Below are 42,992 nucleotides of genomic sequence, written 5' to 3'. Positions count from 1 at the left end.
GACATTCCATCAAAATAATATTCAATTGCTTTATATAAAACTTCTTCTAACTCTTTATCACTCATAAACTTATACTCCATTTTTATTAGGGAAGGGATTAACCTTCCCCATACTGTAACAACATCTAACTTAGCAATTGTTGTAATCCCGCTGCTTAGTTTAGACGCTAATCTATATAAGACATATTTGTTACCTAATCATTATTCTTTTTACAAGTTTCTTTCTAACTCTTGGCTTCCTAGTATTAACTAATATATGTATTAAATGTCCCTTATCTTTGCCATAGAGTTGTCTCAATAAGAATATTCTCTTATTCTTATCTATCCTTTTAATATCAAAACACCATTCTATCGGTTGAACTTCTCCAATATCATTTATTATATGAACTGCTGTAAAATCTTCTTCAGAAGATAAATCTACTTCTAATTCTTCATCGTTAGGTAAATAATCAATTTCTTGTCCATCAAATTCAAACTCTAGATTATCAGTTCCTTTAAATTTAAACTTTATCATATTAACTAACTTCTTAATTCCTTCTAGCATTTTATATACCCCCTAATATCCAAAAGCTGATTCTATTTCTTCTATTTCCTTTTTCTTCTTTTCAGATAACTCATAATTGTTATTATTAAACCTCTTAGAATTATTGCTAGTGTAATTACTTCCAACTGCTTCTATCATCTTCGGATTAGTCCAATCATTCTTTATAGCACTTATTAAAGCTCCTACCCTATTTTTAATAGACTGTCTTTCTCTAATTACAAAATACTTTTCTTTAACAACAGCAGCAGCAATATTATTTTCTACACAAAATTTATAGATAGCTTCTATTTCTTTTGTATCATAATAGTCTTTTAATATTCCCCACACTTCTTTATATAGCTGTTGCTCTATCTCTTGCTCTATCTCTTGCTCTATCTCTTGCTCTATCTCTGTGTTACTAATTGTTACTTTATTGTTACATTGTAACAACTTCTTTTTTTCTCTATGTTTTCTTACTCTTTCGGTGCTAGAACCCTCACTTCCTATTGAGGCTACTGTTTGAGGAAGTATATATTCATCTTGTGTAACTTCTTCTAATAGACCATGTTTCATTAAATAGGCAATAGTTAACTCAACATTATTTACATCTTCATCAATTTCTAATGCTAATTCCTCATAAAATGTATCTTCTACACCTTCAAAAAATAACTTCCCATTATCTTTCAAACTTAAAAGTTGAATCTTTAAGTAGATTATTGTAAATGTATCTCCCCCAGCAATTTTCCTAAGCTTTTTTATCTCTTTTTGTCTAAAGAAATTTTCTTTAAGCTTTAACCAATAATATCTCTTTGCCATAACTATATCCTTTCTGATATACTTAACTTGAATCTTTTTTGACGTGCCTTTACTTTGGTCGGTTAGGCATGTCTCTTTTTACGTCTTATAGCATTGCTATTTATCAATAATTCTAATGCTGTCTTTTCACTAAGTTGTTTTTTAGCCATTTATCATATATCCTCCTTTGCTCTACTGCTACTTCCTTATCTCTCTCTTCACTTACCATAAGCGTTGTTCTGTGACCTACTCCTAAAATACTTACCGCTAGTTCTAAACTACTTTGTATACTCAATTTTAATCCCTCCAAAACATCTTTTTATGTTCTTTTAGTCCTTCCCAAGTAGGTTTCTCTCCAATTTCTCTCGAGAACTCTACATAATCCTTTAATACTTGTACACTCATACTAATTGCTCCTTTTTTTGTATACTGACCTACAGACTCTTCTACAACTTGATAATCTCCGTATGATGTTAATATATGAACTGAGCTTGTTCCATCAGTATATTTAATTTTAGTTACTCCATATCCATTTTCAATCCATTGGCTATCAATTAAACTTTCTACTGCATATGCTCTAAATTTAATTTCTCTCATTTTTCTCCTCCTTATTTAATGAACAATACTTTCAAATTATTAATTCTTTAGTGAAAGCAGAATTAAAATTGCCCACAATAAATATCTAAACTCTTTTATAAAATTAGCATTCTCTCTTGCTTTACTTGCTTCTAAGACACATTTAAGCCCATATCCTAGTACAATAAATTTCAAAATAACTTGTATAAGATTAAAAGTTGCCATATTTTATTCCTCAACTTTCTCAATAATCTCTACATTATTGAAATACCAATTTAAACAATATATCTTTAATTCCTCATGCTCTATAAGTATAGGCATATCATCTTCATCTATTTGTGTTATAAACTTCTTCTCTTCTCCGCTACCTGAATAAACATCTATCCAAAAGTATCTTTCGTCCTTCTCAAAACTTAAATCTCCAATTTCAACTACCAATATTGATGATGTATCTACTTTCATTTCTGTATCTGTTGTTTTAATCATTTTTGACATATTTATTTACCTCCTACGCTACTCCATATTTAATAGCCATATCCTTTACTACAGCTAAATATATTTCTAATAATCTGCTATCTTCTCCAATAACATCTAGCTTATTTAATTTATCTCTCTTAGATTTACATACTCCTTCATCAGCCATTCTTCTACGCTTATTAGTTAGCTTTACAGATAATCTGGTACGTCCTCTTTCCTCTAAAATCTTGTAGCTTTCTTCTCTTAAAAGATTTATATTTTCATATCCGCCTAATTTTAAAGCTATTTTGCTTATTAAAGTTGATGTTTCTTTTCTCCAGTTAGTAGAATTAATAGCAACTATATACCTAATTCCTTGTATTTCTTCTTTAGCTTCTTCAGCTTTATCATTAGCCTCTAATGCTATTCTTTGAGTTTCTTTAGCTTCTAATTGTTGTTTAGCTACTGAATCAAATATTTTCTTAAACATTTGAAGTTCTGGACTTAATTCTGATGTGTTTAATGCCTGTCCTTTTAGCTCTTGTTCCATCTTATTAAAGGCTTCTATGTATTTAAGTTTCCATTGCAGTGCCCTACTGCCAGTGAAGCCCATTACTAAAAGTGAAAATCCATCTCTAGTAAGTAAATATTCTGGATAATACTTCCCTCTATTTTCATAAGTGCTTTCAATAATCATATTTTTCACAGCTGAATTTTCAGCCACCAAATTATTAATTGTTTGAAGTACATTTTTATGTTCTTTTTCAAAATCCTCTGCCACTTGTCTACTAGTTACGACTAACTCTCCATCAATTTTCTTAATTACTACATCTTTATGTTTATGTTTTAAATTTTCCATTTTTATCTCTCCTATCTCTTTTTCTTTTACAGCATTTTTCGCCATATCGACATTTTTTAAAGGCTTTTCAGCCTTATTTATCTTTAAGTTATTATTCTAAATACAGCTCTATTTCCTTACTAGGTGATGTGCAATACATCTTTGCAGTTTCAGCATTATAACACGCTTTAGTTAAAATATTTATCGCATCGCAATAAGCCTTTACCGTGCTATAACTTGGACAATCGCTCAACTTTTTATAAAGTCCACTTTTATACTCCTTTGCTAACTCGCCAACATCATAGCAATTCATATAATTCTGTATATAATCTATTACATGATCCATAACTTTCCCTCCTAAACTGATACATAATCTGTAACATTGTTTAAATCGCTAAAATCTTTTCCATTAGCCTCAACTAAGAATCTCTCAAATTCTATAGATGTTACTTTCAAACATCCAAGCTTTAACGCTTTTATATGCCCTGCTTTTATAAGTTTGTAAACTAAATTCACATTAATCTTTAATCTTGAAGCTACTTCACTAATTGTTAATAGTTCCAACATCTATCACTCCTTCATAATTCCTTGTGTCTTTTAAGACACCTTTAGGTTAAAAAAAATCTCCATAGCTTTATATGGTTCTATATCTAATATAGAAACAAGTGCTGAGATTTCCCTTCTTGTAAATTCAGATTTCCCGCAAATTTTTCTATATAATGCATTTTTACTTATTCCCATTTCTTTTGCTACTTCTGGTATAGTTTTTCCTTTAAGAACAATCAATGATCTTAAAATGTTCTCCATACATTCACCTCCTCTTGTGTCTTTGAGGACACTTTTAGTTTAATATTTTTATTTTCACTTGTCAACACTTTAAGACACTTTTTTTTAAAAAAAAGTTTAAAAGTTGCATAAAAGACACTAAATAGGTTATAATTACTTCATAAAGAAAGGAGTACTTATATGGAAATTAAGGATTTAATTAGAGAAAAAAGGCAAGAGTTAGGTCTTACTTATGAACAACTCGGCAATTTAGTGGGTGTTGGTAAGAGTACTGTTCGAAAATGGGAAACAGGTATGATTGAAAATATGAGAAGAGATAATATAATTTCTCTTGCAAAAGCTCTTCATATATCCCCCTCACTTTTAATGGGATGGACTATTAATGAAAATGCTGATAAATACTCTAAAGAAGAAGAAAAACATATAGAGGATTTACGAAAATTAAATGATCTGGGTAAGCATAAAGTCATTAGTTATACAAAAGACTTACTGGATAACTATAAATATAATAATCATCTTGCTCCAATAGCAGCCCATGATGATAATCTTTCAGAAGAAGAAAAAGAAAATATGAATAATATAATAAACAAATTTTTAAAAGATAGATTATAAATACTTATTGTGGGTGGGGATGATTTTTTCAAATGACTAAATATGAGAGACTATTACAAAAAGCTCATGAAAATGGTGCTAAGGTATATGAAATTGATTTAGGTACAGATTTGCCTTGTGGTAAGTGTGTTAATAATTTTATTTTTATAAACAGTAGAGTAAGTGATAAAGAAAAGTATTGTATATTATCAGAAGAGCTTGGCCATTACCATAAAACTGTCGGAAATATTACAGATCAATCTATAGTATCAAATGTTAAACAAGAATTAATCGCAAGAAAATGGGGATATGAGCGATTAGTAGGTATTGTAGATTTAATAAATGCTCATAAATCAGGGGTTAGAAATAAGTTTGAATTAGCAGAATATTTGCATATAACAGAAGAATTTCTTGAAAGTGCAATTGAATATTATCGTAGTAAATATGGAATAACTTATCAAATAGATAATTATATAATTTATTTTCATCCTAACTTTGGAGTTCTTGAAATAATTTAAACTTTGGAGGCGATATAATGAAATTTGAAAATATAGATGTTCAAAACGAATTCTATAAATTATATAAAAAATATAATTGTATGCATATTAATCTTGGAAATAGATATAATGATACACCTATGACATATGAAGATGTTCTTGCTATAGAAGAAAATTTAAAATTATCATCTAAATTCTTAGATGAATTAGATAATGAATAAAAATATCTACTGCAATGAAAGGAGGTGAAACTAATGCAAGGTGGTGTTAGAAAAAAAGGTGATACATGGTATTACTATTTTGACTTAGCTAAGGTTGATGGTAAGAGAAAAAAAATTGAAAGAAAGGGTGGATCAACTAAGAAGGAAGCTTTAACAGCATTAAGAAATGCAATTGCTGAGTATGAAAATGCTGGAACCTTAAAAAATGATAATGATATTAGCTATTCTGATTATCTTGATTATTGGATGAATAACTATGTGAAAATACAATGTAAAAGGACTACAGAAGCATTGTATAAAAGATACATAGAACAACATATTAAACCAATACTAGGATTATATAAACTTAAAACTTTAAATCCATCTATATTACAGGATTTCTTAAATAAAAAAAGTATAAATGGATTCTCTAAAAATACCGTTAGTAGCTTTTATGGATTATTATCAGGATCATTGAAGTACGCTGTTTATCCAATGAAATATATTAAAGAAAACCCTATGACATACGTACATATGCCTAGATATGACATATTACACAAAAAGGATAGCACTGAACTAAAAATTATATCATTAACTGATTTTAATAAAATGATAGAGAGGTTCCCTGTAGGTTCTAGCTTCTACATCCCATTACAAATAGCATTTCAAACTGGACTCCGTGCGAGTGAGGTAACTGGGCTTACATGGGATGATATTGACTTTAATAATTATACCTTAGAGGTTAATAAAATTTTAGTTAAGATAGGCCCTGAATGGACATTTGGCACACCCAAAACTCAAAGTAGTCATAGAATTATAAATATTGGTCCATCTCTAGTTAAAATACTACAGGATCATAAAATTTATCAAGATGAAATGAGAATTAAATATGGTCATTGGTATAGAGAAAGTAACTTTATATGTACTAAGGAAAACGGTGAAAATATAACAACAGAATCATTAAAATATCTTTCTAGAGTCGTTAATTATGAATTAAAGATTAATTTTAATTTTCATAGTTTAAGACATACTCACGCAACAATGCTAATTGAAAATGGTGCGAATATGAAAGATGTCCAAAATAGGTTAGGGCATTCCAAACTATCAACAACTATGGATACTTATGCACACGTTACGCCAAACATGCAAAGACAAACTGTTGATATATTTGAAAATGCCATAAATAATCCTACAAAAGGATAGTAACTTTCCACCCACCCACTTAAGTCGGTGGAAAGAGGGTGGAAAAATCATATAATAAATACATATAGACTTAGTTAAATAGCTTTATTTCTTAATTAATCTAACTACTGTCTCAGCATGCGGTGTATTTGGGAACATATCTTTAACCGTACTCTTCTCCACAATATATCCATGTGCTAATAATACATCTAAGTTTTCAACCATAGTCTTTGGATTACATGAAACGTAAATTATTTCTGGTGCATTAAATTTAATTACATAATCTAAAGCCTTTGGTGAAACTCCGCTTCTTGGTGGATCTAAAATTATTATGTCCGGTTTAACTTTTACTTGCTTAATAGTCTCCGCAACATCACCTGCTATAAATTCACAGTTAGTAAGCCCATTAAGATTAGCATTTTCTTTTGCAGCTTCTACAGCTTCTTCAATAAGCTCAAGTCCTATAACCTTTTTAGCATTTGGTGCAGCTATTTGACCTATAGTTCCTGTTCCGCAATAAAGATCGAATACTACTTTATTTTCACCGTCTCCCATAAATTCTCTTACTAAACTATAAAGACTTTCTGCGCCTTTAGAATTAGTTTGGAAGAATGAAAATGGTGATATTTTAAACTTAAGTCCTAATAAATTTTCTACTATATAATCTCTTCCAAATAATACATTAACCTTTTCAGGTATAACCGCATCAGATAATGAGTTATTTTCAGTATGTAGTACAGATACTAATTCTCCCTTATACTCTAAAGATTTAATTAGTTCTGTATATTCAGTAAGATCAAAATCTATTTGAGTTGTTGTAACTAAGTTAACCATAAGCTCACCAGTGTTAGTAGCTTTTCTAATTACAAGATGTCTTAAGTAACCTTCTCTCTTCATTACTCTATAATAAGGTAAATTTTGTTTTCTGAAATATTCAACTGTAGCTGTAAGAACCTTTCTGAAATCTTCGTCTATTATCATACAGTTATCAACTGTTAATACACCAAATGACTTACCTTTCATATGCATTCCAAGAGTAAGCTCTCCACCCTTTTCCATATCTCCAAAGGTAAACTCCATCTTATTTCTGTATTCCCAGTGGTTTTCACTACCTTTTACTCCAAGATACATTCCCATTGGTAAATCCTTAGAATCAAATAGTTCACATATTTCATGACTTAATAAGTCTAATTGCTTATCATAAGTTAAGTTTTGTGAACTACATCCACCACAAACCCCGAAATGTGGACATGGTGCTGATATTTCATACTCTGCTCTTTCTAATACTTCTACAAGTTTAGCTTCTGAATAATTTTCTCTATTTTTCTTTATAGTTCCCTTAATTACTTGACCAGGGAAAGCCCCTTTCACATAAATCTTTTTCCCCTCTAGTTCCCCAACTCCCATTGATGGAAATTCAATATTATCAATCTTTACTGTTACTTGGCTTCCTCTTCTCATAGTACACTCCTAAAATTTATTTTTTGTTCAACAAAGGAAAAACCACCTAATAAAATTCGGTGGTGTAAGTTCTTAGTTTTAAATCAAAGATTTATAAATAACTTATCTTAATATTAACTTTTTACCTACAGTTTTTCCTTCTAATATCTCTTGTGATATTGAATAGTATAATACGTTACTAACTATATATATTATAAGAAACATTTCATCTCTCATAGCAATTTCATAACCTACTACTCCTATTATTAAATCAAATATAAAGAAAAGAATCAATGCTATTCCTACTGCTAATATTTGGTCTAAAACTCCTGATAAAATAACTTTGAAAAAATGTGAAAACTTACCTTCAACTTTTACTACTTCTTCATAAACTTCTTCTTTTTCAGTATCTTGAACTTCTTCCTCAGTTATAATTTGTTCTACTTCATTCTCTACTAAATTTTCTTGATTTTTTTCCAAACCTTACTCCTCCAATTAAGATAAAACAAAAATCATTCCCCTACTTAAACTGATATTCCTTAGTTTGTAAAGTATATAATAAGAAATCATCAGTTATTGATATTGTTTCTCTTACTCCATCTAAATTATTTTCTATTGTAGTAGCATTATTATCTCCTGTTATCATGTCATAGATTTGCTGATTTAGCTCAGTGTAATCTCTTCCCGTTACTCCTGTAAATGCTTCAGAGAACGCAGAAAAAGAAGTTTCTCCAAAGTCAAATACACCTTCTTCTTCTATAGCTTTTTTATCTAATACTGATGAAATTTTCATTACAAGTTCACCAGTTGCTAAATCTGTACCATATTGTTTAAATCCATAATACATACTTTCTAATCTGTTTGGTTCTGGATCTTCAATATCTATATTTATATGATTATCATTTATTGATAACCCATTTGCATCTTCTTTTACTTCTTCTATTACTTCATACTCTAATCCATAAAAAGTAGCAGTCTCCTCTACTCTTGCTAAAATTTCCTTATGTAATTCAGACACTTCATCCCTAGTCAGGTCTTTTGCCCACTCTCCTGGAAGTGCATCTCTAGTTTCTACTTTAATAGGTGCAACATCATTATTAGCATCCTCTTTATTATCAGAACAACCTATCATTCCTAACACAAGCACTGTACTTAATATTATAGCCACTGTTCTTTTTATCATAATTAATACCCCCTACGATATTCTGTTTATATCAAAAATATTTTTTCCTAAATTTAATTAATTATAACATTTAATGTGACTTATTAAAAGGTTTTGCCACAATTTTCACTTTAACTTCATCTTTATTCTTGCATTTATATATCATATTTTGTAAATATTTTCATAGGGTTATCTCGTCTTTAATCTTCTCAAATGTCTTTTCACCTATCCCGTCTACATTTTTAATTTCGTCAATGGACTTAAAGCCACCACTTTTCTCTCTATAGTCTATTATACTTTGAGCCTTTACCTCTCCAATACCAGTAATCTTCTTTAACTCACTTATGTCTGCAAAGTTAATATTTATTAATTCATTTGATTCTGTACTAATTTCATTAAAAATATTAGTGCTACCTTTATCATTTATATTTGGTATAATAACAAGTTCATTATTTTTAAGCTTCTTTGCTCTATTTATGCTAGATATATCAGCTTCTTCTTTTAATCCACCAGCTATTTCAATTAACTCTTTAACTATACTGTCCTCTTCTAATTCATAAACATCTGGTCTTAAAACCTCTCCTTTTATTTCTACAAATATTTTTGATACATCTACTTTTTCCTTTTCATTGCTTACTAATACCTCTTTATTATCTATAGAATTGTCTTCAAAAATATCAGTTAATTCTTCATTACTATCTACGAATATATTATTCATATCTTGATTAGAAAATATTTTATTTCTATTTTTTCCATAAAGAATAATTGATGAAATAAATAAAATTGCTAATACTATTGTTATTGCTATTACCTTTTTATCCCTAAATTTATCCACTTTTAAATTTCTCCTTATTAAGAAATAATATCTAATATTATTAACATTTTTATGTAATTTAAACTTTTACATTGCAAAAGTTAATTTGCTCTAGAATAAATTTGTTATTTTTGTTAAAATAATTTAGTAAAATAATTGATATATGGGGAGAACTATATGAAAAAACTTATAACAAAACTCCTACCATTATTGTTCATTTGTACCATTTTAATAACAAATATTACAAGTATAAATACACATGCAGTGCCACTTTTAGAAGCACAAGGTGTAGTTTTAATGGATGGAAAATCAGGAGAAGTACTCTATTCGCAAAATGCTGATGTTCAATATGAACCTGCATCAATAACTAAAGTTATGACGGCTATAGTAGTATTAGAAAACACTAAATTAGATGATAAGGTTACTATAGGTACAAACCCTCCTTTAGTTGATGGTTCTGCAATCGGTATAAGAGAGGGAGAAGTCTATACTGTTGAAGAGTTACTAATAGCTATGTTATTAGAATCAGCTAATGATTGTGCTGAAGCTCTTGCTGAATTTGTCGCTGGTTCAAATGCTGAATTTGGAAAACTTATGACTGAAAGAGCTAAAGAACTAGGCTGTACTAATACAATCTTTAAAAACCCAAGTGGTCTACATGAAGAAGGGCATCTTACAACAGCTAATGATATGGCTAAAATTATGCGTTTTGCATTAAATTTTGATGACTTTTGCAGAATATCAAGAATTATATCATATAAATACGTAAATCACCCATATTCAGATGGTACTGAAAAGTGGGCTACAAATAGAAACAATTGCTATGTAGATTGGTCTCAATGGTATTATGAAAATATATACTGTGGTAAGACTGGATGGACTCCAGAAGCTAATCATACATATGTAGCTACAGCTGTTAAAGATGAGGAAGTATTAGTCGCTTCATTTTTAAATGCATATAATAAAGATACTCAATATACAAGTGTTGGTCAATTATTTGATTGGGGATTTGAAAACTTTGACTCAGTTAAATTATTTAACAAAGGTGATGTTGTCGGAGAATATCAAATAAGTGATAATACATCAATTCCTTTAGTAACCAATAAAGATATCTACTATACTTTATCAGCCGGACAAGATCCAAATGTTACAACAGCATTTAATTACGCTGATAAAGATTATTCTGAGAGTTCTATAAAAAAAGGTGACGTACTATTTAATGCTACACTTATTGTTAATGGTGAAAAATATACTACCTTAGAACTTTTAAGCGGAATTGATAGAGAATATACAGCAAAAATAAAAATAGAAAATACATTTAATAAGCTTATATCCAATAAAATAGTTATTGCTGTAATTGTAATATTAATTATTTCTTTAGCTATATATCTTTATATACGTAAAAGAAAAATTAATAAAAAAAGAGATTTTATGAGAAAGAAATATAACTTAAATATATAAAATTATTAGCTTTGCTAACAGGATAAATGTTCACTTCTTGAAAAGAAATATTAGCTTAGCTAAGAGAAATATTCAACTTCGTTTAAGATAAAAATTTTCCTTTGTCAAAAAAAAGAAATATTGTCTTACATAAAAAAGACTGTGATAGAAATACCTATCTCAGTCTTTTACTTTTCATCACTCCAAAGAGGAATCTTTTCATCTTTAAGTATAAAAGATTTAATCCAACCTCGAAATATGTTTTGATATTAAAAATCTTCTATTTCAAAGCTTTCAATAATTCTTGAATATCTTCTGGTAAGTTTGCTCTTAATGATAGTTCTTCTTTAGTTCTTGGTGATTTAAAATCTAATCCATAAGCATGTAGCGCTTGTCTTTTCATATACTTATTATCATCTTCATAACCGTATAATGTATCTCCATAAATTGGATGGCCTAGAGCCTTTAAGTGAACTCTTATCTGATGCGTTCTTCCTGTTTCTAATAAACACTCAACAACATCAGCATCTTTTAATCTTTCAACTACCTTATAATGAGTTATACTTCTTTGTCCTCTTTCGTCTATAACTCTTCTTATAGTGCCTTCTTCTTCTGGTCTATATATTGGTAAGTCTATAGTTCCTTCAGAATTTTCAAGGTGGCCGTGAACAACTGCTAAATACCTCTTTTCTACGTTATTCTCTTGCATCTCTTTTGATAATTCCATATGTGCATATTGATTTTTTGCAACTATTATAAGTCCTGATGTATCCATATCAAGACGACTTACAAGTCTTACTATACAATCTTGCCCTGTTTCTTTAAAATAATATAAAAGCCCATTAGCTAATGTACCTGATTGGTATCTTTTAGTTGGATGAACTACCATATTAGGTCTTTTATTGATAACTATTATATCTTTATCTTCATAAACAATATCTAAATCTATCTTTTCAGGTTCAATATTTTGACTTTCCTTCTTAGCTAGATTAATAACTATCTTATCATTATCTTTTAATACGTAATTCATTTTTACAGCAACATCATTTACAAAAATTCTTTTATCTATAGATGCACCTCTTATAAGTCTTGAAGATAATCCCATATGAAATTTAAGGAATTCCCTTATCTTCATTCCTTCAAATTCTTTATGTACAACTCTTTCTAAAGTACTCACCTTTACCTCCTTATGCAACTTCATCTTTACCAAGTAAAAACAATGGCAAATGTAAAATGACAAATGGCAAGTTATAGTGTCTATAATTTAAATTTGCCACTTGTCACTTGTCATTTGCCACTAAAAAATCATAATTTTTTTAAAATGCATCAAAGTCTTCTCCTAGAATTATTACAGCATCATAATTGCCGTATTCCTCATTATTATTCTTTTTGAAGTTATTAATTCCAGTATCAATCTTTAACTGCTCTTTTAAATCTTTGTCATCACACATTATTATAGATTTAGATCTCTTCTCAGCATTGTCTACTACTATACCAGAATATCCTATAGACTCCATCTCTGATTTAACATTCCCTGCTAAACCATTTATTCTAGTACCATTAAGAACTAAAATATTATAATCTGATCTTGATTTATCTTCAGATAAAACTTCACCTGATTTTATTGCAGCTAAAATTTCTCTATTCATACCTGATTCAACAACTAAGAAATATTCATCATATATTATCTCATCATATCCTTGAAGTGTATTCATTGATATTCCAGAGTTCGTTAAGAATTTTAATCCATATGATACCATCTTATCACCAGGCATATTTGTATCTATACTTTCTTTAACAACATCTAAAATCTTAGGTAGCTTAAACACAATAGTTGGATTTAAACACTTTTTCAATACTTGTTTCATAAATGCTTGTTGATTTCTTATTCTACCTAAATCTCCATCAACAAATCCAGTACCATCATTATTCTTTCTCCATCTAAAGAATTCTTCAGCTTTCTCACCATCTAAATGAACAGTTTCACCTTGATTAAAGTGAATATGCAAGTCTTGAGCATCATCATCATAATCCATTTGTTGCTCAATATACATATCAACTCCACCAATAGCATCTATAAAGTTTCTAAATGCATTATAATCTATCTCTACTATATAGTTTATAGTTGTTTCTAAAAGTGATTCAACATGCTTTATAACTTCTTCTTCTCCACCTAAAACATAAGCGTTGTTAATCTTCCAATAAGGTCTTAGGTTACCATATTCATCATAAGCATCTACTTGTATTAATGTATCTCTTGGAATAGATACAATATTAATCTTTTTAGTATTTGGATTATAGTTAAGAACCATCATTGTATCAGTTCTTCTTATAGACTTATTTTCCTCTTGATCAGCATCTCCTATATCCATTCCTAATATAAGAATATTCACTGGTTCATTTTTTCTAGGTGTTATTCCTGATTGTAAATCATTTTTCTTTAATGCTGTAATAAATGATATTACCGAAAAAAACATTGTAGAAATTATAAGCAACAATAAGAAGATAATAATAACTATTACCATCCTAGTTCTAGCTCTTCTTTTTGCCTTTTTTCTAAGCTCTCTTTTTCTTTCAAATTCTTCCCTAGCACTTTTAGTTATAAGCCTCGAATCTTTTTTAGGTCTATCTTTATCGCCATTACCCGCCATAATAACCCCCTCGTAACATAAAATTATAATTTTACATTGTTATACAATAAATAATTTCTAGCCTTAAAAGTATTCCCATCTATTGCCAAATTTCTATCAAGTAAATATTTAATAGTGTGCGTTAATGCTTTTACCATAGCTAAATCTAAATCCTCTTTAGCTACTTTTCTTAATTCATCTATACCATTAAACTTTCTGGATGGTTCAATTAAGTCTGCTAAGTATATTATTTTATCTAACCTACTCATATTTTCTTTTCCAGTTGTATGCCATCTCATAGCACTTAATATCTCATCATCTTCTATCTTAAATACTTTCTTTCCTAATATAGGTGCAACTATAGCATGCCATAACTCCATATTCTTTTCTTCGTCAATAGTTAGGCTTATCCCTTCCTCATCTATTAACTTTTTTAAATCGGTTACTTTCATGTTTTTAGCTATATCATGAGATAATGCTGCTATCTCAGCTTTAAACTTATTTTCACCATGTATTTCTGCTAATTCTATCGCTGTATTTACTACTCCAACAGTATGATTATATCTATTTTCAATAAGATTTTCTTTAAGATATTTATTCATTTCATAGATTCTAATCATTTAAATCCCCCTCATATAACCTATTATCGACTATATACTTTAAAACTTTATTTGGAAGAAAGAAATCAACTCTCTTTCCTTCTTCCAATCTTTCTCTAATCATTGAAGATGAAATATCAATATTAGCTACATTTAAAAGAATTATATTTGCATTATATTTTTCTTCTAGTTTAATCTTTTGCTTTTCTAATTCTTCTATTGAAAATTTCCCTCTATTAAAAACAACAAAGTTACAATCTTCTAGTATCTGATCTGGATTTCTCCACTTTTCAATATCCATTAGAGAATCTCCACCTGCAATAAAATATAGTTCTACATCATCCCGCTTTAATGTCTTTAATGTTTCATAAGTAAAACTAAGTCCTTGCTTTTCAATTTCATAATTACTAACCATAAAATCTTTATAACCTTCTATAGCAAGATTAACCATTTCAAGTCTGAATGATGAATCTATAATAGACTTATTCTTTTTATGTGGTGGATTACCTGCTGGCATAAATATTATAGTATCTAAATCTAATTGTTCTTTAGCCTCATATGCAATATAAAGATGTGCTAAGTGAATAGGATTAAAAGTACCACCCATTATGCCATAGCGTTTCATGATTATTTTCTATTTCCTTGTGGTATTTCTATTTTAGGCTTCTTTTCAGACTTTTTGTATAATACTATCTTGCTACCTATAGCTTGAATTCCTTCACAACCTATCTTTCTGCATATTTCATCAGAAGCTTCTCTAGCACCTAATCCACTATTCTCTAAAACCTTTATCTTTATAAGTTCTCTAGCTTCTAAAGCCTCTTCTAATTGATTCAAAAATGCCTCTTCTATACCGTTTTTACCTATTTGGAATATAGGATCCATAGTATTAGCTAATCCTCTTAAATAAGCTCTTTGCTTTCCTGTAATCATATAATATTTTCCTCCTATAAGATGTATTCAAATTCAAAGTCGTTTAATCTTACCATATCTCCATCTTCAATTCCCATTTCTCTAAGTCTATCAAGAACGCCTTTGTTTCTTAATACTTTATGGAAATATCTTAATGAGTCAGCATCATGAATATTAACTGCACTTAATAATCTATCAACGAATGATCCTGTAACAACATAAGTGTTGTATTCATCACTTTCTTCGATTTCAACTTCGTAAGTGAATCTCTTTTCTTCTTCTATATATCTCTCTTCATCTGGTATTTGTAAATCCATTATTGGAATTTCTGTTAACATCTTACCAGCTTCTTTAATAACCTCTTCTACTCCAGACTTAGTTGCTGCAGACATTTTGAATACTTTATCAAAGCCTAATTCATTAACCTTTTTCTTAAAGTCTTCAAAAACTTCATCATCATATAACATATCAGCCTTATTAGCTACAACTATTTGTGGTCTATCCCAAAGCTTTACAGAGTATTTCTTAAGTTCTTCATTTATCTTAACGAAATCTTCAAAAGCATCTCTACCTTCAACCCCTGATATATCTACAACATGAATTAAAAGTCTTGTTCTTTCAATATGTCTTAAGAAATCTAATCCTAGTCCTACACCTTCAGCAGCTCCTTCAATAATTCCTGGAATATCTGCCATAACAAATGAATTTATACCTTCAGCCTTAACAACTCCAAGATTTGGTTTTAATGTTGTAAAGTGATAATTTGCTATCTTTGGTCTTGCAGCAGTTACAGTTGAAAGTAAAGTTGATTTACCTACATTAGGGAAACCTACTAATCCAACGTCAGCAAGTAATTTTAATTCTAACATTAAAGTTCTTTCTTCTGCTGGCATACCTGGTTCTGCAAAATGTGGTGCCTGTCTTGTAGGTGTACAGAACTTACAATTCCCTTTACCGCCTTTACCACCTCTAGCGATAATAAATGTATCATCTTTATGTGAAAGGTCGCATATTACTTTGTTACTTTCAAAATCTCTTACAATAGTTCCCATTGGAACTCTTATGTATAAGTTTTCTCCGTCTTTTCCATAGCACTTTGAACCTGAACCATTACCACCAGCTTCAGCTACGAACTTTTTCTTATATTTAAAATCTAATAAAGTAGTTAATCCAGTATCAACAGTAAAGATAACGCTACCACCTTTACCACCATCTCCACCATCTGGTCCTCCTAATGGAACATACTTTTCTCTTCTAAAAGTAACTGCACCATTACCACCAGCACCTGACTTAACTAATATCTTGGCTCTATCTATAAACATAGTCTATACCTCCTAAGTATATATAAACATAATAACTTATCTTTTATTATGCCATAACTTACTAATTTTTATAATTGAAAATTAAGAATTAAAAATGAAGAATTAATGTGAAAAATCCTACGGAATTTTATCGCTAATTCTTAATTCTTAATTTTAAACTTTTAATTATTTAAGCATATTAATAAAAGCACCCAATGGGTGCTTTTATTATATAAATTATTCTGCTATTTCTTGAACTTCTACAGGATAAATAGAAACCTTTTTCTTGTCTCTACCCATTCTTTCGAATTTAACGATTCCGTCTTCTTTAGCAAATAGAGTATCATCTCCACCCTTACCTACGTTAACACCTGGGTGAATCTTAGTTCCTCTTTGTCTGTATAGAATGTTTCCAGCTAAAACGAATTCTCCGTCTGCAGCCTTAGCACCTAATCTTTTTGAATGAGAGTCTCTACCATTCTTTGAGCTACCTACCCCTTTTTTGTGGGCAAATAATTGAAGGTTCATCATTAACATATCCATTACACCTCCTCGTTTTTCAAACTTATATATTTATTTCGTTTATTTTTACCAAAACTAGCTTCTAAGGACATCATTAAGCTTTCCATAGACTTTTCAAAAGTCTTAAGTAAAACTTGCCCTTTTTCTATCTCATCTTCTTTAAGTCCAGATAAATTTAAAGATAAGTATCCATCATTTATTTCATACTTTACTGGAAGTTTTAAAACCTCCTCCATGCCTATTACAGCACCTTGAGATAAAACAGAAACTGAATTACATATTAAATCATATGCATCACCAATAGTGTTCTCAATTTCTTCTCTTGATAAAGCATGACCTGATATCTTAAATCCAAGAGATATATTACCTTTTTGTAAAATAGTAACTCTAATCATAACTTATAATTAAGCTTCGATTTTTTCGATTACTAACTTAGTGTAAGGTTGTCTGTGACCGTTCTTTCTTCTGTAGTCCTTCTTAGCCTTATACTTGAAAACTGTTATTTTCTTAGCTTTACCTTGAGCAACTACCTTAGCCACAACTTTAGCACCTTCTACAACTGGTGTACCAACTTTTAAAGTTTCACCATTTGAAACTGCTAATACTTCTGTTAATTCAACGTTTGAGTCAACTTCTACATTTAGCTTTTCAACGTATATTACGTCTCCTTCGCTAACTTTGTATTGTTTTCCTCCTGTAGTTAATACTGCGTACATTAAAAACACCTCCTCTATTTACGGATTCGCCAATGTAGGTACAAAGATTTAACTTTGTTTTATTAAAACCTTACTATGTGCGGTTCACTATGACATTTTATCACAAATTTATTCATCTTGTAAAGAAATTTATATAACTTTTAAACTGTTTTTATTTTGTAACTTTGGTAATTTTCTTTTTGACTTGCAAAAATCAATGGTTCAAGGTTATACCCCTCAAGATTATCTATAAAATTTAAGTAAATTTCTTTATCTAATCCATCTATTCTAGTTAAAAATCCAACTAAATCCTCTTTTACATTTTCTTTATAGCTTACATCAAGCTCAATGTAAAAATCATTTATTGAATTTTCTCTATAAGCTCTTAAAATTTCATTTTTAATTAAATTTTCTAAATAAGATAGCTTTAATATATATCCATTAGACTTACACTTTTTACAACTCTCTTCTAAGTATTCATATATAGATTTACCTTTTCTTCTTCTAGAAATTTGTACTAAGTCTAATTCAGTGAAAGGATATATTTTTGTATTACCCTTATCAGACTCTAGGGATTTTTTAAGAGTTTTCATAACAATAGGTCTTTGTCTATCATCTCTCATATCAATAAAATCAACTACTATTATTCCACTTAGATTTCTAAGTTTAATCTGTCTACCAATTTCTTTAGCAGCTTCCATATTAGTTTCAAATATTGTTCTATTAAAATCTCTTGCTTTTGTATGCTTACCACTATTTACATCAATAACATACATAGCCTCAGTTTTATCTATAACTATATATCCACCTGACTCTAGGTTTACTTTTTTATGTCTTAACTTTAGTATTTCCTTCTCTATCCCATAATAATCAAAGAGACTTATATGTCCATCATAATATTTCATAGATATATTATCTTTACTTTTTATAAATTCTTCTATAATTTTTACCTGCTCTTTATCATCACAAACTATAGTAGTTTTTATATTATCTAATTCTGAAAAAAATCTTACCATTAAACTATTACTATCTATCTTTCCTAGATGAGTTGAATAATTTAGCTTTCTTTCTAATTGTTCTTTCTTTTTAAGTAAAGAATCTAAATCTTTTAAAATTTCTTCACTTTCAGCCTCCTCAGCATCAGTTCTAAAAAGAACCTCTACATCTCTTGGTGGCTTTATAAGTGTAGTCAATCTTTGTCTAGCTTCTAATGATGCTATTCTCTTAGATAATTTTATCCCTTCACTACCTAAAGTTAATACAGCATACTTCCCTGCTATACTTGCTTTATGAGTCACCTTAGCCCCTTTATTTCCTAATGGTTCCTTCAAAACTTCAACTAATATATCTTGACCTTTTTTAACAGCTAGTCTTTTTAATTCATCACTATAATACATATAAGCTTCTTTTTCTAAACCTATATCAATAAAAATCGAATTAATAGAAGGTAGAATATTTTTTATTCTACCTTTGTATATCTCACCAATTTGAGGGTCAGTAGAACGTTCTTCTACAATACATTCTACTAATTCCCCATTTTCTTTTACTGCAATTTTCAAAAAGTCTTCTTCATTTAGAACAAATACTTCTTTCATAATTTCTACTTCCTAAATACCTTTATATAATGGAACATACTTATTATTCTTTAATAAATACATTTCTTCTCTTTTTATATTAACGAACGCATCTTCATTTATTCCTGAAACTTTGCCCTTAATATAAGTTACAAGAAGGTCTGCAGATAAGTTTTCTCTACTTCCTGTAGCTATAAGAGTATTAATTATAAGTTCATTATCTTTAACCCAATACTTCAATTCTTTAATAAGAGGTTTAATATCAGTTTCTTTTTCACCCTTTTTAGTCTTTTTAACTATATTAAATTCTTTGTCATTAAGCATAGAATCCATAGCTTCATTTATACCTTCTTCACTATTTAACTTAACCTTTATAGTGTATCTAGCACCATCTAAAAGAGCCATCGTTTGAGGTAATCTTTTTACATTCTCTATTATTTCTATACTTTTAGCACAAATGAACTTAATTGTTGGAGGAGCAAATTCGTTTAATGTATTTACTACTTCCTCTTCATTTAATTCTTTAGTTAAAACTAAATCTAAATATTCTCCATCAGAGTAAACTCCAACAGAAAGTGGTTGTGCTATTGATAATGCCATATGAGGATTGAACCCTTTTGAATACTCTATAGGAAGACCTGATCTTCTTATTATTCTTTGTATAGTTCTCATTAGATCTAAGTGACCTATAAATTTTATATCTTCACCTTTAGTAAACTTAATTACATAACGCACCTTCGAAACACTTCCCTTCCTTAAAGTTTACATTGATTCCACAACCTGTGCAGCCTTCTCTACAGTTCTTAGTAAGCTCTGCATTTTTAGCCTTTTCATTCTCTCTCTCAAGATATTTTCTGTTTACACCTATATCTATGAAGTCCCATGGAAGTACTTCATCATAACTCTTTTCTCTATAAACATAGAAGTCAGGGTTAAAGTCGCAATCTGCCATAGCCTCATCCCAAATTTGCTTACTGAAGAATTCTGACCATCCGTCAAATTTAGCTCCTTTTTCAAAAGCCTTAATTAGAACGTCACAAGCTCTTCTGTCTCCTCTTGCAAATACTGCTTCCATAAATGAAGTCTCTTGCTCATGGTAGTTATAGTTAATGCTTCTTGAATTAATAGAATCTTTAACAGCTTTAATTCTCTCAGCAACTATTTCTGGCTTTTCCATTGGAGCCCATTGGAATGGAGTAAATGGCTTTGGAACTAAGATTGATGTACTTACTGTAATCTTTAATCCCTTACTTCTCTTTTCCTTTGGAGTAGCAAAATAAACATCAGCTATCTTTTCTGCAAGTTCTCCTATTCCTCTAGCATCTTCTGTTGTTTCATATGGAAGTCCAACCATAAAGTATAGCTTCATAGTGCTCCAACCTGATTCAAAAGCATTTTTAGCAGCTGCTAATATTCTATCTTCAGTTAACCCCTTATTTATTATGTCCCTCATTCTTTGAGATCCAGCCTCCGGAGCAAAAGTTAAACCTGTTTTTCTAACCTTTTGGATTTCTTTTATTAGATCAACATCAAAGGCATCAACTCTTATTGAAGGAAGAGCTACCCCAACTTTATTATCTTCATGCTCCGAAACAAGTTGAGTTATTAATCTTTGAATATCTGAATAATCACAAGTACTTAATGAAGCTAGTGATATTTCTTGATATCCAGTAGCCTTAACAGCTTTTCTTGCTTGCTCTAATAATGTGTTTGTAGTCTTTTCTCTAACTGGTCTATAGATCATACCTGCTTGACAAAATCTGCATCCATTAGTACATCCTCTAAATGTTTCTAGAACTATTCTATCGTGAACTATTTCAGTATAAGGAACTATCATTTCTTCTGGGAATGATACAGCATCAAAATTATTAACTACTCTTTTTTGAACTTTAGCCGGTACATCATCATATTTTGGTTTAAATTCTTTTATAGTCCCATCTTCATTGTAAGTAACATCATAAAGTGAAGGGACATAAATACCTCTAATCTTAGATATTTCTCTTAAAAATTCTTTCTTCTTACCTTTGCCTTTGTACTTCTTATATACATCAAGAACATCATTCATCATTTCTTCACCTTCACCAATTTCAAAGAAATCAACGATGTCATATAATGGTTCTGGATTGTATGCACAAGGTCCACCAGCCATAACTATTGGTTCATCTTCTCCTCTTTCAGAAGCTCTTATAGTTATTCCACTCATATCAAGCATATTTAATATATTTGTATAACTCATTTCGTATTGAAGAGTAAATCCTAATATATCAAATTTATCTAATGGATCTTTAGTTTCTAAAGTATATAGAGGAATGTTATTTTCTCTCATTAATTTTTCCATATCTGGCCATGGAGCAAAAGTTCTTTCACAATATGTATCTGATCTTTCATTTATTGTATGATAAAGAATTCTAGTTCCTAAGTGGGACATACCTACTTCATATACATCTGGGAAACAAAACGCAAATCTTATGTCAACTTCATTTGGATTCTTTATAACTTGGTTTAATTCTCCCCCAACATATCTAGCAGGTTTTTCAACTTTACATAAAATATCATCGCTTATTTTATTCATAAATACCTCCTGTATTTAGTTAAAAGTGACAAGTTAAAAGTTAAGAGTTACGGAATAAAGCCAGCTAAAGCTGACTTTAAAAAATTTACTCTTCTCTTAACTATTAACCAATTACTAACAACTTATAAATTGATCCCTATCACTATTAACTTTTAACATCTTATTGGTAACTTGCGACTTATCACCTGTCACTTGTCACTATATAACTGTTAACATTCTAGCATATCCTCTATCTAAAAGTAAACTAACTACTATCTTTCTTAGTATTAACATAATCTTCTATGGATATGTTTCCATATAATTTCAAAGCTTCAACAAGTTCATCTTCATTTAGAATATATATTAGTTTCATATCATCATTTAAAATATAAAAGCTGTTAAATCTATTCTTATCAACATAAGTTAATAACTTTACTAATCCTTGTTTGTAGTATACAGATATAGTTCTATTCTCTATAAACCCATTTTTAACAATATTATTATGCTTCTTAAAAACGTTACCCATCAATATATACATTGTTGATTTTTCTTCCGTTTTAGTTATATCAATCATTATTATTCCTATCGCAATTAAGGATATATTGAACTCCTTTAAAAAAATAGCTGCTGATATTGATATTAAAATAAAAAAAGCAGCTATTACATAGCTTATTATTGATATTATTTTTTGTGCTCTTTTATAAGTAATCTTTCTAGAAAGTATTAGTTCCATCACCCTTGCACCATCTAAAGGATATGCAGGTAATAAGTTAAAAAAAGCTAAACTAAAATTCAGCTTAAATAAAGTTTCAAAAATTTCATTGTTATTATGTTTAGATACTATCCAAGCTATTATCATTATAACAATATTAGCCATAGCTCCTGCTATATATATAATAATTTTATCTTTATCAGTAAGTTCATCCAAATCCATAAGTTCAACCTTTGCACCATAAATATGGAACTGCAAGTTATTAAACCTACTACCTTTTGATTTAGCAACTATTATATGACTAAATTCATGTATTAATATACAACAACATGACAAAATAAATGTTTTATCAATATTAACTAATATCGCTATAAGCAGAAACTCAGAAAGTAATATTTGCTTCCATCTTTTTAATTTCACATTATCAAATCCTTACTATTACTGCCCCTCCTAAGATAATCTTACTAATACGTAAAATCATCATTTACTAATTTCTCTTTTACCCAATTTATTGATTCTAAAAATTTATTTTTTAGTGAATCAATCTTTATCTCCTTAGAATTTACTTTCGCATTGGCATATGTATATTCTTGTTCCACTCCTACTTTAAATTTTGTATAACATTCTACAATATCTTGATTAGATGAGTACTTACCTCCAAAAGCAAATAAAAATAACATCATTGTTCCAACTAGTTGCATTGCTATAAGATTTGCAAAAAAACCTTCTTTTTTATGTTTTCGATTTTGTGTATAAACAGTGTTTCCCCTATATATAAGAATTCCATCATCATTAATACTTCGTTCTGAATTTACTGTACTATTCTTCTTCTTAAGATTATCATAATACTCTTTATACTGAAGATTATAATTACTCATGTCTCCTCCTAAAAAATTGCTTAATTAATTATATTTTTCTAGCTATTAAAATATAACTGCTATAATAAAGTAGAGAATAAAAATAGAACTGCTAAAAAGCAGTTCTATTACATCTAGAAGTATAATTTTCTTTTTCTCATACCAATATTTAAAACTAATCCTAATGATAATATAGTTGTTAAAAGTGAACTTCCTCCATAACTCACTAATGGAAGTGTTATACCTGTAATAGGCATTAATCCTATAGTCATTCCTATATTTTGCCATATAGCAAATAATAAATATGATGTCATTCCTATAGCAACTATATTTCCGAACATATCCTTTGAATCCCTTGCTATTGCTATCATTCTACATATCAATATTCCATAAAGACTTAATAGGAATGCTGCTCCTAACAATCCCCATTGCTCACCTATTTGAGCAAATATAAAGTCCGTTTCAACTTCTGGAACATATTGGGAAGCATACCCGCCTGCACTCTCCTTAGAGAATGAACTATTAGTTCCTAAAAATCCTCCCGATCCTATTCCAATTAATGACTGTCTTAAGTGATAACCTTCTTCAGAACTATTTGCCTCTGGATTTTGAAATGATATAATTCTCATCTTTTGGTATGGTTGAATCAACCCTGAATTCCACACAAGAACAATAGCTACTACTAATCCAGTAAGGCCTCCAATAATTATTCTTTTATCTAATCCACCTGCAAAGAACACTCCTACAACCATAAAAAATAGAACCATCGTCATTCCCATATCTGGTTGAATTACTATTAAAGCTGCTGGTATTATAGCATAAAGTGCAACAATACAAAAGTTTTTAAAATTATTTATGTTTCCATCCATATCTTCCAACTTTTTACCCATCATCATTATAGTAGCTACTTTTGCAAGTTCTGCTGGTTGGAATGATACTATACCAAGATTTATCCACCCCTGTGCTCCATTTACCGTTTTACCAATTACTAATACAAGTACTAATAAAATAACTGACCCCCAATAAAATAAAGGCGTAAAGCCCTTTATTATGCTATAATCTAAAGCCATAATAAAATATAATCCTACTAATGATACTCCAAAAAATAATGATTGTTTAATTACATATGTAGTATTATATGCATATGGCTTTGTAGCTAAATATATATTAAGTATCCCAAACAATACAATTGTTACAATTGAAAAAAGCATCCATTTATCAATTTCTTTAAACTTTTTTTTATCCATCTTAAATTGAGATAATGGTATTATCATTTAATTGACCTCCACATCCTCTAGTATTTTTTTATTATATCCTATTTCTACTTTTTTCACCATATATATTTATAGCATCGCGCTGTTTTTAATAAAAATTTAAGAAGTACCAATAATTTTTTAACTACATAAAATAAAAAGTGACAAATAGCCAATAATTACATATCGTCATTTGTCATCCTTTATAAAATATTTATCTACTTTTTAAATTCTTTATTGGTATATTAGCTACAAGTGCTGGTCCACTATTTCCTTCTTCATCCTCAGCCCTATTAAAAGATATATCAACATCTTCGCCATCTATCTCAATATATTTTGAAATTACTTCTAATATCTCTTCTCTTATCTTATCTAACATTTCTGGAGCCAATGACCCTCTATCATGTATAAGTATTAATCTTAATCTATCTTTTGCAACCTCTTTAGGAGTAACCTTGTTCGAAAACACCTTCAAAAAATTCATAAACTCTCACTCCTCCTAGCTTCTCTTAAATAACTTCTTGAAAGCTGAGAAGAACCCACTTGGCTCGTCACTTAAGTCTAATAATGGTACTTCTTCACCCATAATTCTTCTAGCAATATTTTTAAACGCTTGTCCTGATTTTGATTCTTGATCTAAAACTATCGGTTCTCCTTTATTAGTTGATACTGTAATTCCTTTATCATCAGGTACAACCCCTAAAAGCTTAACTGATAATGTCTCTATTATATCTGAAACATCAAGCATATCACCCTTTTTAGTCATCTCATAATTTAATCTATTTACTATTACTGCATGATCTTCTAGACCTTTAGCATCAAGCTTTCCTATAACCCTATCTGCATCTCTAACTGAGGTAATTTCCGGATTAACTACAACTATTGCCTTTTCAGCTCCAACAACAGAATTTTCAAATCCTTGCTCTATCCCTGCTGGAGAATCTATTATAACATAATCAAATTCTTCTTTTAAAGCATTTACTATATTAAGCATATCATGAGTACTTACATCATCTTTGTCCTTAGTTTGTGCCGTAGGTAAAAGACAAAGATTAGGATACCTTTTATCTTTGATTAAAGCTTGCTTTAATCTACATCTATTTTCAATAACATCCATTATTGTATAAACAATTCTATTTTCTAGTCCCATAAGAACATCAAGATTTCTAAGTCCAGTATCTCCATCAACAACAACAACCCTTTTTCCTAAGGCTGCTAGCGCTGTTCCTAAGTTTGCTGTAGTTGTAGTCTTTCCTACTCCACCTTTACCTGATGTAATAACTATAGAAACTCCCATTTTTATCCCTCCACATTTAATATATATATTTATTTAGTAAATATGGCTCCACCACTATGGCCCCATCTTTAATTTTTGCTACTTCTGGATAAGAAGGCTTAACACCATCATCTGGTGCTATGGTCAATATATCTGTAATTTGTAGTACCTCTGGTTCTAATGAAAAAGCTGCAATAATCGACTTATCATTTCCGCCAAATCCAGCCTTAACTTGTCCTTTTATACTACCTAAAACTATAATATTCCCACCTGCAATAACTTCGGCTCCGCTATTTATGTCACCTATTATCACAATATTTCCTGGGTAATTAATTAATTGTCCACCTCTTACAGTTTTCTTTATAAATTTTGTTTTCCCTTCATAAATTCCATTAAAAACTTTATTATCTTCCCCTTTTTTTATATTTATGTCTTCAAAAATGCAATCTCTTATATGTATTTTATCAAAAAGCTCATCTTTCAGCTTAGCTATCTCTGACTCTGTAACATTTTTAAAATTAGCTGTAAGCTTTAATATAGAATTTCTATAAAACCCCTTCCCAATAGATAGAGTATTAACTAAAGCTTCAATAACTTCATCAAAAGTAGCAAACTTCTCAATATCTATTATTGCATTTATCCCGTCTTTATTTCCTCGAACTTGTATTCTGCTATCTTTCATTGGTTACCCTCCACCAATTTGATACAAACTTTTCAAACAAATTATCTCTTAAATTATAGCATATATCTACAATTAATAATATAATGCTATTAACTATTTTTTACTTTTTTCATAAAAAATCACTTATTTTGCAGTAAAATTATACAAAATAAGTGATTCATATTAAATTTATTCTGTTATATTAGTATTGTCACTTTCATTTGTAGTTGTTTCCATACCATTTGTAGTATTATTATCTTTTGGTGCGTTTTGAACATACTTAACAAAACTGCTTGATTTGGAAGCATAAGAAGGATCTAACTTTAATAATTCCTCCTTAAAAAATGCCTCATAAATAGCTTTATGAATTGGTGCTCCATCACTACCTTTATTTCCATCATATAATGTACTAAAGATAGCTATTTCTGGATCATCCATTGGTGCAAAACTTATGTAGTTACCATACGCCTTTCTCCCTTGCTCAATGTATATTTCATCAGTAGCAAAGTCAGCTGTCCCAGTCTTACCACAAACTGCTATAGGGAATTTTCCTTCCCCAAAAGATTGATACGCCATACCATTTTCACTACTAGTATTAACTCTTCGCATACCTTCTTTAACAGCTTGTAAATATTCACTTGGTATTTCTAAATTATCTACAACCTCTGGATTAAATTCTTGGATAACTTCTCCTGTTGGCGAAGTTATCTTATCAACTAACATAACTTTATGTCTTTCTCCTCCATTAGCTAGAGTGGCTACATAGTTAGCAATTTGTAACGGAGTAAGATTGTTCATTCCTTGCCCTATAGCATCCATTACTATTTGTGCAAAAGAGGTTATTTGAGTAGTTTGTTCACTTATAATATATTCTGCTATAGCATTTGCTACAGAGTCAGCTTGATCATCTAAATCAGCTTTTTTACCTGTTTTAGACTCATAATCTGCCACTGCTTGTTTATACTTGACAGATTCCTTCATAAATGTTTTTACCTCAGGAAGCATTAAGTTGGCAACCTCAGTATAATCATTCATTTGTTCATCTGTTCCCACTTTTTCTAATATCTCTTTTATCTTATTCTTAATTGCTTCTTTAGCATTTTTAAGTTCTTCTGAGTCTTCTTCGCTCTTAGATATGTCTAATGGAATAAATATAAAATTCCCTGAAGTTGAAACTCCCTTCTGTAACGCTTCAACTAATGAATACATAGGCGTTTCAATTATTTTATTTTTCCAAGAAGTAAAATTATATGTTTGCCCAAAGCCTTCCTCTATTTCTATCCCTGTTGTAGGATTAGCTGCTTGTGGTGAATTTGGGTCAACACCTAATCCAAATCTCCAAACATATTTTGCTAAAGAATCTAAAGCTTCAACATCTCTTCCATTTTGATCCCATAGTCTATATCCTGTTTCATAATAGAAGTAGTTTGAAGATTTTTGTAAAGCCAATCTTAGGTCTGTAGGCCCATTAGCAACATGCCCAAAATTTTCAGCTCCAAATCCGTCTCTTTCCCACCATCCTGAAGTATCATTCATATACTCCGTCGTTGAAATTACCCCCTCCATTAATCCTGCTATAGAGGTTAATGGTTTAAATACAGATCCTGGAGGTATTTTACCTAAAGTAGCATAGTTAAACATAGCTCTAGGGTATATATCATAAAAATCTTCCCTTACTCCTTCTTCATTTAAAGGAAATAATTCATCTAAAGACTTTGTAGCATGAGTTTTTTGAATATGCTCCGTTCCAAACTTAGTTAAATCTGGACTGAAGTATTGCTCATATTTTTCATCGCTAAGTTCTCCAGGTATTGCAAAATCATTTGGATCATAATCTGGATAACTAGCCATGGCTAAAACTCTTCCTGTTTTCACCTCAATAGCTATTACCGCTCCTCTTGTAGCACTTGGCTGTTCTAATCTTATTTTTTCTAACGTATCTTTTAAGGCTTCTTGTGCCGCATATTGTACATCTTTATCTATTGTTAAATGAACATTATTTCCTGGATAAGATTCAAGTTCAAAAAGAGTTTCTGTATTTCTTCCTTGAGAATTTACTTTTACTGTTGTCCCACCTTTGTTCCCTTTTAACTGATCTTCAAAGGCTGACTCAATTCCAGAAGCTCCAACTAAATCTGTAGATGCATCATATCCCATAAGTTCATATACCGTTTCTTCAGGCCCAGTGATAGATGATACATATCCTAATATATGTGAAGCTAAGTTTCCGAACGGATAATATCTTACAGGTTCTAAGCTAACATCTACTCCTGGTAAATCGCTAAGCTTTTGATATATTATAAATGCAGTATCACGTTTTATATTATTAGCTATAGTAACAGCTTTATAGCCTTCATAACTTTTCATTTTTATAGCATCTCTAATAACCATATAATTTCTTATCTCTTCTAAAGAATATTTCTTTAATAATTCATCTGTTACTCTCTTTCCGTAATCAACAGACTCTTTTACATAATCCCTATTCTTTGAATTCTGATCTATTGTAGGATCTACAAAACTTTTAGCTAAGGCTTTCTTTTCTTCACTTGTATATCCTTCTGGTAGAAGCATCTCATATAAATTATAAGTATCTACTAAATAATAAAATGTATCCTCTATTGAAATACTTAAAAGAGCATCATTAATGGCATTTAACTCATCATCAGTAAAATCTCCATTATGATCTTTATATAATGTATTTTGTACTAAATCATTAAGACCTCTATCTTTCTTAAATCTTAACTCAACTAACTTTTGAGCTTCAGTATCTGAAGTTTTAAAATTATAATAAAACTTTCCACTAGAGTTTATCTTTAATAATAAATCATCTAAAAACTTTTCATTATTCTCTTTTAATATATTAAATATTTTATTCATAGAAGAATAAAATGCCTTATCAGCTTCATCAGTTTGCATATATGTTAATACATAGTTTTGCTTGTTTGTAGCTAGTACATTACCATCATCATCATAAATAATACCTCTTGGTGCCTTTTCTGAAATAAATCTAGTAGATCCCGTATCAGCTTTTTCTTTATAATCCTGATGTTTATATACTTGAAGGTATAGTAGTTTACCAATTATAACACTAAAAATAATAGCCATAATTACATAAAATACGGTATATGGCGACCCCTTTTTTTTCTTATTCGGTTTATTTACTATCATCTAAACCTCCACTCATCTTTCTTCCAATACTTTTTAGAAGTAGTTAAAACAAATTTATACCCAATAACCATTACTATAGTATTTAATAGCGCACTCATTACTGCCATATTAAGATTTATCTTTTTCCCAAAAGGTATAAATAATATAGCTATCATTACTATTTTCAGCATTGATAAAATAAGACATGATATAACAGGAATTATTCTATTGTTTTTAAATATCCCTTCACCAATCTTAGCCGCTAAAAGACATAAAAGAAAATTAACCAATAGATTTATTCCAAACCCATTAATAAAAAACAAATCTTGTAGTAGGCCACTAACAATTCCAATAAACATAGCATCTTCTTTTCCATTTACTATAGAAAAAGCTATAGCGAATACAAATAATATACTAGGATATCCTTGCATTATACTGTAACTTGGAAGTATAGTATTTTCTAATATTAACAAAAACAGTGATATAGCTATTATAATTATTCTCTTCATAAGCTACCTCTTAATCATACTTAACATTTATTTTATCCTTTGGAACTACTACGAATAATTCCTCTAATTTATTAAAATCAACATATGGTTTAACCATAGCATTTTTCATAACCATTACACTGTCTGTCTCTACAGAAACAACTTCCCCAATTCTTATTTCTTTTGGATATATCATTCCTAAGCCTGATGTTAATATAACATCACCTTCTTTTATTTCTGAATCTATAGGTAAGTTATAAACCTTAACAATATCTTCATTTTTATTTTCTTTATATCCTCTTAAAATTCCTGTAGTTTCCCTAGTGCTATCAACCATTACAGAAACAGCCATATTTTCATTTAATATAGTTTCAACCACAGAATAATTGCTCTCTGCTTGGGTTACCTTGCCTACAAGACCTTGATAATTTATTATTATCATATCCTTTTCAATACCATCATTAGTTCCCTTATCAACTATGTACCCTCGTGATACAGTTCCCCCACTGTATCCAATTATGTTAACTCCAACATAATCATAATTATTCTTACTATCTTTTAATTTTAATACTTCTCTTAATCTTTCATTTTCATCTTTTAATGCACTATATTCTACTATTTGATTTTCTAATTCTGAATTTTTCACCTTAAGCTCTTCATTTTCTTGCTTAACTTTTGAAAAATTCGCAAAAAAATCTACAGAGCTTTTTATTTTATCATTTACTTTATAAACAATTTTTTGTAAAGGGCTAACCACCGACCCTATGCCACTAGATACGCTATTAGATCCATTTTTAACTGAAAAAATAATTATGCCTAAAAATGCAACTGACAGTACTATAATAGTTACTGCCAGTTTGTTTTTAAAAGGTTTCATTATTGACCTCTTTGAGTTTTGCTTAATTCATCGAAGTTATCTAGTGCTTTTCCTGCTCCTAAAACAACACAATCAAGTGGTGATTCAGCAATGTGTACAGGCATGTTTGTTTCGTGGTTTATTAATTGGTCTAACCCTTTTAAAAGAGCTCCTCCACCAGCTAGCATTATTCCTTTTTCCATTATATCCGCTGCTAATTCAGGTGGTGTTTTTTCTAATGTAGTTTTTATAGACTCAATTATTGAGTATACAGGTTCTCTTAATGCATCTCTTACTTGATCTTCAGAAATAGTAACAATCTTAGGTAAACCTGTTATCATATCTCTACCTTTAATATCCATTGTAGCTTCTTCTTCTTCAATCTTATATGCTGAACCTAATTCCATTTTTATTTGTTCTGCTGTTCTTTCACCAATCATTAAGTTAAATTCTTTTTTAACGTAAGCTATTATAGATTGATCTAACTCATCTCCAGCAACTCTTAAAGATTTACTTACAACAATACCACCTAAAGATATAATAGCAACTTCAGTAGTACCTCCACCGATATCAACTATCATACTTCCTGTAGGTTCTCCAACCGGAAGGCCTGCTCCTATAGCTGCTGCCATTGGTTCTTCCATAAGAACAACATCTCTCGCTCCAGCAAATTTAGCTGCTTCTTCAATAGCTCTTCTTTCAACTTCTGTTACACCTGATGGGTAACATACTATTATTCTTGGGCTTGTGAAAGCACTTTTGCTTGAAACTTTTTCTATAAGTTTCTTAAGCATTGTTTGAGCAACTTCGAAATCTGCTATAACACCATCTTTTAATGGTCTAATTGCAACTATATTCCCTGGTGTTCTACCTATCATTAACTTTGCTTCAGCACCAACTGCTAAAGGTCTTTTTGTATCGCTATTTATTGCAACAACTGAAGGTTCGCTTAATACCACACCTTTTCCTTTTACGAAAACTAATGTATTAGCTGTTCCTAAGTCTATACCCATGTCTTTATTACTAGTGAAAAATCCCATGTGAATTCCCCTTTCAATCTATATAATTCCTTTTTCTTTTAAGCTTATATAATTATTATTTCCAATAATAATGTGATCTAACAGTTTAATTCCCATTAAATCACCACACTGTTTTATTCTTAACGTAATATTTATGTCTTCCTTACTTGGCGTTGAATCTCCCGAAGGATGATTATGACAAATAATAATATTAGCACTTCCTCTTTGAACTGCTTCTCTAAATATCTCTCTTGGATGTACTATTGATGTATTTAAACTTCCTTTAAATATATCTTTAACTCCAATGACAGTATTTTTTGTATTTAGAAGTATCAATTTTAATACTTCTTGATTCAAGTTGTTCATCTCATTTATTAATAGCTCAGAAACATCTTTAGGACAAGATACCTTAAAATCATTACTTTGGGATCTTAAAGTTCTAAACCTTTTAAACAATTCCATCATAGCTACTATTTGACAAGCTTTTACATCTTTTATACCTTTTAATTTTTTTATTTCTTCTAGGTTAATATGTAATAGACCATCTAAGCCCCCAACGTCAGATAATAACCGCGTACTAAGGGAAATTATATTTTCGCCTCTAGTTCCACTTCTTAATAATACAGCTAATAATTCAGCATTCGTTAAATCATCTGCACCGTATTTTAAAAGTCTCTCCATGGGCCTTTCATTTTTAGGTATATCATTTATTTTGATATTATTTTGCATAATATTCTCCTTTAATGAATAATACCCGTCCCCCTATTATATAATTTCCTTCATTATTTTATTAAGCAGATTTAATGGTAAGCCTACTACATTGTAATAACACCCATTAATCTTCTCAACAAAAAGAGCTCCTAATCCTTGTATTCCATAAGCTCCAGCCTTATCTAAAGGCTCTTTTGAATTTATGTAATTAACTATTTCTTCATGAGTTAACTCACTGAATTTTACTTCTGTGAATATAGTCTCATTTTTCATAACGTCATTAGCAGTATTTATTACAGCTATCCCTGAATAAACTCTATGAACTTTATTACTAAGTAGTTTTAGCATATTATAAGCATCATTTTCATTTTGGGGCTTTCCTAAAATTTTCCCATCTATCACAACAATAGTATCTGCTGCAATTATAATTGAATCCTTATTAGCCTTTGAAGCTACATTTTGTGCCTTGCCTTTAGCTAAAGTTTTAACATATTCTTCAACATCACCATTAAAATTTATGCTATCTTCATCAAAATCACTTACTACAACTTCGAAATTTTCTACAATTTTTGTAAGTAATTCTTGTCTTCTTGGTGAGGCTGATGCTAAGATATAATGCATATTATCACATCCTACAGAGTTTATTTTTATTCTTCCCAAATTTAGGCTTGTCTTACTCATTATTTAAAAAATTTCTATTTTTTAAAATAAAAAGAGAAAAATGCTATATACAACCCTATTTTTCTAATATAGTTTATCACTTAATAGGAGTTCTAACAAGCATTTTCCTCGTTTTATGCAAATTTTTATAAATTTTTAAGAATTTTTCCTCATACAATTCATTTACTTAAAACTTGATAATATATCATATAAATAATCCATTTCTGATGGTACTTTTTCCTTTGTTAATTCTTCTGGTAACTCTTTAATATAAGTTTTAAAATTTTGTAAAACTTCAATGTTTTCTCCTGAAGATATATCGTCCAAAGTATTCATCCATTCTTTAAACTCTGAAGTATTAACATGATCTACTCCATCATCAAATGTAGTAGTTAATATTTTTAAATATCCATCACAAATTGCTGATACTTGTGCTTCTACTGGATCATTTTCATTCAATGTAAAAGTAATTTTTACACTTTCTACACCTTTTGTTCCTAAATCTTGCATTACAGAATCAACATTTTCACTAGTGTAGATACCAGTAAGAACTCTAAATTTATCAGCTTCTTCTGCTATAAATGTTCTTCCATTTGACGATATTTTGGCATAAGTTTGTTCGGCATTATCTTTTTTAGAAAAATATCCACATTGAAGAAAGTAATATTCACTAGTTTGTTCACCTTCTGAAACTGGAGCTTCTCCCTGTTGATCTTGTCCATTTTCTTCTGCAACTCCTTGGGTTCCATCGGTTATTTCAGTACCAACCTGTGCCGAGTCATTAAGCGGCAACACCTTCCATATAAGCAATCCTACGCCTAAGCCAATCATACCTGCTGCAACTATTCCAACTAATAATGATGCTAAAAACTTAAAAACAGCATTGTTTTTTCTTCTTTTATAATTATATTTCGTATACTTCATTTTCCTCCCTTTAACCCTCCTTACTAAGACTAGTTATATTGTTTGCTTAAGTTAGTTATATTAATATATATTCTTTTATTTGAGTTAATATACATTATGTAATAAATTTTACTATTAAAAATAAAAAAGCACCTAAAGATTCTTTAAATTTAGATCATCTTTAGGTAGCTTTTTATTTTAAATATTTAAATTATTCATCCAAGAAAATCTGACTTTTCCCTTTGTACTATCAACTTTTCCACATCACCAAAACTGATTTTCATCCTAGTGTTATCGAATCTTTCATCTATTGCTTAATAAACTATTTTATTTCTGCTAATACCTTTAATAAGTAATCCCAAGTATTTTTTACAGAAGTTATACTCATATGCTCTTGCGGTGTATGAACATCATAAAGATTTGGACCAAAGCTTATCATATCTAAGTTCCCAAGCTTTTCATTAAATAAACCACATTCAACTCCAGCATGTATAGCAACTATTTTTGCTTCTTTCCCTGTCATATCTTTATATACCTTTTGGCATATTTCTCTCATCTTTGAATTAGGATCATATTCCCAACCTGGATAATCAGATTTACTACTAAACTCTGCTCCAAGTATCTCTGTTATTGTCTTTATTCTTAATTCTATTTCTTTCTTTAATGACGGAACTGAACTTCTTACCGCTGAGTCAAATTCTACATAATCTTCGCCAGTACTTAATACCCCTAAATTAGTTGAACTTTCAACTAATCCATCAATTTCTGTACTTCTTGTATTTACTCCATTAGGATACAAGTATAGTAAGTTAATAACCTTTTCTGTTGTTGCCTTATTAAATTCTTTTGTTTCATTTACCGTAGAGTTATTAACTGATATCTTTAATTCTGGGTCTTGTGATTTAAGTTCATTAGTGAATACTGCAGTAAGGTCATTAACAATTGTAGTTACTTTATTTACATTAGAAGCATCTACTGAAATTATGGCTTCTGCTTCTCTTGGAATAGCATTATTCTTAGATCCACCATTTATCTTAACTATGTTAAATTCTACTTCTTCACTTAATGCTTTTAATATTCTACCTAAAATTTTATTAGAATTTCCTCTTTCTTTAATTATATCCATTCCAGAATGGCCACCCTTAAGTCCACTTATGTTAATTGCCACATCATTTTTATTAGTTTTATCTTGCCACTCTATTTTAACTGCTGAATTAGTTCTCACTCCACCAGCACAGCTTACTAACAATTCACCTTCTTCTTCATTATCAAGATTTATCAATAATTTTCCATCAAGATTATCTTTACAAATTGCCATAGCTCCTGACATACCAGTCTCTTCATCAGTAGTTATTAAAATTTCTAATGCTGGGTGTGGTATATTATTGTCAGCAAGCAATGCCATTCCATAAGCAACAGCTATTCCATTATCTGCCCCTAATGTTGTATCAGTAGCATATATATAATCATCAACTATTCTTAACTTTAATGGATCTTTTTCAAAGTCATGATCTGTTCCATTATTCTTTTCACAAACCATATCCATATGCCCTTGAATAATTACTGTAGGTGCATTTTCATATCCTTTTGATGCTGGCTTCTTTATTATTATATTTAATGCTTCATCTTGAATTGTTTCAAGTCCAAGCTCTTTCCCGAATTTTAATAAATAATCACTTATAGCTTTCTCGTTTCCTGATCCTCTTGGTATATCAGATATTTTTTCAAAGAAATCAAAAACTAATTTAGGTTCTAAATTTTGTAAAACTTTCATAATTATTACTCCTTTTCTGTTAAACTATGTTAGAATTATTATATAAGGAAAAGTATATCACACTATATATAATACTTAAATTATTTATACTTCATTTTCTTATTTTACTAAATGTGAGGTGTTTTTATGCAAAAGACTAAGATGATTTTTACAATCGGACCTGCTAGTGACAACGAGGAAATTCTAAGAAAGTTTATTCAAATCGGAATGAGTGTAGCTAGACTTAATTTTTCACACGGAACTCATGAAACACACAAACAAAAGATTGATTTAATAAAAAAAATCAGAAAAGAACTAAATTCTCCAACTTCAATTATGTTAGATATCAAAGGCCCAAAAATTAGAACTCATAATTTTATAAACGATGAAGCTTTATTGGTTGATGGACAATCATTTACGTTTATTTGTAATGATGAAATATTAGGCGATAATGAAAGATGCTCTATTTCTTATGGTGATTTATATAAAGATGTATCTATTGGTGGAAGCATATTAGTAGATGATGGCCTATTAAAATTTAGAGTTGATGATGTTAAAGGTACACATATTATTTGTACAGTTCTAGTTGGTGGAACTATAAAAAACCATAAAGGTGTTAATGTTCCAAATATAGATATTAAGCTCCCTTCTATAACTGATAAAGATAAAGAAGATCTTATTTTCGGTTGTGAGATGGAAGTGGATTTTGTTGCTGCTTCTTTCGTAAGAAAAGCTTCTGATATAGTTGAAGTTCGTAATATATTAAATGCACATGGTGGGGAGCATATTCAAATTATAGGTAAGATAGAAAGCCAAGAAGGTGTAAATAACATTGATGAAATTTTAAAAGAAGCTGATGGAATTATGGTGGCTAGAGGAGATATGGGAGTTGAAATTCCTATTGAAAGAGTTCCTATAATTCAAAAAAATATTATAAAAAAATGTAATGAAGCTGGAAAAGTAGTAATCACAGCAACACAAATGCTCGACTCTATGATTAGAAACTCTCTTCCAACTAGAGCTGAAGCTTGTGATATATGCAATGCTATTTTTGATGGAACAGATGCAATAATGCTTAGTGGTGAAAGTGCTAGTGGTGCATTTCCAATAGAGGCAGCCACAACAATGGCTACTATAGCACAAGAAACTGAAAAGCATATAGATTATGTATATTTAAATCAAAGATTAAGAGAGCCAGCTATGGGAGATTTTGCTGAAGCAATAAGCTATTCTGCTTGCAGAACTTCCAACGTATTAAATGCTAAAGCTATAGTTGCTGCTACAACATCAGGTTCAACTGCTAGACTTATATCAAAATATAGACCTAAATGCCCTATAATAGCTATAACCCCTAATGAGTATGTATTAAGAAAGTTAAGCTTAACCTTCGGAATAATTCCCCTATTATGTAAACAGTTCGAAACAACTGATGAAATAATTTCTGAATCTAAAAAAGTTGCTAAAAAACTTTCATGTGCAAATGATGGAGATGATATATTAATAGCTGCAGGATTCCCTACAACTCATAGAGGTGGAACTAATATGCTAAAAATAGAAAAGATATAAAAAAACTGCCTCGCGGCAGTTTTTTTCAGTTAAAAGTTAATTATCAAAAAGTCCTTTAAAAAGATCTCCTAAAGTTACTTCTTCGTCTAAATCATTATATTGTAAATATTCTGTAGATCTTTCAACAGCTTCTTTTATACTTAATGAGATTCTTCTATCATTTTTATTTACATCAAGAACTTTAACTTTAACTTTTTGACCTACAGTTAATACATCTGAAGATTTTGCAATATTTTCATCTGTAATTTCATTAATATGAACTAGACCTTCAATACCACTATAGATTTCTACAAAAGCACCAAAGCTAACTAGCTTAGCAACAGTTCCCTCTATAATTTCACCAACTTTTATATCATCTCCATGGACTTTCCATGGTTCTTGATTAACGTCTTTTAATATTAAGGAAACTCTCTCATTTTCAGAATCTATATTTCCAACAAATACAGTTACCTTATCTCCAACATTAACTACATCTTCTACTCTTTTAACTCTTTCCCAAGCTAAATCATTCATGTGAACTAATCCTGTTATTCCACCGATATCAACAATAGCTCCGAACTTTAATATCTTCTTAACAGTACCTTCTCTTTTTTCCCCTTCTTTAATAGTACTCCAAAGAGCCTTCTTTTCATTATTATATTGTTCTTCTTCGATTACTCTTCTAGAAGCAACAACCTTTCTATTTCTCATATCTAGTTCTATTAATTTAACTTCAAGTTCTTTTCCAATGAAGTTTTTAAAGTCAACTCTTTCTCTTGAAAGCTGTGAACCTGGAATAAATACTCTCATTGATCCGTAATAAGCTACTACTCCACCCTTTACTTCTTCCTTAACTATAACATTTATAGTATTTCCACTTTCAAAAGCTTTTTTTAAGTCTTCTTTTTCAGTTACTTGAAGAGCTCTAATTCTTGATAATTGAACATATCCTTCACCATCATTTGGAGAAATAACATATACGTCAATTGAATCTCCATTTTGTACAACTTCTAAAGGCGATTTGTCGTCATTAGTTAATTCTTCTCTTGAAATAACTCCATCAAAAGCATAGTTTATGTTAACTGCTACCTCTTTATCGTTTACATCTATAACTTTACCTTTTAATATATCCCCTGATTTAATTCTCTTAACGTCGAAGTCTTTTAATAAGTCCTTCATTGAATCTTCTCTTAATTCTTCTGACATCTTCTACACTCCTTTAAATTACATTATAATAATTATTTTAAGCTAATATGGTATTTTATACAATACTTACTTATAGTGAGATTCTAAATTTCAATTTAGTTAATCGTGCTTAACTGAAAATCTAAATTTTAGATTTAGTAATTTGAAGTTACGCTGTAAGTGTACATCTATGAATGTATATGGGTAGTATGTTTCCTATCTTTGCAAATAAATCTTCAATTAAATTTTTATATAAAAAAAGTGCCCACAGGCACTTTTTAAACTCTAATTCTTAACTATTAATTTTTAACTCTTAACTATTCTTAAACTATGCTTTTTTCTTTACGTATAATATTATAGCAGTAGTTAATTATATCACTACGCTTAATTATTCCAATAAATATTCCATTATCATCAATTACTGGAACAAAATTCTGAGTTGTTGCTAAATTTATTATACTTTCAACATCTGCATTTATTGAAACTGATTTATGTTTCTTTCTTCTTGGTATTTCGTTTATTTTTATGGTGCCTGTATTTTTAAAATTTAAATCTGGTGTACTCTTTAATTTTCTAAGCAAGTCACCTTCTGTTAAAGTTCCAACATATTTTCCACTTCTATCTATCAAAGGTATTGCCGTATATCCATGATGGTCCATACGCTCCATAACTTGTCTCATCGTCACATCTAAATATTCATATATTACTTCATTCTTCGGTGTTAAAAGAAATGCAATATTCATATATAATCTTCCATCCCCTTAAAGGTTAAATTTTATCACAACTTCATTTTACCACATATCTTGTCCTATTTGTTGTTCTTTAGATATATTTAATAAATTCTTAATTAATGTTTATCTTTCAATCTATTTTCATATCTAGAGTACTCTATTTCATCAATAAATGATAAAACCTCTTGATATATTATTTTCCCATCTAGACTACGTTTAACTATTAATTCATTTAATATTTTATTATTACATTTATTGCATATACCAATGCTTACGAACCTCCATCCCATTAATTTAAATGGATATTCACACTCTATTTTTTTATTACATCTAGGACATAATTGTTTTACCTTATCATAATCAATTTCGTGAGTGCTTAAAGCATCTACCTCTAAAGCTGGCATTTCATATATGTTGTTAACTATATATTTTTTTATAGCCCTTGTGTTATATAAATGCTTAAATACGTTAAATTCATAAACTGCATCGTTTAAAGCATCATGTAACTTATCACCCTCAAATTTTATTTTTAAATACTTTAAAGCATTGCTTAGACTTAATGATTTTTTAAACCCTAAAATTTTTGTAGTGTATTCTTGTAAATCTAAATATTGGTCAATCCATGATATATCTCTATAATTATAATGATTTGCATTTCTAATTATTTCAACTATATCATCCTTTGCCCAAGAGCATATTATATCCCCTTCATCTACCATTTCCTTTAACTTTTCAATACCTTCTATAAATGATAATCCATTTTTTAAGTTTTCCTCTTTTATTCCCGTGATATCTAAAATATTAGGATTTAATACTGGTATAACTGATGGTTTTATATATACCTTCATTCTATCAATAGGTTGCATATATTTATCAACCTTTATAGCCCCAATTTCTATTATTTCGTTCACTAAATCTAATTCTTTTAAATTTGGAATTTTATTATATATGTCAGGAAAACACTTATGTATTCCGCTTAAATTATTAAATTCCAAATCGATTATGATAAAAGCCAAACCTTCCCCCCCTAACTTATCTCAATACCCGCTAACTTCATCAAGTGTTTTGCATTATGAGTTTTACTTATTCCATTTCTCAATTTATAGTCAAACTTTATCTTATTATCTTCATAATACTCCTGAAAATTAAAGTTAATTAACCATTTTCTTGTATCTTCTAATTCACATAATTCTAAATCATGAGTTGAAACTAATCCAACAGCTCCACTTTTAACTAACTGATCTATCAAAATCTTAGCTCCATCATGTCTATCACTTGAGTTAGTCCCTTTAAATATTTCATCTAATAGGAAAAATACATCTTCTCCTCTTTTCCCTGCATCAATTAATAATTTAACTCTTAATATTTCTGCATAAAAAGATGATATACTTTCCTCTAAATTATCTTCAGTTCTCATACAAGTGTATATATTATAAATTCCACATTTAAAATTCTCACTAAATGTAGGTAATCCTAAATATGATAAAACCATATTAAATCCAATAGTTCTTAAAAATGTACTCTTACCTGACATATTAGATCCTGTAATTAATGCAACTCTTTTTTCATTATTTAAACTAAAATTATTTACTACTGCCTTTTTACCTAACATTGGGTGCCCTACTGATTTTGCTACTATTACTTTTTCAGCAGATATTGTAGGATAAGTCCATTCTGGATTTTCAAATGCCAAGTTAGATAAACTAACTAATGCCTCTACTTCTCCCATTATATTTAACCAATTTTCAAGCTGTTTCCCATTTTTCTCTTTCCACTCTTCTAAATTGTTTAAAATGAATATATCTGAAAGAAATAACACATTTATTATTAAATAATATGCATTACTTACACTATCTCCCATCCAACTTATCATATTTTTAAGCTTTTTCATTTCCTTTTTACAATCTAAATCATTACTTTGCAGTTGTCTCTTTAATTCTCTAAGCTTATAGCTTTTAAATTGTTCATCTTGTATAAGAGATAACAAATTACTATATTGATTTACTTTAGATTTATTTCTTATGAACATATTAATTACATGACTTAAATTTCTTGTTAGTAATTTTACTACTAAGTAATTTATTGCAAAGACCAATAGCAAATACGTAGCAGGCATTTTATTAGTTATTGCAAGAATTATAAAAATAGTAGTACTTGCTATAAATATATAAGGAATATACTTTATAGTTAATCTACTTGCTTTTTCTTCCTTTGCCCAGTTTAATAACTCTTCAATATTACTATTTTTGTTCTTTTTCAATTCATAAGAATCTACAAATAATTTAGTTGCAAACTCTCTCTTTTGACTTAACTCTTGTACAGCTTGTTGTTCCTTCTCTATAATAAGTCTATTTAAACTATAATTCATATTAAGCTTATCTGCTAAAGCTTTTCTACCAAATAAAGTATTGGTAGTATTTATCCATTGAAATAAAGAGTTTTTCCCAAATACATCTAAATCTTTAGAAAATCTGTGCTCTTTGTTTATATATTCTTCCCCCAAGTCCTCAAACGATTTCCATTCTCCATTTATTCTTTTTAATCCATTTTCATTATATTCTAAAAGAATAGTTAACTTTTTCTTTTCATTTAACTTATTATTATGAAAAAATGCTATAACTAAAAATACAAGTAATGATACTAAGAATGATCCAACCATTCCTATTATATTATTACTTTTATATAAGAAATATAATGAACCTATACAAATTACTACTATAGCCAATCTAAGTGATGAATATATTACTAATGTCTTTTCTAGTTTATCTAAAATCTCTTTATTTTCTTCAATTTTACTTTTATAAAAATCATATGGATTTGACATTTTTACTACCTCTCTTAATTCTCTATACTATAATTTTAGACTAAATTTCCTTTTTAATCCACAAAAAAATAAAGTGGACTCCACTTTATTTTTTCTACTCTGAATAAATTACTCTTATCTTTAAAATTATTGTCATCTTGGAAGTTTATAATAGTAATAAATAATAATATAGCTACCATAACAATTATTAATATTTTTTTCATAAAACATTTCTCCATTTTTACTATATTATTCTTTATTATTTCCAATTTTATAAAGAAATATAATTATGATTTATACATTTTTCCTTCAAATATGATCGCTCTCTATTTTGACAAGTAAAAATTAA

At 29.5% G+C, this 42,992-nt stretch carries 51 protein-coding genes; 6 read left to right on the top strand and 45 right to left on the bottom strand.

Annotated features, from left to right (window positions below):
• Window positions 1–189: 189 nt before the first annotated feature.
• The 10 genes from H8S20_RS13245 to H8S20_RS13200 all read right to left on the bottom strand — a co-directional run bounded on the left by H8S20_RS13245 (window position 190) and on the right by H8S20_RS13200 (window position 3,994).
• Entirely contained in the window at window positions 190–543 is a 354-nt protein-coding gene (locus H8S20_RS13245) for a hypothetical protein (RefSeq protein ID WP_186860431.1), read from the bottom strand.
• 12 nt (window positions 544–555) lie between these two features.
• Window positions 556–1,338 (bottom strand): phage replisome organizer N-terminal domain-containing protein, encoded by a 783-nt coding sequence (locus H8S20_RS13240; protein ID WP_186860430.1) that lies wholly within the window; start codon window positions 1,336–1,338, stop codon window positions 556–558.
• 112 nt (window positions 1,339–1,450) lie between these two features.
• Window positions 1,451–1,612: a hypothetical protein gene (locus H8S20_RS13235; protein WP_186860429.1), complete on the bottom strand. Its 162-nt coding sequence runs from the start codon at window positions 1,610–1,612 to the stop codon at window positions 1,451–1,453.
• A gap of 2 nt (window positions 1,613–1,614) precedes the next feature.
• Window positions 1,615–1,914 carry a hypothetical protein gene (locus H8S20_RS13230; RefSeq protein ID WP_186860428.1) on the bottom strand — a complete coding sequence of 100 codons (300 nt, stop codon included), beginning with the start codon at window positions 1,912–1,914 and terminating at the stop codon, window positions 1,615–1,617.
• 39 nt (window positions 1,915–1,953) lie between these two features.
• Window positions 1,954–2,118: a hypothetical protein gene (locus H8S20_RS13225; RefSeq protein ID WP_186860427.1), complete on the bottom strand. Its 165-nt coding sequence runs from the start codon at window positions 2,116–2,118 to the stop codon at window positions 1,954–1,956.
• Between the two features lie 3 nt (window positions 2,119–2,121).
• Window positions 2,122–2,388, bottom strand: coding sequence for a hypothetical protein (locus tag H8S20_RS13220; RefSeq protein WP_186860426.1), 267 nt, complete (start codon window positions 2,386–2,388; stop codon window positions 2,122–2,124).
• 13 nt (window positions 2,389–2,401) lie between these two features.
• On the bottom strand, window positions 2,402–3,253 hold the full coding sequence (locus H8S20_RS13215; protein WP_243177672.1) for a Rha family transcriptional regulator: 852 nt from the start codon (window positions 3,251–3,253) through the stop codon (window positions 2,402–2,404).
• Between the two features lie 46 nt (window positions 3,254–3,299).
• On the bottom strand, window positions 3,300–3,533 hold the full coding sequence (locus H8S20_RS13210; protein ID WP_186860425.1) for a hypothetical protein: 234 nt from the start codon (window positions 3,531–3,533) through the stop codon (window positions 3,300–3,302).
• 11 nt (window positions 3,534–3,544) lie between these two features.
• On the bottom strand, window positions 3,545–3,754 hold the full coding sequence (locus H8S20_RS13205) for a helix-turn-helix domain-containing protein (protein WP_366456254.1): 210 nt from the start codon (window positions 3,752–3,754) through the stop codon (window positions 3,545–3,547).
• 30 nt (window positions 3,755–3,784) lie between these two features.
• Window positions 3,785–3,994, bottom strand: a complete 210-nt coding sequence (locus tag H8S20_RS13200; RefSeq protein ID WP_186860424.1) for a helix-turn-helix domain-containing protein — start codon at window positions 3,992–3,994, stop codon at window positions 3,785–3,787.
• Window positions 3,995–4,153: 159 nt separating this feature from the next.
• Here H8S20_RS13200 and H8S20_RS13195 point away from each other — a divergent pair, with 159 nt between their 5' ends.
• Genes H8S20_RS13195 through H8S20_RS13180 form a run of 4 tightly spaced genes read left to right on the top strand, consistent with a single transcriptional unit; the run spans window position 4,154 to window position 6,464 of the window.
• Window positions 4,154–4,585 (top strand): helix-turn-helix domain-containing protein, encoded by a 432-nt coding sequence (locus H8S20_RS13195; protein WP_207725329.1) that lies wholly within the window; start codon window positions 4,154–4,156, stop codon window positions 4,583–4,585.
• 32 nt (window positions 4,586–4,617) lie between these two features.
• On the top strand, window positions 4,618–5,082 hold the full coding sequence (locus tag H8S20_RS13190) for an ImmA/IrrE family metallo-endopeptidase (protein WP_186860423.1): 465 nt from the start codon (window positions 4,618–4,620) through the stop codon (window positions 5,080–5,082).
• 17 nt (window positions 5,083–5,099) lie between these two features.
• Window positions 5,100–5,282 (top strand): hypothetical protein, encoded by a 183-nt coding sequence (locus H8S20_RS13185; protein ID WP_186860422.1) that lies wholly within the window; start codon window positions 5,100–5,102, stop codon window positions 5,280–5,282.
• Between the two features lie 33 nt (window positions 5,283–5,315).
• On the top strand, window positions 5,316–6,464 hold the full coding sequence (locus H8S20_RS13180; RefSeq protein ID WP_186860421.1) for a site-specific integrase: 1,149 nt from the start codon (window positions 5,316–5,318) through the stop codon (window positions 6,462–6,464).
• Window positions 6,465–6,548: 84 nt separating this feature from the next.
• Here H8S20_RS13180 and rlmD read toward each other — a convergent pair whose 3' ends face one another.
• From rlmD to H8S20_RS13160, 4 genes are all read right to left on the bottom strand, one after another.
• Window positions 6,549–7,904 carry a 23S rRNA (uracil(1939)-C(5))-methyltransferase RlmD gene (gene rlmD / locus H8S20_RS13175; protein WP_186860420.1) on the bottom strand — a complete coding sequence of 452 codons (1,356 nt, stop codon included), beginning with the start codon at window positions 7,902–7,904 and terminating at the stop codon, window positions 6,549–6,551.
• 102 nt (window positions 7,905–8,006) lie between these two features.
• On the bottom strand, window positions 8,007–8,363 hold the full coding sequence (locus tag H8S20_RS13170; RefSeq protein ID WP_186860419.1) for a hypothetical protein: 357 nt from the start codon (window positions 8,361–8,363) through the stop codon (window positions 8,007–8,009).
• A 40-nt stretch (window positions 8,364–8,403) separates the two neighbouring features.
• The gene (locus H8S20_RS13165) at window positions 8,404–9,066 is read right to left on the bottom strand and encodes a hypothetical protein (protein WP_186860418.1); all 663 of its coding nucleotides are present in this window, start codon (window positions 9,064–9,066) and stop codon (window positions 8,404–8,406) included.
• Window positions 9,067–9,226: 160 nt separating this feature from the next.
• The gene (locus H8S20_RS13160) at window positions 9,227–9,880 is read right to left on the bottom strand and encodes a helix-hairpin-helix domain-containing protein (protein ID WP_366456249.1); all 654 of its coding nucleotides are present in this window, start codon (window positions 9,878–9,880) and stop codon (window positions 9,227–9,229) included.
• A gap of 156 nt (window positions 9,881–10,036) precedes the next feature.
• Between H8S20_RS13160 and H8S20_RS13155 the strand changes: the two genes are divergently transcribed.
• Window positions 10,037–11,320: a D-alanyl-D-alanine carboxypeptidase family protein gene (locus H8S20_RS13155; protein WP_186860417.1), complete on the top strand. Its 1,284-nt coding sequence runs from the start codon at window positions 10,037–10,039 to the stop codon at window positions 11,318–11,320.
• A 259-nt stretch (window positions 11,321–11,579) separates the two neighbouring features.
• On the opposite strand, the gene H8S20_RS13150 is transcribed toward H8S20_RS13155, so the two are convergent.
• From H8S20_RS13150 to H8S20_RS13025, 26 genes are all read right to left on the bottom strand, one after another.
• Window positions 11,580–12,476 (bottom strand): RluA family pseudouridine synthase, encoded by an 897-nt coding sequence (locus tag H8S20_RS13150; protein ID WP_186860416.1) that lies wholly within the window; start codon window positions 12,474–12,476, stop codon window positions 11,580–11,582.
• 139 nt (window positions 12,477–12,615) lie between these two features.
• A complete protein-coding gene (locus tag H8S20_RS13145; RefSeq protein ID WP_186860415.1) occupies window positions 12,616–13,950 on the bottom strand; it encodes an LCP family protein in 1,335 nt (444 codons plus the stop codon).
• A gap of 23 nt (window positions 13,951–13,973) precedes the next feature.
• On the bottom strand, window positions 13,974–14,549 hold the full coding sequence (yqeK, locus tag H8S20_RS13140) for a bis(5'-nucleosyl)-tetraphosphatase (symmetrical) YqeK (protein ID WP_186860414.1): 576 nt from the start codon (window positions 14,547–14,549) through the stop codon (window positions 13,974–13,976).
• Entirely contained in the window at window positions 14,542–15,153 is a 612-nt protein-coding gene (nadD, locus tag H8S20_RS13135; protein ID WP_186860413.1) for a nicotinate-nucleotide adenylyltransferase, read from the bottom strand. Before nadD ends, yqeK begins: the two co-directional genes overlap by 8 nt.
• A 2-nt stretch (window positions 15,154–15,155) precedes the next feature.
• Window positions 15,156–15,461 carry a ribosome assembly RNA-binding protein YhbY gene (gene yhbY, locus H8S20_RS13130; protein ID WP_032117318.1) on the bottom strand — a complete coding sequence of 102 codons (306 nt, stop codon included), beginning with the start codon at window positions 15,459–15,461 and terminating at the stop codon, window positions 15,156–15,158.
• Between the two features lie 14 nt (window positions 15,462–15,475).
• A complete protein-coding gene (gene obgE, locus H8S20_RS13125) occupies window positions 15,476–16,762 on the bottom strand; it encodes a GTPase ObgE (protein ID WP_032117317.1) in 1,287 nt (428 codons plus the stop codon).
• Between the two features lie 216 nt (window positions 16,763–16,978).
• Window positions 16,979–17,278: a 50S ribosomal protein L27 gene (rpmA, locus tag H8S20_RS13120; RefSeq protein WP_032118458.1), complete on the bottom strand. Its 300-nt coding sequence runs from the start codon at window positions 17,276–17,278 to the stop codon at window positions 16,979–16,981.
• Window positions 17,279–17,283: 5 nt separating this feature from the next.
• Entirely contained in the window at window positions 17,284–17,658 is a 375-nt protein-coding gene (locus tag H8S20_RS13115; protein ID WP_032117316.1) for a ribosomal-processing cysteine protease Prp, read from the bottom strand.
• A gap of 9 nt (window positions 17,659–17,667) precedes the next feature.
• Window positions 17,668–17,979, bottom strand: coding sequence for a 50S ribosomal protein L21 (rplU, locus tag H8S20_RS13110; RefSeq protein ID WP_032117315.1), 312 nt, complete (start codon window positions 17,977–17,979; stop codon window positions 17,668–17,670).
• A 140-nt stretch (window positions 17,980–18,119) separates the two neighbouring features.
• Window positions 18,120–19,553, bottom strand: coding sequence for an Rne/Rng family ribonuclease (locus H8S20_RS13105; RefSeq protein WP_032117314.1), 1,434 nt, complete (start codon window positions 19,551–19,553; stop codon window positions 18,120–18,122).
• Between the two features lie 12 nt (window positions 19,554–19,565).
• Window positions 19,566–20,267, bottom strand: a complete 702-nt coding sequence (locus H8S20_RS13100; RefSeq protein ID WP_186860412.1) for a TIGR03936 family radical SAM-associated protein — start codon at window positions 20,265–20,267, stop codon at window positions 19,566–19,568.
• A complete protein-coding gene (locus tag H8S20_RS13095; protein ID WP_186860411.1) occupies window positions 20,251–22,104 on the bottom strand; it encodes a TIGR03960 family B12-binding radical SAM protein in 1,854 nt (617 codons plus the stop codon). Before H8S20_RS13095 ends, H8S20_RS13100 begins: the two co-directional genes overlap by 17 nt.
• Window positions 22,105–22,348: 244 nt before the next feature.
• Window positions 22,349–23,215, bottom strand: a complete 867-nt coding sequence (locus H8S20_RS13090) for a site-2 protease family protein (RefSeq protein WP_032117311.1) — start codon at window positions 23,213–23,215, stop codon at window positions 22,349–22,351.
• Window positions 23,216–23,259: 44 nt separating this feature from the next.
• On the bottom strand, window positions 23,260–23,673 hold the full coding sequence (locus tag H8S20_RS13085; RefSeq protein ID WP_186860410.1) for a hypothetical protein: 414 nt from the start codon (window positions 23,671–23,673) through the stop codon (window positions 23,260–23,262).
• 113 nt (window positions 23,674–23,786) lie between these two features.
• Entirely contained in the window at window positions 23,787–24,926 is a 1,140-nt protein-coding gene (gene rodA, locus H8S20_RS13080; RefSeq protein ID WP_032117309.1) for a rod shape-determining protein RodA, read from the bottom strand.
• 193 nt (window positions 24,927–25,119) lie between these two features.
• A complete protein-coding gene (gene minE / locus H8S20_RS13075; RefSeq protein ID WP_186860409.1) occupies window positions 25,120–25,389 on the bottom strand; it encodes a cell division topological specificity factor MinE in 270 nt (89 codons plus the stop codon).
• A 15-nt stretch (window positions 25,390–25,404) separates the two neighbouring features.
• On the bottom strand, window positions 25,405–26,202 hold the full coding sequence (gene minD, locus H8S20_RS13070) for a septum site-determining protein MinD (RefSeq protein WP_186860408.1): 798 nt from the start codon (window positions 26,200–26,202) through the stop codon (window positions 25,405–25,407).
• 16 nt (window positions 26,203–26,218) lie between these two features.
• Window positions 26,219–26,863: a septum site-determining protein MinC gene (minC, locus tag H8S20_RS13065; protein WP_186860407.1), complete on the bottom strand. Its 645-nt coding sequence runs from the start codon at window positions 26,861–26,863 to the stop codon at window positions 26,219–26,221.
• 168 nt (window positions 26,864–27,031) lie between these two features.
• Window positions 27,032–30,010 carry a penicillin-binding transpeptidase domain-containing protein gene (locus tag H8S20_RS13060; RefSeq protein ID WP_186860406.1) on the bottom strand — a complete coding sequence of 993 codons (2,979 nt, stop codon included), beginning with the start codon at window positions 30,008–30,010 and terminating at the stop codon, window positions 27,032–27,034.
• The gene (gene mreD, locus H8S20_RS13055; protein ID WP_032117304.1) at window positions 30,007–30,498 is read right to left on the bottom strand and encodes a rod shape-determining protein MreD; all 492 of its coding nucleotides are present in this window, start codon (window positions 30,496–30,498) and stop codon (window positions 30,007–30,009) included. Before mreD ends, H8S20_RS13060 begins: the two co-directional genes overlap by 4 nt.
• A 10-nt stretch (window positions 30,499–30,508) precedes the next feature.
• Window positions 30,509–31,354 (bottom strand): rod shape-determining protein MreC, encoded by an 846-nt coding sequence (gene mreC, locus H8S20_RS13050; RefSeq protein WP_032117303.1) that lies wholly within the window; start codon window positions 31,352–31,354, stop codon window positions 30,509–30,511.
• Window positions 31,354–32,373 carry a rod shape-determining protein gene (locus tag H8S20_RS13045; RefSeq protein WP_032117302.1) on the bottom strand — a complete coding sequence of 340 codons (1,020 nt, stop codon included), beginning with the start codon at window positions 32,371–32,373 and terminating at the stop codon, window positions 31,354–31,356. The genes mreC and H8S20_RS13045 overlap by 1 nt, the downstream gene beginning before the upstream one ends.
• 18 nt (window positions 32,374–32,391) lie before the next feature.
• Window positions 32,392–33,081 carry a RadC family protein gene (radC, locus tag H8S20_RS13040; RefSeq protein WP_186860405.1) on the bottom strand — a complete coding sequence of 230 codons (690 nt, stop codon included), beginning with the start codon at window positions 33,079–33,081 and terminating at the stop codon, window positions 32,392–32,394.
• A gap of 36 nt (window positions 33,082–33,117) precedes the next feature.
• Window positions 33,118–33,684: a Maf-like protein gene (locus H8S20_RS13035; protein ID WP_186860432.1), complete on the bottom strand. Its 567-nt coding sequence runs from the start codon at window positions 33,682–33,684 to the stop codon at window positions 33,118–33,120.
• Window positions 33,685–33,906: 222 nt separating this feature from the next.
• Window positions 33,907–34,647, bottom strand: a complete 741-nt coding sequence (locus tag H8S20_RS13030; protein ID WP_186860404.1) for an SPOR domain-containing protein — start codon at window positions 34,645–34,647, stop codon at window positions 33,907–33,909.
• Between the two features lie 301 nt (window positions 34,648–34,948).
• Window positions 34,949–36,400 carry an aminoacyl-histidine dipeptidase gene (locus H8S20_RS13025; RefSeq protein WP_032117298.1) on the bottom strand — a complete coding sequence of 484 codons (1,452 nt, stop codon included), beginning with the start codon at window positions 36,398–36,400 and terminating at the stop codon, window positions 34,949–34,951.
• Between the two features lie 126 nt (window positions 36,401–36,526).
• Here H8S20_RS13025 and pyk point away from each other — a divergent pair, with 126 nt between their 5' ends.
• Window positions 36,527–37,945: a pyruvate kinase gene (gene pyk / locus H8S20_RS13020; RefSeq protein WP_032117297.1), complete on the top strand. Its 1,419-nt coding sequence runs from the start codon at window positions 36,527–36,529 to the stop codon at window positions 37,943–37,945.
• Window positions 37,946–37,981: 36 nt separating this feature from the next.
• Here pyk and rpsA read toward each other — a convergent pair whose 3' ends face one another.
• The 5 genes from rpsA to H8S20_RS12995 form a co-directional block, all read right to left on the bottom strand.
• Window positions 37,982–39,130: a 30S ribosomal protein S1 gene (gene rpsA, locus H8S20_RS13015; protein WP_186860403.1), complete on the bottom strand. Its 1,149-nt coding sequence runs from the start codon at window positions 39,128–39,130 to the stop codon at window positions 37,982–37,984.
• Between the two features lie 302 nt (window positions 39,131–39,432).
• Entirely contained in the window at window positions 39,433–39,852 is a 420-nt protein-coding gene (locus tag H8S20_RS13010) for a CBS domain-containing protein (RefSeq protein WP_186860402.1), read from the bottom strand.
• A gap of 104 nt (window positions 39,853–39,956) precedes the next feature.
• Window positions 39,957–40,856: a 3'-5' exonuclease gene (locus H8S20_RS13005; protein WP_032117294.1), complete on the bottom strand. Its 900-nt coding sequence runs from the start codon at window positions 40,854–40,856 to the stop codon at window positions 39,957–39,959.
• Between the two features lie 11 nt (window positions 40,857–40,867).
• Entirely contained in the window at window positions 40,868–42,664 is a 1,797-nt protein-coding gene (locus H8S20_RS13000; protein ID WP_186860401.1) for a MutS-related protein, read from the bottom strand.
• 53 nt (window positions 42,665–42,717) lie between these two features.
• Window positions 42,718–42,867, bottom strand: coding sequence for a hypothetical protein (locus H8S20_RS12995; protein ID WP_186860400.1), 150 nt, complete (start codon window positions 42,865–42,867; stop codon window positions 42,718–42,720).
• Window positions 42,868–42,992 lie beyond the last annotated feature (125 nt).

The organism is Clostridium hominis (assembly GCF_014287825.1).
Classification (GTDB): domain Bacteria; phylum Bacillota; class Clostridia; order Clostridiales; family Clostridiaceae; genus Clostridium; species Clostridium hominis.
Note: the sequence above shows the minus strand (reverse complement) of the source record. Positions and strands in the feature narration are given on the sequence as shown.

What these genes read in the sequence shown, in the direction of transcription:
- H8S20_RS13245 (WP_186860431.1), bottom strand. Translation starts at nt 543, where the DNA reads ATGCTAGAAGGAATTAAGAAGTTAGTTAATATGATAAAGTTTAAATTT.
- H8S20_RS13240 (WP_186860430.1), bottom strand. Translation starts at nt 1,338, where the DNA reads ATGGCAAAGAGATATTATTGGTTAAAGCTTAAAGAAAATTTCTTTAGA.
- H8S20_RS13230 (WP_186860428.1), bottom strand. Translation starts at nt 1,914, where the DNA reads ATGAGAGAAATTAAATTTAGAGCATATGCAGTAGAAAGTTTAATTGAT.
- H8S20_RS13225 (WP_186860427.1), bottom strand. Translation starts at nt 2,118, where the DNA reads ATGGCAACTTTTAATCTTATACAAGTTATTTTGAAATTTATTGTACTA.
- H8S20_RS13220 (WP_186860426.1), bottom strand. Translation starts at nt 2,388, where the DNA reads ATGTCAAAAATGATTAAAACAACAGATACAGAAATGAAAGTAGATACA.
- H8S20_RS13215 (WP_243177672.1), bottom strand. Translation starts at nt 3,253, where the DNA reads ATGGCGAAAAATGCTGTAAAAGAAAAAGAGATAGGAGAGATAAAAATG.
- H8S20_RS13210 (WP_186860425.1), bottom strand. Translation starts at nt 3,533, where the DNA reads ATGGATCATGTAATAGATTATATACAGAATTATATGAATTGCTATGAT.
- H8S20_RS13205 (WP_366456254.1), bottom strand. Translation starts at nt 3,754, where the DNA reads ATGTTGGAACTATTAACAATTAGTGAAGTAGCTTCAAGATTAAAGATT.
- H8S20_RS13200 (WP_186860424.1), bottom strand. Translation starts at nt 3,994, where the DNA reads ATGGAGAACATTTTAAGATCATTGATTGTTCTTAAAGGAAAAACTATA.
- H8S20_RS13195 (WP_207725329.1), top strand. Translation starts at nt 4,154, where the DNA reads ATGGAAATTAAGGATTTAATTAGAGAAAAAAGGCAAGAGTTAGGTCTT.
- H8S20_RS13190 (WP_186860423.1), top strand. Translation starts at nt 4,618, where the DNA reads ATGACTAAATATGAGAGACTATTACAAAAAGCTCATGAAAATGGTGCT.
- H8S20_RS13185 (WP_186860422.1), top strand. Translation starts at nt 5,100, where the DNA reads ATGAAATTTGAAAATATAGATGTTCAAAACGAATTCTATAAATTATAT.
- H8S20_RS13180 (WP_186860421.1), top strand. Translation starts at nt 5,316, where the DNA reads ATGCAAGGTGGTGTTAGAAAAAAAGGTGATACATGGTATTACTATTTT.
- rlmD (WP_186860420.1), bottom strand. Translation starts at nt 7,904, where the DNA reads ATGAGAAGAGGAAGCCAAGTAACAGTAAAGATTGATAATATTGAATTT.
- H8S20_RS13165 (WP_186860418.1), bottom strand. Translation starts at nt 9,066, where the DNA reads ATGATAAAAAGAACAGTGGCTATAATATTAAGTACAGTGCTTGTGTTA.
- H8S20_RS13155 (WP_186860417.1), top strand. Translation starts at nt 10,037, where the DNA reads ATGAAAAAACTTATAACAAAACTCCTACCATTATTGTTCATTTGTACC.
- H8S20_RS13145 (WP_186860415.1), bottom strand. Translation starts at nt 13,950, where the DNA reads ATGGCGGGTAATGGCGATAAAGATAGACCTAAAAAAGATTCGAGGCTT.
- yqeK (WP_186860414.1), bottom strand. Translation starts at nt 14,549, where the DNA reads ATGATTAGAATCTATGAAATGAATAAATATCTTAAAGAAAATCTTATT.
- nadD (WP_186860413.1), bottom strand. Translation starts at nt 15,153, where the DNA reads ATGAAACGCTATGGCATAATGGGTGGTACTTTTAATCCTATTCACTTA.
- yhbY (WP_032117318.1), bottom strand. Translation starts at nt 15,461, where the DNA reads ATGATTACAGGAAAGCAAAGAGCTTATTTAAGAGGATTAGCTAATACT.
- obgE (WP_032117317.1), bottom strand. Translation starts at nt 16,762, where the DNA reads ATGTTTATAGATAGAGCCAAGATATTAGTTAAGTCAGGTGCTGGTGGT.
- rpmA (WP_032118458.1), bottom strand. Translation starts at nt 17,278, where the DNA reads ATGTTAATGATGAACCTTCAATTATTTGCCCACAAAAAAGGGGTAGGT.
- H8S20_RS13115 (WP_032117316.1), bottom strand. Translation starts at nt 17,658, where the DNA reads ATGATTAGAGTTACTATTTTACAAAAAGGTAATATATCTCTTGGATTT.
- rplU (WP_032117315.1), bottom strand. Translation starts at nt 17,979, where the DNA reads ATGTACGCAGTATTAACTACAGGAGGAAAACAATACAAAGTTAGCGAA.
- H8S20_RS13105 (WP_032117314.1), bottom strand. Translation starts at nt 19,553, where the DNA reads ATGAAAGAAGTATTTGTTCTAAATGAAGAAGACTTTTTGAAAATTGCA.
- H8S20_RS13095 (WP_186860411.1), bottom strand. Translation starts at nt 22,104, where the DNA reads ATGAATAAAATAAGCGATGATATTTTATGTAAAGTTGAAAAACCTGCT.
- H8S20_RS13085 (WP_186860410.1), bottom strand. Translation starts at nt 23,673, where the DNA reads ATGAGTAATTATAATCTTCAGTATAAAGAGTATTATGATAATCTTAAG.
- rodA (WP_032117309.1), bottom strand. Translation starts at nt 24,926, where the DNA reads ATGATAATACCATTATCTCAATTTAAGATGGATAAAAAAAAGTTTAAA.
- minE (WP_186860409.1), bottom strand. Translation starts at nt 25,389, where the DNA reads ATGAATTTTTTGAAGGTGTTTTCGAACAAGGTTACTCCTAAAGAGGTT.
- minD (WP_186860408.1), bottom strand. Translation starts at nt 26,202, where the DNA reads ATGGGAGTTTCTATAGTTATTACATCAGGTAAAGGTGGAGTAGGAAAG.
- minC (WP_186860407.1), bottom strand. Translation starts at nt 26,863, where the DNA reads ATGAAAGATAGCAGAATACAAGTTCGAGGAAATAAAGACGGGATAAAT.
- H8S20_RS13060 (WP_186860406.1), bottom strand. Translation starts at nt 30,010, where the DNA reads ATGATAGTAAATAAACCGAATAAGAAAAAAAAGGGGTCGCCATATACC.
- mreD (WP_032117304.1), bottom strand. Translation starts at nt 30,498, where the DNA reads ATGAAGAGAATAATTATAATAGCTATATCACTGTTTTTGTTAATATTA.
- mreC (WP_032117303.1), bottom strand. Translation starts at nt 31,354, where the DNA reads ATGAAACCTTTTAAAAACAAACTGGCAGTAACTATTATAGTACTGTCA.
- H8S20_RS13045 (WP_032117302.1), bottom strand. Translation starts at nt 32,373, where the DNA reads ATGGGATTTTTCACTAGTAATAAAGACATGGGTATAGACTTAGGAACA.
- radC (WP_186860405.1), bottom strand. Translation starts at nt 33,081, where the DNA reads ATGCAAAATAATATCAAAATAAATGATATACCTAAAAATGAAAGGCCC.
- H8S20_RS13035 (WP_186860432.1), bottom strand. Translation starts at nt 33,684, where the DNA reads ATGCATTATATCTTAGCATCAGCCTCACCAAGAAGACAAGAATTACTT.
- H8S20_RS13030 (WP_186860404.1), bottom strand. Translation starts at nt 34,647, where the DNA reads ATGAAGTATACGAAATATAATTATAAAAGAAGAAAAAACAATGCTGTT.
- H8S20_RS13025 (WP_032117298.1), bottom strand. Translation starts at nt 36,400, where the DNA reads ATGAAAGTTTTACAAAATTTAGAACCTAAATTAGTTTTTGATTTCTTT.
- pyk (WP_032117297.1), top strand. Translation starts at nt 36,527, where the DNA reads ATGCAAAAGACTAAGATGATTTTTACAATCGGACCTGCTAGTGACAAC.
- rpsA (WP_186860403.1), bottom strand. Translation starts at nt 39,130, where the DNA reads ATGTCAGAAGAATTAAGAGAAGATTCAATGAAGGACTTATTAAAAGAC.
- H8S20_RS13010 (WP_186860402.1), bottom strand. Translation starts at nt 39,852, where the DNA reads ATGAATATTGCATTTCTTTTAACACCGAAGAATGAAGTAATATATGAA.
- H8S20_RS13000 (WP_186860401.1), bottom strand. Translation starts at nt 42,664, where the DNA reads ATGTCAAATCCATATGATTTTTATAAAAGTAAAATTGAAGAAAATAAA.
- H8S20_RS12995 (WP_186860400.1), bottom strand. Translation starts at nt 42,867, where the DNA reads ATGAAAAAAATATTAATAATTGTTATGGTAGCTATATTATTATTTATT.